Raw genomic sequence first — 46,038 nt, 5'->3', positions numbered from 1 at the left:
CACCGTAACGACTTTGATATTAAGTCGTTTAGCGTCATTTCTCCCGTTTTTCGAGGTTATTCCAGAGATTTATAGTATATTTGTATTCTAAACCATAAAAATAAGACGCCATGAAGTACAAATTATTAGTCTTAGACGTAGATGGGACGTTGCTTAACGACAAGAAAGAGATAACTCCCCGGACCCATGCCGCCTTGTTAAAGGCTCAGCAGATGGGAGTTCATGTTGTATTGGCATCCGGCCGACCCACCAACGGGGTTCAACCCTTGGCGGAGGCTCTTGAATTGAATCATTACGGTGGTTTCATATTATCTTATAACGGAGGTCAGATCATCAATGCCCAGACCGGAGAATTGATGTTCGAGAAACGAATCGATCCGGCCATGATTCCTTATTTAAACCGGAAGGCGAAGGAAAATGGTTTTGCTATCTTCACGTATCACAAGGACTATATCCTGACCGATAGCCCGGAAAACAAGCATGTCCAAGAGGAGGCCGAACTCAATAAGATGCGCATCATCGGTGTGGAGAATTTCCCGGAAGCGGTGGATTTCGCACCCTGTAAGTGTATTCTTACCAGCGATGACGAGAACAATCTAGTGGGTCTCGAAAATCATTGGAAGAAACGTTTGGACGGGGTATTGGAAGCTTTCCGCTCCGAGGACTATTTCTTGGAGGTAGCTCCTCATTTCATCAATAAGGGAAATACGTTGGCGGTATTGATGGAGATGCTGAATATCACGACCGAAGAGGTTGTCGCTATCGGTGATGGCGTGGCCGACGTATCCATGCTTCAATTAGCCGGTACCGGCGTGGCGATGGGTAACGCACGCGATTCCGTAAAGGCTTGTGCCGATTTCACGACCTTACCCAATAATATGGAAGGTGTGGCGGTAGCGATCGAGAAAGCGATCCTTGCCACGATCAAACCCACAGAGGTTCCGTTAGATCAACTAAACGCACGGGCCAAACATGCTTTAATGGGTAATCTAGGCATTCAATATACCTATGCGTCAGAGGATCGTGTGGAAGCGACCATGCCTGTAGACGAACGGACCCGCCAGCCTTTCGGTATCTTGCACGGAGGCGCTACGCTGGCTTTGGCGGAGACCGTGGCCGGACTAGGTTCCATGATTCTGGCGAAACCGGACGAGATGGTAGTCGGCATGCAAGTTAGCGGCAGCCATATGTCGTCCGCCCACGAGGGAGACACGGTACGTGCCGTCGGGACGATTATCCACAAAGGCCGTTCATCCCATGTGTGGAACGTAGACATATTCACCTCTACCGACAAACTGGTTTCCTCTGTACGGGTAATCAATAGTATACTAAAGAAGAAATGATTCCAAGAGATTCTTACGAAATAATAGACACGTTGATCAAGCAAGGCCGGAGTTTCGCTATTTGGCGTATTCCCGGTGAGGATAGGCTCCATTTCAGGATGCAAAGCGCCGGCTCTCCTTGCCTATTATACGACATAAAAGACTTAAATGAACGGAGCGGTTTTGTAATCGCTCCGTTTCAGGTGACAGCGGAACGACCTATCGTTTTAATCCAACCGGATTGCTTTGAAATCCCCTCCGAATCCGATTGGGATTTCTCTCGAGAGAAAAACGAATTCCCTTCGAATGAAATCGAAATCCCGTCCGAATCCGAGGAGAAGGAACGATACGCTTACCATTTCTCCCTGTTTACCAACCCTTTGCTAAAAGGAAGCCAAGATAAACTAGTCCTATCCCGTAGCAAAACGATCTGGAAAGATCCCTCTTTCTCACCCGGCAAGGCATTCTTCGCCGCGGAAGAACGATATATCCGCTCCTATGTCTACCTTTGCCATACCCCGGAAACCGGAACTTGGATGGGTGGGACACCGGAAATCTTGTTATCCGGCGAGAAAGGTGACTGGCAAACGGTAGCTTTGGCCGGAACCCAATCCTTACGAGACGGGAAATTACCGAAAAGCTGGGACCATAAGAATTGGAGAGAACAGCAATTAGTCGCCTCCTATATACGCCGCCAGCTGTCCACCTTGGGTATTACTCCCGAGGAGAAGGGGCCTTATTCAGCCCGGGCCGGAGAGGTTTCTCATTTGAAAAGTGATTTCTTCTTCTCCTTGCCGAATCCCGAGAAGCTGGGTGATGTCCTTCAACTATTACACCCTACTCCAGCCGTCTGCGGTCTTCCCAAGGAGGAGGCTTATCATTTCATCATCGAAAATGAGGGGTACGATCGTAGCTATTACTCCGGTTTCATCGGTTGGCTGGATCCCAAAGGCAAAACAGATCTGTACGTAAACCTCCGTTGCATGAATATCCTCCCCCAAACCTTTACGCTGTATGCCGGAGGCGGTCTGTTGGCGGCCTCGCAGCTAGAGGATGAGTGGCAGGAGACAGAGGATAAATTAGATACAATGCGGAGAATAGTGGGTAATTTATAATTTTATATCATATAATGTATAGCGATAAAAAGAACATCCTTCAATTGGTAGCCTTGCTGATAGAGCACGGCGTAAGTAATATCGTGCTATGTCCGGGAAGCCGGAACTCTCCGATTGTGCACACATTGGCAAACCATTCGTTCTTCAATTGCCATTCCGTGACGGATGAACGAAGCGCGGGATTCTTTGCCGTAGGGCTAGCGTTGCACGGAGGTAAGCCGGCGGCTGTTTGCTGTACCTCGGGCACGGCCTTGCTGAATATACATCCGGCGGTAGCGGAGGCTTTCTATCAGAAAGTTCCGCTTGTCGTGATATCCGCCGACCGCCCCGCCGCATGGATCGGGCAAATGGACGGACAGACCTTGCCGCAACCCGGGGTGTTCGGCTCGCTGGTAAAGAAGTCGGTGCAGCTACCGGAAATACATACGGATCAAGATGAATGGTATTGCAATCGATTGATCAACGAGGCGTTGTTGGAACTGAACCATCACGGCAAAGGACCGGTGCATATCAACGTTCCGATCTCCGAGCCTTTATTTCAGTTCACGACACCCGAATTGCCGAAGGTACGGGTAATCACCCGTTATCAAGGCTTGAACGTGTACGACCGGAAATATGATGACCTGATCGAGCGCTTGAACAAATATAGCAAGCGGATGATGATAGCGGGACAAATGAGCTTGATCTATCTCTTCGAGAAGAAAATATGCAAGTTACTATACAAGCATTTCACTTGGCTCTCCGAGCACATCGGCAACCGTATCGTACCGGGATTACCGATCAAGAATTTCGACGCTATCCTGTACGCTACCCCGGAGGAGGAAAAAGAGAAGCTAGTTCCCGAGCTCGTAATCACCTACGGCGGCCATATTGTCTCCAAGCGGCTGAAAGAGTTTTTGCGGAAACACCCGCCTAAGGAGCATTGGCATGTCTCATTGGATGGAGAGGTAGCGGATTTATTCGGTAGCCTGACCACGGTGATCGAGATGGACCCTTTCGAGTTTCTGGAGAAAATCGCTTATATGCTGGAGAATAGGCAGATTGAATATCCGAAGGCTTGGGAATACAAATCCCGGAACCTGCCGGAGCCGGAGTTCGCTTACTCCGAAATGGCGGCGATCGGTGGTTTGATACGCTCGCTTCCGGCTGAATCGGCCTTGCATCTGGGGAATAGCTCCACCGTACGTTACGCGCAATTGTACACCGTACCCGAGACGGTTGAGGTTTGTTGTAACCGAGGTACGAGCGGGATCGAAGGCTCCTTGTCTACGGCCATCGGATACGCCTCGGCCTCGCAAAAACTAAACTTTATCGTTATAGGCGATCTTAGTTTCTTCTATGATATGAATGCGTTGTGGAACGGTAACTTGCACAATAACCTTCGCATCCTGCTCTTGAACAACGGAGGTGGCGAGATCTTCCAAGCCTTGCCGGGATTCAAGATGAACGAGCGTACGCACCGTTACGTTACCGCCTCCCACCAGACCTCAGCGGAGGGATGGGCCACGGAAAGGGGATTCTCCTACTCCGCTGTCCATAATGCCGAGGAGTTGGCAGCGGCGATGAGCGCCTTTACCCAAACGGAGCAACCGAGCGAACATCCCCTATTCATGGAGGTTTTCACGGACAAAGCGGAAGACGTACGATTGCTCAAGGAATATTATCATCAACTAAAAAATTCATCCCAAGCACAAAACATATAATATATGGAAACGAAAAGAGAATGGACAACCATCAAGGAATATGAGGAGATCTTATTTGATTTCTACAACGGCATCGCCCGCATTACGATCAACCGGGAACGGTATCGCAACGCTTTTACCCCGACTACGACCACGGAGATGAGCGACGCCTTTTACATCTGCCGGGAACGCCCGGACATTAACGTAGTCGTTCTGACAGGAGCCGGAGATACGGCCTTTTGCGCGGGAGGCGATATGAACGTGAAAGGACGTGGCGGCTACGTGGGTAAAGACGGCGTACCTCGCTTGAACGTATTGGACGTACAAAAGCAGATCCGCTCTCTCCCGAAACCCGTCATCGCGGCCGTGAATGGTTTCGCTATCGGCGGCGGACACGTATTGCACGTGGTTTGCGACCTTACGATCGCTTCCGAGAACGCTATCTTCGGACAGACTGGTCCTCGTGTGGGTAGCTTCGACGCCGGGTTCGGCTCTTCTTACCTCGCCCGTGTGGTCGGACAGAAAAAGGCCCGTGAGATCTGGTTCCTATGCCGCAAGTACAATGCGCAGGAGGCTTTGGATATGGGTCTGGTAAATAAGGTAGTCCCCTTGGATAAATTAGAGGACGAGTACGTTCAATGGGCCGAGGAGATGATGTTGCTTAGCCCGTTGGCTTTGCGCATGATCAAGGCGGGCTTAAACGCCGAGTTGGACGGACAGGCCGGTATACAGGAGTTGGCCGGAGACGCTACCATGCTTTACTATATGACGGACGAGGCGCAGGAAGGCGGTAAGGCATTCTTGGAGAAACGCCGTCCCCGCTTCGAGGATTACCCGAAATTCCCGTAGGGGGATTGAGAATGAATAATGAATAATTAAGAATGAATGGTAAAGGAGAGGTTATATAGGATTGAGGTGGTTCCCCGGTGCTTGACTTTCAAGCGACCGGCAGGAACCTCACGGGGTGTTTACACGACCCGGAAATTGTGGGAGGTCCGAATCCGTAAGGAAGACGAACCCTCGGTTATTGGTATCGGAGAATGTGCCCCCCTGCCGGATCTCAGTTGCGATTATGGAGTGGATTACGAGATCACGTTATCCAAGGCTTGCCTCGATCTGGAACAGAAGGGATATGTTGACACCGAATCTTTGCGCCATTACCCATCCATCCTTTTCGGGCTGGAGACGGCCATGCGCCATTATGAACAGGGCGGTTGGCGGCATTACGACACGCCCTTCTCGCAGGGGCAGGCGGGCATCCCCATCAACGGACTGATCTGGATGGGCGATTATAAGTACATGCTGGAACAGGTAGAGGAAAAGATGAAGGAGGGCTTCCGCTGCGTCAAGCTGAAGATCGGCGCTATCGATTTCGACCGGGAACTCTCTTTATTGAAACACATCCGTGCGCATTTCTCTGCCAAGGAAATAGAGCTTCGGGTAGATGCCAACGGCGCTTTCACACCCTCGGAGGCGATGGACAAACTGAAGCGGCTCGCCGAGATGGACTTGCATTCCATCGAGCAGCCTATCCGTGCCGGGCAGTTGGAAGAGATGGCACGCCTTGCGGCAGAGTCACCCCTTCCCATCGCTCTCGACGAGGAACTGATCGGCTGTAACGCCCCGGACGAGAAACGGCGGTTGTTGGAAACGATCCATCCCCAATACATTATATTAAAGCCTTCCCTCCACGGAGGTATCGCCGGATGCACGGAATGGGTTCACTTAGCGGAAACTATCTTAGGGAGTACCCCTGAACAACCTAAATGGTGGGTCACCTCCGCTCTGGAATCGCAAATCGGACTGAACGCTATCGCCCAATGGTGCGCCACGCTAGGTAACCCGCTACCGCAAGGTCTGGGAACCGGCGAGATTTTCAAGGACGATAAACATAAGTTGATCCAACGAAAAGGAGACACCATCTGGTTCACCAACGACCTTTGACCTATGCCGATACAAGAAGATTTACAGGCATTCTTAGCTGAATGGCACGATCCCTCCCCTTTTCTGGAAGTCCAGACCTCTGGCTCCACCGGTACGCCCAAGCGGATGCGAGTACGCAAGGACCGGATGCTGAACAGCGCCCGGCTTACCTGCGATTATCTGGGGCTTAAGAAGGGCGACAAGGCCTTGTTATGTATGCCCCTACGCTATATAGCCGGAAAGATGATGGTGGTCCGCTCCCTATACGCCGGACTGGATCTGGAGGTGTGCGAACCCTCCGGACACCCGTTGGCGGATTGGGGGGATACGCCCCTGCGCTTTGCCGCCATGATTCCTTTGCAGGTTTACAATACGTTGCGAGTACCCGAGGAACGTAAACGGCTGGAGCAAACGGATATCTTGATCATCGGCGGCGGGGCGATCGACGCGGCCTTGGAACAGGAGATACGGCAGATGCCAAACACGGTTTATTCCACCTACGGAATGACGGAGACGCTGTCTCACGTCGCCCTGCGCCGGTTGAACGGGCCGGAAGCCTCGCCCTATTACCATCCCTTCCCCTCGGTGACGTTATCCTTGTCACCGGACAATACCTTGGTAATAGACGCCCCATTGGTTTGCGACGAGCGGCTGGTGACGAACGATGTCGCCCGCCTGCTGCCGGACGGGAGTTTCGCCATTATCGGAAGGAAAGATAATATCATCAATAGCGGAGGTATCAAGATCCAGATCGAGGAGGTGGAAGAGCGGCTACGGCCCTACCTCGACCGCCCCTATGCCATCACCGCCACCCCCGACCCTCGGTTGGGAGAGGCGGTCGTGCTACTGCTTGCCTCAAACCTACGAGGTGAGATGCTAACAGAGGTTCTCGCCAACCTGCCCAAGTACCTCCGTCCGAGGCACATCATAAAGGTAAGCGAGATCCCCCAAACCGGAAGCGGCAAGATCGACCGTGCCGCCTGCCGGGAGCTAGCGAGAAATATCATTACAAAAACACTATAAACATGAAAAGAATTCTAACAATCACTGCGGTCTCCCTATTGGCCTTATCGCCTATGTACGGGCAGGATTCTTGCCGATACCCGCAAGATCCTACCTTGGAGAAATCGCAAGCCTATGCAGGATACGACTGCGTCACCTTGCTGGATAGCACCGCCGTTACGGTACAACCTACCGGCTCGGGGGCTTTCGCCGTATGCAAGGCTTTTAAGGTACAGACTTCCAAAGGAGCCGTCGCCAACCGTATCATCAAATACGATTACGACCCGCTGACGGCGCACGCCGAGTTTCGTTACGCCACGATCTACCGTGCGAACGGCGACGTGATCAATCTCGACGTAACCCAAGCTTGCGACTACGCCGCCCCCGCACGTGCCATCTACTGGGGCGCCCGGCAGATCATGCTGGAAGTGGGCCGCTTGCAACCGGGAGATATCGTGGAGTACGAGATCGCCAAGAAAGGTTTCACCTACGCCTTGCTGACGGCGGGTGACGACGACGAGCGTTTCATCCCTCCTATGCGAGGACAGTTTTACGATATCGTCCCCTTCTGGGCTACCGAGCCTACCGTGCGCAAGGTGTACCGGGTATCCATGCCGATGGAGAAAGAGTTGCAATTCCAGTTCTACCAAGGCGAATGTACCTCTTCGATGCGATACGAGGACAGACGGAAAGTATATACCTTCGCCTCCGACGATATCCTTCCTTTCGCCAAGGAACCGAACATGGTAGACCTATTCGACGCTGCCCCGAAGCTCATGATGTCCAGTACTCCCCGCTGGGAGGATAAATCCCTTTGGTTCAATAAGGTTAACGAGGATTACGGAAGCTTTACTGCGATCCCGGAAGCCCAGAAAAAGGTAGACGAGCTGATCAAAGGCAAGAAAACGGAAATGGAGAAGATAGCCGTGCTGACCCACTGGGTGGCCGATAACATCCGTTACTCCGGAATCTCGATGGGTAAAGGCGAGGGTTTCACGCTTCACAACCTGAAAATGAATTATACCGATCGTTGCGGTGTCTGCAAGGATATCGCCGGTACGTTGATCGCCTTCCTCCGCATGGCCGGCTTCGAGGCTTACCCGGCGATGACCATGGCGGGAAGCCGTGTAGAAAGCATCCCCGCCGACCATTTCAACCATTGCGTGGCGGTGGTAAAACTGGCTAGCGGCACGTATATGCCTCTCGACCCGACTTGGGTTCCTTTCTGCCGGGAATTATGGAGTAGCGCCGAGCAACAGCAGAACTACCTCCCGGGTGTGCCCGAAGGCTCCGACCTCCGCTTAACCCCTGTCTCCGCCCCGGAGAACCACTACGTCCGCATCCACGCCGACAACCGCCTAGACGAGAAAGGCACGCTCCGCGGACAATTCACGATCACCGCCGAGGGACAATCCGACAGCAATATCCGCCGCATCTTCACCACCGGATGGCAATCCGACTGGCAGAACACGATGGAGAAGCAATTGCTGGCCGTATCCCCCAACGCCAAACTGCTTCGTGTAGATTACGGTAAGGACCCGAAGAACTATCAAGCGGCCCCTATCAAGATCACGTTCTCTTATGAGATCCCCGATTACGCGATCATCGCCGGAGACCAGATGCTTATCAAGCCGCTAGTCATGAATAACCTCTACAATCAAGTGAAGAGTTTCTTGCGTATCGATACGAAACCGGAAAACCGTGCGTATGGATTCAAGGATGCTTGCTCCCGTTTGGTAGAACAAGATGAGACCATCCGCCTCCCCAAGGGCTATACCCTCTTGAACGCCCCGAAGAATGACGTCCTGCAAAGCAATGCGGCCGATTTCGAAGGTTCCCTTTCGCAGGAAGGCAATCAGAACATCGTCTTGCGCCAGAAGCTAGCGTTGAAGAAGCGTGTCTACGACGCAGCCGACTGGAAAGGTTTCCGTTCCGCCGTGAACGCTTATAAGAGTTATGGTGACTATTTGATTATCAAGAAATAAAAACAGAAAGACAATGATTAAGATAACCTATAAACTGATTCTTCTCCTAGGCTTGTTAGCGATGACGGTTACTTCATTCGCCGCATCGGAGGCTGAGTACGGGAAGGTATCGAAAGCTTGGACCTTGCATGCCGACGGTAGCCAAGAATACCGATCCTCCATGGAATTGACGCTCTTCACGCACACTGCGATGAATAGCACGTATGGCGAGAGTTTTATCGTCTACAATCCCGATTTCCAAACACTGAAGATCCACTCATCCTATACAAGGCAGAAAGACGGTACGATCGTAAAGACACCCGATAACGCCTTTGTAGAGGTCCTACCCCGTTTCGCCGCCGACGCTCCGGCCTATAACCAACTCAAGGAAATGGTCGTGGTACACACTGGCCTAGAACTTGGGGCCACGATTTACTTGGATTACTCTATTATCACAAAACCGGGCTACTATCCGGCTATGGATATCAACGAGCGACTACAAGAGACTTCTCCCGTGAAGGAATGCAAGGTCTCTATCTCCGTACCGGAAAACAGTCCGCTCGCTTGGCAATTATTGGGTAGCGACGCGAAAGCATCCCAAGCCACCCGAAACGGCGCTAAAGAGGTAAGCTGGACTTTACGTAACCTGCCGGCCTCTTCCCGGGAAGCTTTCCTTCCTCAAAACCAAGACGGGATTCCCCGCCTAATCGCTTCAAGCTATAGTTCCAACAAGGAGGCATTATCTACGCTAAATAAGCGTTTTAACACTTCCGGAAACTACGAGAGCAAAACGTTCGGCTCTTATATCACGGAAAAGGCTACTAGCGACGAAGAGAAGGTGAACGCCATCCGGAACCATGTAGTCAACAACATGGGATATTGCGCCATCCCCCTCGCTTGTACGGGTTATTCCATCCGCGATGTCGATACGGCCCTTCGCAGTGCTTACGGTACATTAGCCGAGAAGACCCAGCTTCTGAACGTCTTATTGAACGCCGCCGGCATTCAATCGGAAGTAGTCGCCGTATATCCAGGGAATCTGGATATAGACGCTTGTGGATTAAGCACGATCAAGAATCTTGCCGTAAAAGCGACTGTCGCAGGGAAAGACAAATACCTTTCGGCGGTCAGCCTTGCCCCTTCCGCATTAACAGCCCGGGGTGAGTTAGATCAGGTACTCACGTTGAACGGCACGTCGATCGCCCTACAGGCAGAGCCTACGATCATCAAGGAGAATAAAGCCGTCAGCGTCTCCAAGAACGAAGCACAAAACGGATTCGCCATCTGTACCCTTCCGGCTATAACAGGCGGTATCGATAGCTGGGGCATGAGCGCTTTGAACAGCAAGCGTTCCAACTTATTCGAACTCCCCTCCCTGATCAAGGAAGAGGTAACCTACACGGTTACTCCCGCCGAGGGCATGAAGTTGCAGACCTCCACAAAAGAGCAAGTGATAAGCAAGCCTTTTGGTAAAGTAACCCGCACGATCACACCAAGAGGAAATACGATCGAGGTAGTACGTACGATCGAGTTGGACAAGCAACAGTTCACTCCCGCCGAATATAGCGACGTGCGTAGCTTGATCCATGAATGGACAAATCCGGATAACCGGGTATTGCTATTCTCCCTATAAGATCTAAAACACGGAGCACACGGAACACACGAATATCCACGGATATAAGGAAATATCATTTCTATCCATGGAAATCTGTGTATTCCGTGTGCTCTGTGTCTAATTATTTCATACATTTACGAACGTTAACATTAAATCATATCGTATATGAAGACACTAAAGTATTTACTCGCCACCATGCTCCTTCTATGCGTTTGTAACCTAACGCATAGCCAAAAGCTATCCCTAGGAATCTTCCCTGAGCCCCAAGAGGTGACTATTTCCAGCCAAACATACGCACCGCCCCATGGATATACCCTACGGGGTATAAATAATCCCGACGCAGATGCGGTCAAACTACTTAAAGAAGCGCTACCTTTCGCTAAATCCGGCAAATCTCTCCCTTTAGAGATCAAGAAACTAAAAGACAAAACTCCGGAAATGCAACGCTCGGGTGCCTATACGCTGACGATCACTAAAAAAGGTATCACGATCGGGATCGTAGACGATAATTCCTTGTTTTACGCCGCCCAAACCCTCAAGCAATTAGCTAAATATGACGAGGGTAAAAAGATCCTGCCTCTCTGTTCGATCAAAGACTATCCGGACGTATTATTCCGGGGTACCGTGGAAGGATTCTACGGACAGCCTTGGAGCCACGCCGACCGTATCGAGCAAATCCGCTTTTACGGAAGGATCAAGCTGAACACCTATATTTATGGTCCGAAAGATGATCCTTATCACAGCTCCCCCAACTGGCGCAAACCTTATCCCGCCGAGGAAGCCGAGCATATCAAGGAACTAGCGAAAGAGGCCGCCCATAACAAAGTAAACTTCGTTTGGGCCATCCACCCGGGACAAGACATTCAATGGAACCTAACAGATAGCATGAATATCCTTTCCAAATTCGAGAAAATGTACGATTTGGGCGTACGCTCTTTCGCCGTTTTCTTCGATGATATATCCGGAGAGGGAGCCCGCCCGGAAAAGCAAGCCGGCTTATTGAATTACATCCATAAGGAGTTTATTACCAAGAAAAATGACGTGCAGCCCCTGATCATGTGCCCTACCGAATACAACCGCTCATGGGCTAAGACCGATTATCTAGATATCCTCGGTACCCAACTCGACCCCGCTATCCAAATCATGTGGACCGGAGACCGTGTCGTAGCCGATATCACGAAAGAAGGCGTCGAGTGGGTAAACAGCCGTATCCGTCGTCCCGCCTATATCTGGTGGAACTTCCCCGTAAGCGATTATTGCCAAGATCATTTGTTGATGGGACCCGCCTACGGCCTAGATACGCAAGCCGCCGGCACCATGACCGGATTCGTATCCAATCCTATGGAATACGCCGAGGCTTCCAAGGTCGCTATATTCGGCGTTGGAATGTACACTTGGAATATCAAGAATTACGATCCTACACAGGCATGGAAAGACGCTTGCGACTTTATTATGCCGGAGGCCTCCATGGCTTTCCGCATTTTCTGCGAGCATAACTGCGATCCGGGTCCGAACGGACATCAATACCGCCGGGAAGAGTCTGCTAACTATGTCGCTCCTATCCAGACATTCCTTACCGGATATAAGAAAAACACGTTCCCAGAGCAAAGCGCAAATCTTCTGGGAACCTTATTCGCTCAAATCACGGCTTCCCCGAGCATGATCTACAGCCAAAGTCCCAATAAACGCCTGATCGAACAAATCAATCCATGGCTTATCCAATTCGAGTTCTTAGGAAAAGCCGGTACAAGTGCTCTGCATATGGCGCACGCTTGGTATGAGAAAGACCGGTCTTATACATGGCAACGCTATCTGGAAACATCTGCCTTGCTAGATAGCATGAAACTGATAAACCGCACGCTGAACCAGAAGGCACAGCCTAAAGGCGTGAAAGTCGGATCGAAAGTCTTACACCCTTTCATCGTAGACTTATATCGTCAGACAGGTCGTAACCTGCTATCTACGGACGGTATCGCCCCGGACGAGGTGAAGGTTAGCATCCCTTCCATATTCACGAATATCGACCAATTGAAGAGCCAGCCTTGTGCCGAGGGTGATAATACGGTCGGTTACGTCCCCCTATTCGAGGTAGTCAAGGTACAGCCTAATCAATATCTGGGTATCGGCTGGGAAATCCAGAAAGAAGCGGAATCCTTCTGTTTCAATCTTCCGAAAAGCAACCAACCCGGACGGGTATTCGAGTGGTCTGCTGACGGAAAGAGCTGGAGCCTAATCCCCCATGTCTCCACGGAAAACGCCAAGGATACGATCCGCACCATCGATCCGAAAGCCCGTTATATCCGTATGCGAAATAACTCGGATCAGCAAATGGAGCTATATGTACTAGGATTCACGGCGACAACCAAACAAGACCCGCAAATCAATGAGGCTCTTATGATGTACGATATGAACCTAGATACGTATAAGAACTTGAATCCGGGAGAAATAATTCACATAAAATGCGATGATATCAACGCCGTATCTTTCTTCCTCTCCGGAAGTAACGAGAATTTGGTATCTATCACCGGCCTCTCTCAAGATGGTGAGAAAAACATCGTCTATCAAGGGAACGTAGGCTACATCAAATTAAATAAAACCATGTTCGAGGATTTCTCTTCTTTAGAAATCACCACAATAGGAAAAGAACCTATACATATCCACCAGATCGTTAGGGAATAATAAATAAAAAAGTACCGATTTCTTTCTCTCTTAGATGGAAGAAGGAGATCGGTACTTTTTTATTTATTCGTACAATTCGGGAGTATCTTATTTTTGGCACATCTCCGCTTGTATATTCCTTTTAAAAGTTATACCTTTAGGATGCGAAAAATAGAAACCGAAAAAACAATGCGAAAAGAAGAAAGATATAAAGGCGTATTAAACTGGTTTAAGGAAAACGTACCGGTAGCCGAGACTGAACTACATTATGACGATCCATATCAATTATTGATAGCGGTAATCCTATCCGCACAATGCACGGATAAGCGAGTGAATATGATCACTCCTGCCCTGTTCGAGGCTTTCCCTACTCCCGAGGTAATGGCAGCTAGCACACCGGAAGTCGTCTTTGAATACATACGAAGCGTATCTTACCCGAACAATAAGGCTAAACATCTGGTAGGTATGGCGAAGATGCTGATAGAGGACTTCAAAGGCGTGGTTCCCTCCGATATTGACGAGCTACAGAAACTTCCGGGTGTAGGAAGAAAAACTGCGAACGTAATCGCATCCGTTGTATATGACAAGCCAGCCATGGCGGTAGATACGCACGTATTCCGTGTCTCCAACCGGATCGGCTTGACCAATAATAGCAAGACACCCTTGGAAACGGAAAAGGAGCTAGTGAAGAACATTCCGGAAGAACTGATCCCCATCGCCCATCACTGGTTGATATTGCATGGAAGATATGTTTGCCTCGCCCGGAAACCGAAATGTGAGGAATGCGGATTAAAGCCTTGGTGTAAACACTTCCTAAAGCAAACATGAGGATCAGCAAGAAAGACATAACGGCATTTTTTGTCTTGTTTCTGGGTACGATCGTATGCGTGAGGTACTTTTACAAGCATATGAACGACGAGCAATTTGTCGCTACGGTAGATCCCTATAGTTTGGTCGTTCCAAGCCCCACGGCAATTTTTGCCATCAATCGTCCTCCTGTATTCGAGAAGATGATACTACCCATGGAGAATATACGCAAGGCGTTCTCAGATCATACGCCCGCTATTTTCCTTTCTTTAATACGGCAAAATCTGGAATTATCGTCTTTCCTAATCGCTTATTATCCACAAGGGGATGTCTTGTACGCCCCTATGGATAGTCATACGGCAGAGCGTATTTTCAAGCAACTGGACGTCTCTTTCACTTTTCCGGCCCAGCAACGAGAGGAAACCTCCGTTCCTGTTAGATATTATCCTGATGTTGATAAGCATTTTCTAGGTTGTTACTACCACGAGGGTATATTCGTAGCGTCCTACAACCGAAGATTATTGGTAGAGACGGTGGAAAGGCAACAGACATACCCCGCACATGTCATTCCGGAACTAACAGATCTGATTCGTAAAAAAGGCAAGCGTGGCGCAATGAATCTCTTCATCAAAAGCGCCCCTTTACATTTACGGGTACAAATGAATGACTCGACGGAGTGGAGAATGAAAAATCAATGGTTGGCAATGGATTTATTCTATAATGAAGGAAGCCTTTGCTGCTTCAACGAGCAACCCTATGAGAAAGCCTTGGAGAACTTTTACCCCAATTTATGCGATACGATAACCACCCGGATCAATCGGCTATTCCCGCAAATAAAAACCACGACACAAGTCAGTCATGACGAGGCCGTGGCATATTTTACGGTTTGCGGGAATTAAGCTCCAGTCTCTTCTTTCTTGAAAGCTGCCACAAACATATCTTTTACGAATAAATATCCGATACATCCGAATAAAGCGAGGAAGACAAAACCGACCAAGATAAGTGCCTTCTTAGGAGAAGATGCTTTCAAAGGTACGGTAGCCGGCTCGATTACGGTATACACCGGAGTTTCTTCCTGTACACGCAATTTATCTTGCTCCAACTTCTGCGCCAACGTATTGTAAACATTAAACGTAAGGGTCATCTCATTCTTCAAACGTTCCTGCTCCGTACGGTAGCTGGAAGAGATAATATTACGGTTGGCATCCTCGAAAGCAGCGTACGCACGTTGCGCTTTATAATAAGCGTCACGTGACTCGCCAAATACCTTCTGGGTAAATTCCAAATCTTGCTTTACTTTCTGCGTACGATAATTCGTAATATAATTCTGGAGGTTTTCCAAAACGACCTTTGTCATCTGAGCGGAAATAACCGGGTCCTGCATTTGTACGGAAGCCGTGATAACCAAGGTCTTCTTGTCCACGGAAACAGAAACCCGCTCCTGCAAGGCCTTCACCACCTCTTCTTGATCCTTTGTCAAATGGTAAGGATTCAAGCCCTCAGACTCTTCCTCGTCACCGGAGATTAAACTCATTACCGCACCCAACGCCTTGAATGGAGCGGAGACAATATATCCCCACCAAGCCTTACGTTGATGTTCACTCATATAATCATACAATGTAGTGCTTAACTCCTTTTCCTTATCGGTAACCTCTACCGGAAACAATTCCAACAGAAACGGGGTACTCTGCACCACATCCGGATACAAATCCGGAGAGATCGCGTCCGCACCGGCAGCGGCATTCAGATTAATCCCAGCCATAGCAGCCAAACCGCCAAGACTAGATTTTTTTGCCGCATCCTGTGTCTCTGGTGCCAATTTCACCGTAGTTGTATATTCCTTGGGAATACTGAAAGCTACAATCAAACCTACTACCACCGCAATACCACAGCCTTTCAATAAGAACTTACGCTCTTTCCACAGTTTTTGCGCCAGTTCGATTAAATCGATCTCCTGCTCCTCAGGTAACTCTTGTCTTTTTATCTCGTTTATCGTATCCATGCCTGATTAGTTTTTAATCATGTTAACAATAGAGGTAATCATCGCGGCCATAGAGGTAGCGGAGCTACTGATACTCATGATCTCAGCCAAGCTTCGGCGCTCACGTTGCGTCTTCGTCGGAACTACGATCTCACAGCCCGGCTCCACTTTCGGATAACGCTTGAAAAAGATAGCGGTACGCTTCGTCGTAGCGACCTTACCATTCATATATATTACGATCGGATACTTACGTGCGATATCATTATAACCACCGGCTTGAGACAAGCAATCCATAACCGACATACCTTTCGTGTAAGTCACGCTGTTTGGGTAAGTCACGGCTCCGCTCATCTTCACCGTACTTTGCATCTGCGGGATATAAAGCTCATCGCCGTCACGAAGCACAACGTCATCGATACTACCCGGATTTGCCAACGCTTTCTCTAAATCAATACCTACGGAATAGTCCTTCACATTCATCAACGCTACACCGATGGAATCCCGGCTTTGCTTATTCGCCTCACTTAAAGCCAGAAGGGTTTCCATGCGCTTCAATTCATCCTCTGTCAACTGACGTTTCAAGCTAGCACCTTTTACATAAGACTCTGGGGTAACGCCTCCCGCTTTCGCGACAATGTCACTCAAACGAGCGTTCTTCGTAGCCAATACATAGCTACCGGCAAAAGTGATCTCACCGTTCACCTTCACGACCTGTTGCTCGTGATACCCCGGGGAGAAACGAACATAAACCTCATCGAACGGCTCCAATGTGAAGATCGTATCTCCCGCATTCAACTTGAAGTCCTCACTCAACGAGAAGTTATATACATCAGCGATCCGGTTGACATTCTGATTGGAACTAGGATCCTTCACACGACGGGCTACCTCTACATTAATAGAAGAAGCCGACTCTCTTAAACCACCTGCCATCATGATAGCGTCTTCTATTGTCAAATTATGACGATACGGAAGCACCGTATCCGGATAATTCACGGCTCCGCCAACCTTGATCGTATAAGGTTCGCGCAAATCGAATAGGGAAGGAATGCTTAATTGGTCTTCCGCTTGCAACTCCACATCTGGAGCGGTACCGTTCAAGATACCACGAATATCCACGGCGATCATCGTAGTCGTGAAATCCGGATTCAAACGGGTAATCAAGGCACGGCCGGCGAACTCGTCTCCTTTAAGACCCGCGGCCTGTTTTACCAATTGCTTTACCGTATGAACCGACGGACTTAACTCATATTCTCCCGGACGCCATACTGCTCCCGTCACGATCAAACGATTCTCATAAAAAGGAATAACGGAATCTACCAGCAAAGAATCGCCATCCTGCATCACGAAAGAAGCGAACTTATCTTCCGAAACCGTAGAGATCTGGTAACGACTATCTGATTTACGCTTCACTTGTACGTCCTTCGTATAAGCGTCGCCGGTAAATCCGCCGGCCATATCCAGCAATTGCTTCAAGGTCTCACCCTTGCGCAACTCGAAAATACGATTACGTTTCACCTTACCTCGAACCACCGCTAACTGGTCGTACGGGCCTACCATAATCATATCGTTCTCTTCCAAACGAACATTCGTTGTGTACTTTCCGTTCAATAAATAATCATATACGTCGAGATTAGCGATTTCCTTGCTATTGCGATATACCTTGATGCTACGCAAAGAACCGATCTTATTCACACCACCGGCGGCATACAACGCATTAAATAATGTGGCGAATGAAGGTAATGTATACGTACCGGGAGCGACTACCTCGCCGACAATATTCACCTTCATGCTACGAATCTGGCTCAAACTGACGGAAACAAAGGTATTCCCCTCTCCCGAACCAGACAGCGTAGACATAATCTGGCTCAACTCCTGACGCAGACGAGTCTCAGCGCCAGCGATCGTCAATCCACTGACCGACACCGGACCTAAATTTGGTACAAGGATCGTACCATCCGGAGAGATCTTTAATTTCAAGTTTAGCTCGGAATCTCCCCATACATTAATCAATAACTCATCACCAGCGGAAAGCACATAATCCTTAGGTGTAGGGATGTTTAAATCTGGGGCAAAAGATAAGTTCTTGTTTGAGAAGATTTCATGCCCGAATACGGTATTCTCCATGGCTGAAGCAGGAAGATTATTTCTACGTTGGGCTTCTAAGGATTGTCCTTCATCGATTACCGGCATTACCCGGTCGCTAACCTTCGCATCGGTAGCGGTAGCTTGAGATCCGACTGATCCCCCTTCTTGTTTCATACGCTTGGCTAATTCCTGCTGGATCTGCGTATCCGACATTCCAGCGGCTTTCGCCTTGTCAATCAAGTCTTGCGGAACCTGTGCATACACAGATCCCGACAGCAATAAGCAACATACGCATAGTACGTTCTTAAACGATAAATTCATACAGTCTATTATTGTTTTTTATTATATACCACTCCTGCTATAAGCGACTAACTTAAAAAAGCAGCTATTCTCTAGATTTTCAGCTGGCAAAGATAAAGAATCTTTTCAATATATGACTTAAAAAGTCACCGTTAATCCATCATATGAGTAATGTACATGCGGAGGCAACTCTTTTTCAATGACCGCATGCAACCCTATGCGATGACTCATATGGATTAAATAGGCCTCCTTGGGCTGGATACGGGATATATTCGCTAAGGCTTCCTCCAGACTCTCATGCGATTGATGCTCTCCTTTCCGAAGGGCATCAATAACCAATACATCAAGGTTTTCCAACTTAGCGTACTCTTCTTCCGGAAGATATTTAAGGTCGGTCAAGTAAGCCATATTGCCGATACGGAAACCTAAGATCGGCAGCTTAGCGTGCATTACACGGATCGGAGTGATCATGACACCGGCGGCCTCAAACGGTTTCGTCCCGATCGTATGCAAAACCAAATTAGGCACTCCCGGATATTTATGCTCCCGGAAGACATAAGGGATGCGAGTCTTTATCGCCTCCACGACATTGTCTTCCGCATAAATATCCACATCTTTATACCGGCCAAAAGGACGTAGATCATCTAAGCCACCTACATGATCGTAGTGCTCATGAGTTACTAAAACGGCGTCAAAATAGTAAATCTTATTGGTTATCATTTGCCAACGGAAGTCCGGACCACAATCGATCAATATCCGTTTCCCTTCCGTCTCTACCAAGATCGAAGCCCGTAGACGCCAATCACGGGGGTCTTTACTAGTACATACCTCACATTGGCAACCTATCTCAGGATTGCCCGTAGACGTTCCTGTTCCTAAAAAAACGATTTTCATTATCCGACATATTTAACCTCAGGCATAAGCTCTATACCGAAACGATCTTTTACGGCGGTACGAATGCTCTCCGCGACCAACGCGATCTCATGCCCCCGGGCATCTCCTAAATTCACTAATACCAACGCTTGTTTCTCGTAAACACCTACCGGCCCATGGTTTTTACCCTTAAACCCACATTGCTCGATCAACCAACCGGCCGGAACCTTGATCTTTCCTTCCGAAGCGGGATAAGACGGGATTTCCGGGAATTGCTTTTTCAATTTCTCAAAATGCTCTGCCGTAATTATCGGGTTCATAAAGAAACTGCCTGCGTTGCCTAATACTTCCGGATCGGGAAGCTTCTGCCTGCGAATTGTTATGACAGCCTCACGGATCGTTTCCAAAGTAACTTCCGGATATTTCGTCAACTCCTCCTTTAAGTTCCCATAATTAACCGAAAAGCTAGGGTTCTTGGATAGTCGAAGCGTAATATAAGTTATGATGTGGGGGTCATGATGCTCATTCTTGAAATAACTATTACGATATCCATATTCACAATCCGTATTCGTAAAAGTCCGTTTCTCGAATGTCAACTGGTTATAAGCCTCCACGCTCTCGATCACATCCTTGATCTCCATGCCATAAGCCCCGATGTTCTGGATAGCGGCAGCGCCCGCCTCACCGGGTATTAAAGAAAGATTCTCTATACCTCCCCAACCTTTCGATACGGCGTATGCCACGACATCATCCCAGATCTCCGCAGCCCCGACACGAAGCGATACATACTCGTCCGTTTCCGCCGAGATAGAAATCCCCTTGATTCGGGAATGGATGATAATGCCATTATAATCGTTGATGAACAATAGATTGCTCCCGCCTCCTATATGCAAGGATAAACATTCCTGAAAGTATTCATCATGTAAGATTCGTTGCAACTCCTCCTCCGTCTCATACTCCATGAACCAACGTGTCTTTACCGGGAGATGGAACGTATTGTGTTTCTCCAACGAATAATTCTGCTCTATTCTCATCGTCTATTTTATTTTTAGGGCAAAAGTAGTCATAAATAACTCATCCGCAAATTATGTAGTTCCGGATTTTTTCAGTAGATTTGTATATAGAGTTGATCGTATGGATGAGAACACGTCCGGCCTATCCGGTGAAATACAGAAGATGATCCTCGACAAGTTAAACACGTTCAATCGAGGAAAAACGTCAGACAAAGGGCGGTACTACATTCTTTTGCCTACCTCAAAGACCTTATATTATACGCTTTGGTTCTTTACGCCTTCGGCCACTTATCATCCGACGGTCTATTTGGCGAATCTCGACTTGAATGCCATCAGCTCGGTGAATAAGGCGATTAAGATGGTAAGCAACTCCTTTCTACCTTTATTTATAACGACAGATATCAAAGACTCTCCCGATAATGGAGACGATATTATTTCTTTCGGTAAATACAGAGGATACCATTTGCATGACATCTATACGATCGATCCCCGATACGTCGTTTGGATAGCCGATAAATATGAGCCTCACGTAAAAAGCGAGATGCGTTTTAAAGAGTTAGCGGTGACCTACAGTAAAATCTATCTCGACCTACAGACCCGTAAGAAATACAAAATGCCTGTAAGCCGCTTTGTAGGAACACCGGGAGAAAAATTGAGCGATTTAAAGTTAACAATCACAAAAGTCCGCATTGAAGACGATTCTTACAAGACACAGATTATCCGTGGTACCGAATATTTCTATGTAGATCAATTGCTCACGGCCGTGGACATCGCCGGAAATTACTTTTTATTGAGGATAAAAGCGAAAGATCGTAGTCTTACCACGCAAACGTTGCCACCGGGCGCTCATGCTTTCCAAGTAGGGGAAAAATTGACTTTGACTTCCGCTAAGGTCTTAAAACATATAGAATCCCGTACTATCAAGTACACACGAATCGGGTATATCAAGATTCAATAAATGTTTCGAAATTCGCAAACAGACACATTATTAACATTTTTTGTTCTTAAAAATGTAACAAACATCTGTAGGCCTTGTTTAATAAGAAACTCAAATGCAAATGTATCTTTGCAAAACGTAACTATAAAACCAGCTTCAAAGTGTACATTTGTAGTGTTTAACAATTTAAAAAATTTGCATTTATGAACAAAGCAGAACTTATAGAGGCTTTAGCAGACAAGACCGGGTTACAAAAGCAAGAAGCAAAGAAAGTATTGGATGCTTACATCGAGATCGTAACTGAGCGTATGTCTGAAAATGAGGAAATCGTACTTGTCGGATTTGGAACACTGATCCCAAGACCGCAAACACAGCGTCTTGCCAGAAATCCTAAAACAGGTACTCCGGTAATGATCCCCGCTCGTACGACCGTAAAATTCAAACCGGGTAAATTCCTCCTTGAGGCGATGAATGCCCACCTGAAATAATAAAGTCACCGAAAACGTAGTAAAAATATCCCCGGTAAGGGGATAAAAAATCATAAGTATGAAATCTTTCATTTATAAGTATGAATGAAAAATTTCATACTTATGATTTTTAGTGTCCGGAAATGATTACTTTTGGGCTCAAAAAAGACTCATGAGAATCGTTAATCTTGGAGACACCAATTCCATATTAAACAAGTTCGTAGCCGAACTTAGAGATGTAGATATACAAAAAGACAGCCTTCGCTTCCGTCGCAATGTCGAGCGTATCGGAGAAATCATGGCTTACGAGATCAGTAAGGAATTTCATTACAGTACGAAAGACATCCAGTCCCCGCTAGGTATAGCCCCGATGAATACGCCGGACGATCAAATCGTGATTAGTACGATCTTGCGTGCCGGGCTTCCATTCCACCAAGGTTTCCTTCGGTATCTGGATAATGCGGAGAACGCTTTCGTATCCGCTTACCGCAAATATAAAGACCGTTTGAATTTTGATATTCATATCGAATATATCGCCTCTCCTCGCTTAACAGGTAAAACCTTGATCATATCCGACCCGATGTTGGCCACCGGAAGTTCTATGGAATTGGCGTATGAGGCCCTGTTGACCAAAGGAGTACCCGGCCATGTACACGTAGCCTCCATCATCTCAAGCAAACAAGCCTTGGAATACTTGCAGAAGAAAATGCCGGATGACAAGACTACAATCTGGATCGCCGCATTAGATAATGACCTCGACGATCATTCTTATATCGTTCCAGGATTAGGCGATGCAGGGGATTTAGCGTTCGGCGAGAAGGAATAGGGATCAATCATCATCCTGCCTAAAGGCTGTGAAAGGGAGCGCGAACGCTTACGAGGATTTGTTGCGGTTGAGCCTTCCTATTAGGTAAAAGCATTATCGCAATAGCTTGCTCTATCTACATGTAAAGATCTTTTCACGTCTGTGAAATGATCTTTTCACAAGTATGAAACGATCGTATCACATAGGTGAAACGATCTCTTCACGGATGTGAAAAGATTAGATCGTATAGTGCTTGGTTATTATACAATAGCAAATCGCCGATAATATAGAAAGAGATTGTCCCGAACATCTCAAGACAATCTCTTTTTTCTATATTCAAAGCCTACTATAAATTATCTCAATTCCTTGATACGAATATTGCGGAATTTGACAGGGGAACCATGTCCTAAGAAACCTATATGACCTTTTTTGTTAAACAAACCCGGATGCTCCTTTCCATCCGGCGTACCGTTCTTCACGGCATCCCGAATATTTCCATCCAAGATTACGACTCCATTCACCGTCACACGGATATGATCGCCATCCGCCATGATCTCTTCCGTATTCCATTCTCCAACCGGCTTGAACGCTTTCGGATGATCCTCACGGGCGGGAATGATACCGTATACGGAACCGTGATGTTGCAGCGGAGTGATGTTTCCTTGGTAAATAGGATGTTCACAATCCAAGACCTGCACTTCCATACCTACATATGCTGCGTCTCCTTCCATCGGCGTACGGATACCAACACCGTTATTAGCTCCCGGGGTTAACTGGAAGTCAAAACGATAGATAAAGTTTCCGTATTCCTTCTTGGTGTACAGATTACCTCCGAAACTACTGCTTGGGACCATAGAGATACAGCCATCTTCCAAGATATAATCAACCGTGTTTCCAGTCCATTCATGCATATTCGTTCCGTCAAACAAAACCTTGAAACCTTCTTTTTCCTCTTCCGGCGATAATTTGAACGGTTCTTGTTTTTCCAATTCCTTTACGTAGATATTACGGTAATAGACCTTGCTGCCATGAGCTTGCATCTCGATTTGCTCTACCGGGAAAATCGGAAGCTTGCGATCCCAATAGTTTTCCAGAATCACGTTATCTACCACTTTTTCTCCGTTCAAGACAACCGTCACACGGTCACCAACCATCTTAATATAGAAGGAATTCCATTCACCCAATTTATTGTCGGCCACTTTCGAAGGCTTGCTCTCGTTTACCTGATTGTTGTACAAGCCACCGGAACCTACTTGCGCACCTACATTTACCCGAGAAGTATCCCAGATCTGTACTTGAGGAGTACCACGCAGATAAATACCGGCATCAGCCTCTGGTCCTTTCGGATCCAACATCCAATCAACATACATCTCGAAATCACCATATTGCTTTTCAGTACATAGGTTATCGTACCCAGTACCGTCAAATACTAATAGGCCATTCTCCACTTTCCAGTCACGACGCATATTCTCATCCGCCTTTTCCTGCGCTTTCGCCAACTGAGCCGGTTTCATTTTCGCACGGGCGATCGGATTCTCTACCAAACCTTTCCAACCCGTTAAATCCTTACCATTGAAGATAGAGACAAATCCGACCTCGTCCGGCATCGCATCTAAATGTTGCTTCAAGGCATCGATATCATAACGAGCGTCTTCCCCGTCAAACATGGTCAACACACGTTTCAAGATAGCCTTCACATTGTCACCCTTATATTCTGGATGGTTACGGGCGATATTCCAAACCGCATAAACAGCCGCAGAACGAACAGCCGCATCGCTTGAATCCAAGAATTCCGACGCATACATCAATGCCAAGAAGGTATCCGCCCGTTGGATCTGACGTAAAATAAGAGCCTTTTGCTCACTCGTCCGGGCGATCTCCATGACTTTCCGCAAGCTCAACAAACGATTCTCTCTCGTAAATGCCGGATTAGATACCAACTGCACATAACGCTTTAACGCCCTGTCGAATACTTGATCGGAAGCGGCTGATTGGCAAACCTTAAATAGTTCATCGGCAGCCTCAATACCTTTCCAAGCCAACAAAGCGTCAAGAGCCGCATCCTTGGCTACTCCATTCCCTTTATTCAATCCTTCCACGATCGTAGCCAAAGCCTCTTTCTCGCCGGTCGCTGACAATACCTTATAATAAAGATATCTCTTGCTGTCTCCCGCTTGTATCATACGGCGATTCACGTTAGATACTTGAGTTGCCGTCGGTTGTTTAGAGATAGCGGCAATGATCGCATCTTGAAGCGGAGCGACAGCGGAAGCCTCCGCAGTCTCCAACATTCCGCACAATAAAGTGAAATCTTTCTCAGACACTACATCTTTCAATGCGGTATAAGCGGCTTTCTTCACCTCTGAGGAGCCGGATTTAATCTGATCCAGTACCGTATTTAGATTCGCATCGGCCATACGTATCGCCAACAGCTCCAAACCAGCGATTTTTCCGGCATCGGAAGCGGATGGGATCACTTTAGCGACTGCTTGATCAATATCGCCGTTAAATGCCATCAAAGCATCTTGACCCAATAAAATCACTTGCTTGTCATTGCTCTTCAACAAATCAGCCAGCACAGGAATGACACTCTTATCACCGATTTTAACCAAGGCCCAAACAGCGGCCTGTTGCACATAGAAATCCTTATCTTTCAATTGATCCAAAAGAACTTGTCTTGCTGGTAGATCAAAACGAAGTTCCAGATTCTTGATCACGTCATGTTTAGACGGGCATTTGCTTTCACGGCCTATCCAGTTCAAGATATCTACCTTGACTTCCGGCTTCGCCTTTAACATGTGTTTCATGACCTCGATATAAACATTTTGATCAGCGAAACCCGAAGCGAAGTTCAAAGCCGCATTACGGTATCCTTTATCCGTATCTTTCAAAGCCGATAATAAATTCTTCGTAGCGGCTTCCGGCTTAGCGGCCAATAGAATCTGAAGAGCGGCCTCACGGGTCTGTGTCATGCCCGCTTTCGTAGACTTCTTCAATAAATCATTCGCCGCTTTCTCCGCGTCTTTGGTATCGCCTTGCTCAAGGACACGTTTAATCAAAGCGATATACGCCTCATTCGCCCCGGTCTTTTCCATTTTATAACCGGCTTTCTCGGCAGCGGCGGCTAAATCACTCAGAGAAGCTTTAGAACCTACACGGCTCAACGCATAAAGAACCTCCTTCTGCATATTCTCATCGCTGGAGCCAAGCATCACTTTCAATACATTTTCCGCATCAGCGATTTGCACGTCAGCGATCGCACGGATAATATCCTTTTGCGTCTTCGGAGTACCGGAACGACGCATCAAGGAAGCCACCAAAACCTTCTTAGCGTTATCGGTACGGATAGCGGATAACGCACGGGCAGCAGGACCGCTTAGGCTCTCATCGTTCAAATAGCTAGCCAGCATATCCACACACTCATCTTTTCCCAGTAATTGAAGCTGCCGGATAATAAAAGCCTTTGTCTCCCGGTCGCTCACCTTATCCAAGGCTTTCAAATATGCGTTGGCTGTTGCTAGACGGGCATTTTCCTCACCTTTCGCCATCACGTAGTGAGTCAATCCGCTCAACGCATAATCCACGTTCGAGTTACTGCCTTTTCCCGGAGCGTTAATCTTGTTAATCAACATCAAGACCCCTTCCTCGCCAGTGGAGCTTAGGTCATTAATTAATTTGTTATATTCAGCTTGTTGCTCCGCCGGCATCTGTGCCAGTACATCGGCAACGATCGTCTTCGATGTACGATTAGCCGGGCTTTGAGCCATTAACATACTACCGCACAACAATAAGCTGGCAATTGATATATATACTTTTTTCATATGTGTATGTGTTTAAATGTTCCAAGGCGCTCTCATCGGCTGATCCAACAAACGATTAGCGGCCTCATCATTAATAAATTCCAGTTTTACGGGATCAAAGTGAAGCGTACGATTCAAACGAAGGGCTACGGCACCCATATTCACGATCGTAGCGGAACGGAAGCCATTACGCTCATTCAAGGCAAAAGGCTGACGAGTCTTTACGCACTCGATAAAGTCGGTAACCTGTGGCTCAGGTTCGGGATGATCGGATAACTTTTTCTCCCAATCCGGGATATCACATACGAAATTCTTATAAACATTACCGTTCGGTCCGGAAATATAAGGTGTGTTCGGATCCCCGTAATCACCTCCCCAAAGTACGATCTGACAACCATCCTCATAGGTATACGTAATCGAGCGCCAAGTACCCACGGCGTCCGGATGCTGTTGCGGAGCATCCACCTCTACCTTAACCGGGCTGGTATTATCTTTTCCTAGGAAATATTGTACCGGGTCAATATAATGCTGTCCCATATCCCCTAAACCACCGCCGTCATAATCCCAGTATCCGCGGAATGTCTGATGCACGCGATGCGGGTTATAAGGTTTGTAAGGAGCCGGGCCTAACCAGAAATCATAATCCAGCTCACTAGGCACCGATTGTGGTTCCAGATATTCTTTACCAACCCAATAGAACTTCCAGTCGAAACCGGTATGCTTGCTGATCGTTACCTTTAGCGGCCAGCCCAACATACCACTTTGAACCAGTTTCTTCAAAGGTTTCACGGGAGTGCCCAATCCATAGAACGGGTCAGCGAAACGGAACCAAGTGTTCAAGCGAAACATACGCCCGTATTGCTTCACGGCTTCCATTACCCGTTTACCCTCTCCGATCGTACGGGTCATAGGCTTCTCGCACCAAATATCTTTTCCAGCTTTAGCAGCCTCGACAGACATAATACCATGCCAGTGAGGAGGCGTAGCTATATGAACGATATCTACATTAGGATCCAGAATCAAATCACGAAAATCATGGTATGCGGCAATCTTATCCTTTACCAACTGTTTTCCTAACTCCAGATGATTCTTATCGACGTCACACACGGCGACAAGACGAGTCCCGGCATAGTCCACATGTCCACGGCCCATACCACCTGTACCGATAATTCCTTTTGTCAATTGATCACTTGGAGCGATGAATCCATTACCCAACACGTGGCGCGGTACAATCGTAAATGCCGCGATTCCTCCAAGAGTCTTCAGGAAGTCTCTTCTGTTTGTCTTCATAGTACGAATTTAAAATTTAGATAGAATAGATTAACTTGAGTGACAAAAATAATCATAATACTCGAAGAGACAAGAAAAATGTATATAAAAAAGAAAAGGATGCCTTTAACAAAGACATCCTTCCCTAGTATTTTATGAAAATTTATTACAAAGCGAATTGCGGTTGACGGTGAATCCATTGTCCACGGGTGAAATCCGGGAAGTCTACTAAAGCACCGCCACGAGCGATTGACATCTCTGACAAGCCGGAGATAGCGCTCCAAGCGGCAGCGTCATAGCAATCCATTGGAGCCGGTTTTTTATTACGGATAGCGTCGATCAAGTCGTACATCATGATATAGTCCATACCACCATGTCCGGCCTCAGCCGCCTCAGCGGAATGTTGTGCCCATAATTTATGGTCATATTGCTTGAACCATTCCTCCGAATCATCCCAACGGTGAGGTTTGGATTTACCCTGTACATATACATGATCGCCATCATTCATCCATAAACCCTCAGTTCCCTGAACACGGAAACCTAATGAATAAGGGCGAGGAGAATTGGTATCATGGGTTACGATGATCGTTTGTCCATTAGAACACTTAATCATAGAAGTCACGATATCTCCCAAATTGAAGTTGACCTTCGCCAACGGATGATTCTCACCTCCATTATCCACGATAAACTTATGCAATCCACGAGATTGAGTAGCCATAGCGGATAAAGAAAGGAAGCGGTTACCACGATTGATATCCATACAATGAGCTACCGGTCCGATACCATGAGTCGGATAGATATCGCCATTACGATGTACGGAATGGTTCGTACGCCATTGAGCCTCGGCGAAAGCCGTCGGACCCATACGAAGATCACCACTGCCCGGTACATAGTTGTAATGAGTTCCATCGTTGAATTTCACCTCACGCAAGTCATGCTCATAACCACAGCCACCATGCAGGATCTCGCCGAACAAACCTTGGCGAACCATATTCAACGCAGCCATACAGTCACGACGATAACATACGTTCTCCATGATATTCAAATGGCTTCCGGTTGCTTCCGAAACATTTACCAAATCCCAGCACTCCTCTAACGTGTTAGCCGCGGAAACCTCCACGCCTACATAAGGAACACCAGCCTTCATAGCGGCGACAGACATCGGTACGTGCCATTCCCAAGGACTTGCGATGATCACGCAATCAAACTCCTCGTTGTTCAACATATTCTCAAATTCACGTTCACCCCCTTTGTAAACTTTCGGAGCAGGAACATTAAATTTAGCGATATGTTTCAAGGTACTATCGATCGGGCCCTGTTGGATATCGCAAATCGCTACAATCTTATTACCGGGGATCGCCAATACATTGTTAATATGTTCCTGACATCTAGAACCCGTTCCGATGAAACCGAAACGTAATTTACCATCATCTTTGCCGGCTGTTTTTTTCTTTTGGGGTTCAGCGGCGGTTGTTGTAGCTCCGGCGTTTCCGGCCATTGCCAAACCTGCGGCACCAATACCGGCGGCAGATACTTTCTTAAGGAATGAACGACGAGTGTTTTCCATATATTTTATAAATTAGTTTGTGTTTTGAGGATACAAAATTAAAAAAATATTTTTTCAATCAAAACGTTATTGAGTATTTTGAAAAATAAAGAGTCCAAGACTAAAAGTTCGTTATCTTTCCGGTTTCCCTTTTTAGCCTCTCGAAGGTCATCATCATCTGTCGAAGTCTTTTAGGTTCTTTTTCCGCCAAATTAACTTGCTGACCGATGTCTTCCTTTACATTATATAATTGATAACAGTTACTATTTCCGGCAAAGGCAGCCTCCTCCGCGTCGCCATAGGTATCCGGATACGGCGGGATCATGACCCAATCACTATCACGTAGCGCATAATTGAAATAACCTTCCAAGACAAGTTCCTTTCGCCCATTACCACCTTTTCCTAGAAAGACAGGCAAGGTGTTTTGGCTATCTACCTTATCAGAATAGGTCTGTCCGATCAACGCCGACAGCGAGGCTAACAAATCCATCTGGCAAACCAAGGCATCCGACACAGCGCCCGGCTTAACTTCCGCAGGCCAACGAAGCATGAACGGGATACAGGTCCCACCATCATACAAGCTCGTCTTTCCTCCACGAAGCGGTCCGGCCATCTTATGATCCCCTACCAATTCCACGGCTTGATCTTGATAACCGTCATCCAGAACCGGTCCGTTATCGCTAGTGAAAACAACTAACGTATTTTCCGTTAGCCCCAACTTATCCATTTCCTTCAAGAATTCGGTCACGCACCAATCCGCTTCCAAGATAACATCTCCACGAGGTCCCATCCCCGACTTACCCGCGAATCTCTCGTTCGGTACACGAGGTACATGCGGTTGATGCAAGCCATAGTACAGGAAGAAAGGTTTATCCTTATTCTCTTTCATAAAACCTTTCGCCTTCTCAAGGAACAACTCTGCCATATCCTCATCTTTCCATTGGGCGGTCTTGCCTCCTTTCTGGAAACCAATTCGAGGTACACCGTTTACGATAGCGCCGGCATGCCCGACACTCGGGAGCATTCTCAGTAATTCTGGATTATCCTTCCCTGTCGGTTCCCCGGGGAAATTCTCCTTATAACTGACATAGAGAGGATCGTTAGGATCGAGGTTTACACCTCTCCCATTCTCGATAAAGATACAGGGAACCCGGTCATTGGTAGCAGCTTGGATAAAAGAATAGTCGTAACCGATCTCTTTCGCTCCGGGATAAACCAGCTTGTTCCAGTCTACCGCCCCATCACCTAATCCCAGATGCCATTTGCCGACCGAGCCGGTGACATAGCCCGCTTGCTTCATCACCTTCGGCAAGGTAACCTGTTGAGTATTGATAATCAGAGCCGCATTGCCGGGAAGTATTTTGGCATCCCTATTTGTCCAAGGATATAATCCGGTAAGCAAGGAATACCGGCTGGGGGTAGAAGTAGCCGCTGTACAATAACCTTGCGTAAAGCGTATGCCTTCATTTGCGATACGATCCATTCCCGGAGTCTGTATGCGATGAGCCCCGTAACAGCTTAGATCACCATACCCGAGATCATCGGCCACGATGATCACCACGTTAGGTTGCCGGGGAGCTGATTGAGCTATTAAAGTTGTTGGCAAGGAAAACCCTGCCAACACACTCATTATACAATACTTATTCATCGCTTATTACGGATTCTGAGTTAATGTACCCGGATAAGCGTTAATCTCAGACTGCGGAATATACTGGATAGCCAACGGGCTGGTAGCAGGATATTCAGGCACGCCGTCATGGAATCCCGGGTAATGACGTTTCATCGTATCGCCTACACGATATACATCAAAACCACGGTCAGCCTCATAAGCTAATTCCAACTGACGTTCTTTCATGATAAGCTCATGAGCGTTTGTCGCATCCAAAGATTTATATCCGGCGTTAGGTAAGGAACGGGTACGAACGGTATTCAAATCGGCTAATGCTTTTGTATAGTTTCCTAATTTAGCGCTAGCCTCGGCGCGAATCAGGTATAACTCACCTAAGCGAGAGATAACCGGAGAATAAAGGTGAGGATAGCCATCTTGCTTAGAGCACTTATAGCTATAGAATTTCGGGTTACCTTGACTTTCCAACATAAAGTAGTCATAATCTCCCTCATACGTTTCTCCCTTATAGCTAATAGAATAACGCTTATTGTCCACATCTACCGGAGTTAATGTATATTCTTCACCATCTACTGTAGCGATTAACTTACCTCCTACTTCCTTGGTCTCACCTTGACGATATACGTAACCGGAAATCTTGCCGTCCGTATATAAGTTAGCTACAAAACGGAAAGCGGGGATCTGATTTCCATTAGCGTCTTCCTTATATTGCGGATGGATAAACGCCTCACGTGCATCGGTTCCTTTTCCTGTCTCATGCAACAAATCCATATACTTAGCGCTGGCGTAAACCTCACCCCAGCCTTGACCATCGATCTCTGCATACATACTTCCTAGCGGATCACCCCAATCTTCCCAGTCTGAGGCTATAAACTTCACGGCGAAAATAGTCTCTGTCTGTGAAGCGGCATCCGGAGCGAACTCATTATAACGCATAAAGTTGTCACGATCTAACATAGAGAACTGGCCACTCTCGATTACCGTATTCGCATAATCATAAGATAACTGGGCATATTCCTTATTCGGATTCTCAAACGTGCCACTCATATACATATAGACCTTCGCCAATAAAGCTTGAGCCGCATATTTTGAGGCATAAGCGGTAGATTTAAACGTTGTCATCAATTCCTCTGCCTTCTTCAAGTCAGCCAAAGCTTGATCATACGTATCTTTCACGGACGAACGATCCGGAAGATCCAGATTATCCATATCCTCAGGCATACCATTTACAATCGGCAAACCCAGATTCTTCTCCGGTTCCTGATAATAAGGACGACCAAACACACGGCAAAGATAAAAGTACATCATGCCGCGCATATAATAAGCCTCGCCCAACTTCTGATCCAACTCAGCAGACTCGCCCTCATTAATCATCTTCATCAAAGAACTAGTCTGTGAGATGATATTATAGGCACTGTTCCAAACCGTAGTAAGACCACCATTATTTACCGTATGCTGATAGGTAAAATAAGTACCGAACGGATTGGTTGTCGGTTTATCCTTACAAACGTTATCCCCCGGGAACTCACCACAATAATGCAAGTGCTCGGATGCGGTTTTCAATTTAGCGTAACAACCATTCAATAAGATATCCACCGCAGCATCTTTGTCCTCCATGATCTTATCTTCCGTATACTTATCATAAGGTAGACGTTCGATATCACAGCTTGTTATGAATGTGGCCGCTGCCGCAAGAGCCACTATAGCGATTTTTTTCATTATTATTCCTTTAATTAAAATGTAACATTTAGACCAAACATGAATTTACGAGCCTGTGGGTATGGAGAGATCGCCACACCAACCGAGCCTGCCTTGTATTTATTGCCAACCTCGGCCGGAAGTTCCGGGTCAACTCCAGAGAAACCAGAAAGGACAAACAAGTTCTCACCCGAGAAAGAAAGGCGGATATTATCTACATACTGAATCTTCCAAGGTAATGTATAGCCTAACGTCAAGCTACGTAAACGCAAGTAGCTAGCATCCTCCAGATAACGGGAAGATCCCTTGCTGGATTGGCTCTTATTGCCATATTCCGCCTTGGGGTGCGTAGCGATATCGCCCGGTTTTTCCCAACGGTTCCAACCCTCTTTCAGATTCATCTGGTTATAATTCACATAAGCGCCGTCACTATCATACATCGAGCGGTCATAGTTGTAAATATCACCTCCTACGGAATAACCGAAGACTGCGGAGAGATCAATGTTTTTCCAAGATACGTCGGTTGAGAAACCTCCGTAGAAATCGGGGCTTAACTTACCTATTATAGTCTGGTGCTTAGAAGCGTCGCTATAATTCGAGGTCGTTACACGCTCCCCATTCTCGTTGGTGGTATACCATAACGGAGAACCTGTCTCCGGATCTACGCCTGCCCATTCGGTACCATACCAAGTATCCACGTCTTGTCCCGGAGTCAATATCTTATCCATCGAAATGGCATAACTTGAACCGGCGTTAGAAGTGATGATCTCACTCTTGCCACCATATAACTCAGTGATCTTATTACGGTTCAGGCCTAAGTTAGCAGCGACGCTCCAGCTCCAATCGCCCCCTTTCAAGATATCCACGTTCATCGAGACCTCGAAACCATTATTCTTGACGGCACCCACATTACGATAGATACCAACAATACCCGTTACACCAGGCAGAGGCACTTTGTAAAGCAAATCGGTTGTTTTCTTATTATAATAATCCAAGTTGATAGTCAAACGATCAAACAAGATAGCGTCGATACCTACACCTGCCGTATAAGTCTTCTCCCAAGTTAGGTTCTTGTTTTCTTTTTGGGAGATTACCGCACCCGGATCGCCGTTATATCCCGTAGACATGGCGTACACCGTATATTGAGAATACAATTCGGTCGGACGGTTACCTACGGAACCATAACTTGCACGTAACTTCAACTGTTGTACCCAATCCTTAGCCTTGAAAAATTCCTCCTGATGGATATTCCAACCACCGCTGACGGAGAAGAAATTACCATATTTAGCGTCCGTACCAAAGTTGGAGGCACCATCCCGACGGAATGAGAAAGACAACAAATAACGATTATCATACGCATAGTTGGCATTGAACAAATAAGATTGTACGGCCCACTCTTTTTGCTCTCCCTTTATCGTCTTAGGAGTAGTAGCGACATCGGCTACAGAGAAACCCGGAGCGAAACTAGCCGCTGTCTGATCCTTGATCTCTTGCGTGAAGGTATTCCACTCATAAGCTAAGATCGCGTTGATAGAGTGCTTATCGAATACTTTGTTGAAACGGAGCAACTGGTTACTGTATACTCTATAGGAGGCAGTGGTTTTATCTTGCAATAATCCGTTATCAGCCTCTCCCGCCTTAGAACGAGGATCCTGATAGCTCTTAAAAAGGATACTATTATATTTATAGTTATTCACGGATGAGAAAGTCAACCAATCGGTAAACTTGATATCGAAGTCAAAGTTACCCATGAACTCATAAGAGGTACTTTTGTCGTAATTCCATTGCAGATCATACAAGTAATTGGTAGCATCACTATTAATCCAGTTTGAAGGTCTGTATTGCTGGATCAAGTCGCCATTCTCGTCATACGGGGAGTCCCAAGGGAAATTAACGTACATGATAGCGCCTAGATCCTGCTGCTGGTCCATCACGTCGCTACGGGTAGCCCATACTTTAGGTTTGATAGTCAACCAATCCGTCGCTTGGTAATCCACATTGAAACGTAAGTTATAACGCTTGTAGTCATATCCTTTCACGGCACCATCCTCATTATAGTAACCAACGGATGTATACGTCTTGATCTTCTCTGAGCCACCGGAAACAGATACGTTATAGTCTTGAGCGAAGCCCAGATGCGTACCCTCTTTCCACCAGTCGAAGTTACGGTTGCGCAAATCCTCCGTAAAATAACTCGGAAGGGCGTCTTGATTAGCGAAAGATTTATAATAATCATATAATTCCTCGCCGTTCATCATATTCATGTTTCCACGGTGCAACTGGTTCACACCCATCTTTACGGAAGCGTTGATCGTAGCTTTTCCGATCTTACCTTTCTTCGTAGTCACCACGATAACACCGTTCGCTCCTTGAGAACCATAGATAGCGGTTGAAGCGGCATCCTTCAAGATAGACATGGATTCGATATCAGCCGGGTTCAAGCTACCCGCATCCGTACCGACGATTACGCCATCCACGATCCAAAGAGGGTCCGTGCTACCGTTTACCGTAGACTTACCACGGATCACCACCTTACCGGCAGCGCCCGGCTGACCACCACCCGAAGTAACCTGCACGCCCGGAGCCTTACCAGACAATAAGTTCTCGACCGTAGGGCTAGTGGCATCCAACAATTTCTCGTTGCTCACCACCTGCATGGCACCCGTCAAGCTTTCCTTTTTTTGCACGCCGTAACCAACAACCACCACCTCCTCAAGGTTCTGAGTGTCTTCCTTGATACGGATAGTCATCGGAGCGCTAGTCGCTTTAACCTCATGGTTCACATAACCGATGTAAGAAACGACCAAAGTAGCTCCGGCCGGAGCTTCCAAACTAAACTTTCCATCGAAATCGGTACTGGTACCGTTCGTAGTGCCTTTCACGAGCACATTCGCGCCGATTACCGGCTCACCCGTCACCGCGTCAACAATGGTACCTGAAATCGTAATCGTCTGCTGCGCCACCATTCTCTCCGTATTTCTCAATTCATTTGGATTAGAAGATGACTTGTAAACAACAATCCTATTGTTGTTTACAACAAAATCAGCATGCTGATTTTTCAGCGCCGTCGTCAAAATCTCCTCGACCGAGCGGTTCGACATGTCGATTGAGATACGCTCATTCAGATTGATGTCATTGTTACGGATAAGGAACGTGTAATTGAATTTTTCCTCGATCAAATCGAAAAGTTCTTTTAATGTCGTACTTTCCATTTGAACAGACATCATTTGTGTCTGAAGTTCGGACGCTGAAACCGTACCGGGAATAAACGGCAGTCCCGCAAGCATACATGCGGCTACCATCATCTTACCGGTCTTCTTGAAATAGTTCATTTCCATTAAAGTTAGATTTAATAAATAATTTTCTCGTTTATACTATTTTCCACACTTACACCTTAGGATTAAGGTTTGTATTTTTGTTTTTACTTATCTTTTATAATAATCTCATCTCCCGAACGAGTCCACACATATTTGTGATCCACGTCCACCTCACGAAGGATCTTATCCAACGAATAATCTTTCGTAAAGCTACCGGAGAAGATTTCCTTTCTTAAAGGATCGCTCTCGACGCGAATACGTACGTTGAACTTACGTTCCAAATCCTTGGCGATACTCATGAAAGGTTGCTCGGAGAATTTCAGGCTACCGTCCATCCAAGAGAGAGCATCCTTGGCATCCACCTCACTGACTCTTACCTTATTGGTCTGCTTATTAAAGCTTAGTTTCCGGTTTGGAGTCAAGGTCACATCGCCCGCATGGGCAACCTCATCCCGCAAGCTCACGTTTACTTTTCCCGACACCAGAGTGACATCGGTCGTTTCATCCATTCCGTAAGCCTTTACGTTAAAGCTAGTTCCTAGAACCTTGATATCCAATCTCTTTGATTTTACGATAAAAGGCTTAAGGGAATCCCGGGTAATCTCGAAGTAAGCCTCACCATCCAATTGTACGCTACGTCCGTTCGTATTGAAATCACTGCCATATCTCAACGTGGAACCTGCGTTGACCCAAACCACGGATTGATCCGGCAAAACGACTTTCGTTTGGGCTCCCATAGGAGTTGTCGTCTCAAAATAAGCCAAGGCGGCAGATTTCGGCTGATTATGTCTCGTACCTATATAATAAGAGGCAGTTCCCACCGATACCACGATCAAGACCGAGGCGGCAACTTTTCCTAAAAACCGAAAATTTAGCCAATGATTCTTTTCAGAAGGAATAGCGGGATCGATAAGTGCCCCGAAATGTTTTTGGAAATCGGCTTTCATATCAGAGGCAAACAAAGGTACATGCGCCGTCGCCCAACAATCTGCCATCTCGGAAAGGCACTGTTTATGAGCGTCATCCGTTTCCAACCATTGTAGTAATTCATTTCGCCCCTCCTCGGATATATCTCCCATGAGGTAGCTATAAATTAAATCTTCTATGTGTTTATTCTCTATTTCCATGATATTAACAAAGGAGCCGGTTTTCAACCCGGTTTCTATTATATACACCTGTTTTAGAGATTCCGTTTAAGGAGATTCCAATTATTTTTCGAAAAAATTAAATATAAGTAAGAAAAGAGGGTAAAGATCGCCTAAAAGTTCACGCAACTTCGCCAAACCGATCTTGATCTGTACTCGTACCGTACTGGAACTGATATGATTTGTTATCGCTATTTCCTCATAGGTCTTGTTATGGTAAAGATATTGCACGAAGATATCCCGGCATTTAGCGGGCAAGGAATCCACGGCACGATAGATTTTCTCCTCGAATTCCTTATTCTCCAGATAAGCCAACGGATGGGGGTCCGCGTCGATTTGCAACTCTTGTATCGACAATAAGCTTTCTTGTACATCTGATAAAGGGACTTCTTGCTGACGTTTATCTCTTAAATAATTCAGGCAATAATTACGTACCGAGCGAATTAAATAAGCGTTTACCGGATGTATTAACGCCGAATGGTGATTCCATACATTCATAAAAACATCATTAACGATCTCACGTGCCGCCTCCGAATTATAGACATATTTAGTCGCTACGGCGCACAAGTACACGTAGAAGGTCGTATATAATTGTTCAAATGCTTTGGCATCGCCATTATTGATCCGAGATATTATGTCCTCCTTTACAATCAGCACAAACGTCAACCCTTAAGTTTCACTCACAATTGAATCACAAAAATAATGAAATATTCCAGAGATTACCTCATTTTAAAAGAAAGTATAGGGTAATAGCGCCAAACAGCTCGCTAAAGCGGACTGTTTGGATACTTAGGTGACGAACCGGATGCCATACGGGTGGCATAGCTGTGCCATCCTTATGGCACGCCCTTGCCATCGTTGTGGCACGCCCTTGCCATCGTTGTGGCACGGCTATGCCACCGGCGTGGCACGACTGTGCCAATACTATGGAAAGGACTGGCACTATACGTCGCTGCAATACAATAACTTAGATTACTTAGAGGAATTGGCAGCACGCTTCTTGTTACGCCAGTAGCTGCCGTCGCGTTTGCTTCCGAACATATTACGGCGTTTCGACTCTTGCTTGATCGCTTCTTTCTTCTCGGCTATAGCGGCTTTCACCTCCTTGGTCTCATACATATGGCCACCGGCTACGGGGACTTCCTTGCCGATCAGTTTCTGGATATCTTTTAACAAAGGTACCTCCTCGGCGTCGCAGAAAGAGAAAGCCACACCTTCACGGCCCGCACGACCCGTACGCCCGATCCGATGTACATAAGTCTCGGGTACGTTAGGAAGCTCATAGTTAATGACGTGCGTCAGATGATCCACGTCGATTCCACGGGCGGCGATATCCGTAGCGATCAGCACACGGGTCGTATGATCCTTGAAATTCGTCAAGGTACGCTGGCGAGCGGTCTGGCTCTTGTTGCCATGGATCGCCTCCGCCCCTATCTCCGCTTTCGACAAGACACGGGCCACCTTGTCCGCCCCGTGTTTCGTACGGGTAAAGATCAATACGGATTCCAGTTCCGGGTTCTCCAACAAGCTTTTCAGCAAGTTGATCTTCTCGGCCTTCTCGACGAAATAAACGGATTGGTCGATCGCATCCACGGTCGATGAGGCCGGGGTTACTTCTACCTTTTGCGGCTCGCTCAAGATCGTACCTGCCAAGCGCTCGATCTCAGGGGGCATGGTAGCGGAGAAGAACAAGGACTGGCGTTTCTTGGGCAATAGCGGTAAAATACGCTTGATGTCATGGATAAAGCCCATGTCCAACATACGGTCCGCCTCGTCTAAGACGAAATACTCCAAGGTATCCAAGTGGATGAATCCTTGTCCGATCAAGTCCAGCAGACGTCCCGGCGTAGCGATTAATATATCGATGCCTCTTTCCAAGGCTTCCGTCTGGGGCTTCTGTCCCACCCCACCGAATATCACCGTATGGCGTAATCCGGCGAAACGGCCGTAAGCGGCAAAGCTCTCTCCGATCTGGATGGCAAGCTCACGGGTAGGCGTAAGGATCAATGCCTTGATACCCCGTTTGTAACCTTTCTTCTTCTGGAGATATAACCGCTGGATAATCGGGATGGAGAAGGCCGCCGTCTTACCGGTTCCTGTCTGGGCGCAACCCAATAAATCATAACCTTGCGAAACGATGGGAATCGCTTCTGATTGTATAGGTGTTGGAGTCGTATAACCTTCTTGCACGAGAGCCTTACGTATCGGCTCTATCAAATCTAAATCTTCAAATGTCATTCTAAAATAGGGTGAGCCATCACGGCTCGTTATGTAAATAATGTGGGCAAAGGTAGTAAAACTTTATGATATAAACTATCTTTGCGCTTTTTATGCCCGTAAAGCGATATGAAAGAATTATTACTACTACTGAAAAAGTTCTTCGGATATACCTCCTTCCGTCCCTTGCAGGCGGACATCATACAGCGTATCTTACAGAAAGAGGACTCGTTGGTGCTGATGCCCACGGGTGGAGGCAAGTCGATCTGTTTTCAGCTACCGGCTATCTATCTGCCGGGTACGGCTTTGGTGGTGTCCCCCTTGATCGCCTTGATGAAGGATCAAGTAGAGGGGTTGATCGCCAACGGCATCCCTGCGGCGGCGTTGAACAGTATGATGCCGGAAGAGGAGCAACAACAGGTGAAGCAACTTTGCGTGCAGGGCAAGATCAAATTATTGTATATCTCCCCGGAACGGATCAAGATGGAGGCGGACTGGTTCCTGCCCCGGCTGGACATCTCGCTCATCGCTATCGACGAGGCACATTGCGTATCGCATTGGGGACATGACTTCCGTCCGGAATACACGCAACTGGCGATATTGAAGGAACGTTTCCCGAAAGTCCCGGTCGTGGCCCTGACCGCTACCGCCGATAAAATCACCCGGAAGGATATCCTAGAGCAGTTACGGCTTCGTACGCCCCAAACGTTCATATCATCGTTCGACCGCCCGAACATCTCCCTCACGGTACGCCGAGGGCTTAACAAGAAAGAGAAGATCGCCGCCATCGTCCATTTCATCCGGGGGCACCGGGAGCAGAGCGGTATCATCTATTGCATGCGCCGCAACGATACGACCGAGCTGGCCGATGAGTTGGCGATGTATAATATCAAGGCGATCGCCTACCACGCCGGCCTCCTGCCCGCCCAACGGGAACAGGCCCAAAACGATTTCATCAACGACCGGGTGGACGTGGTGTGCGCCACGGTAGCTTTCGGGATGGGTATCGACAAGAGTAATGTCCGTTGGGTCGTGCATTACAGCATGCCGGGGAGTATCGAGAACTACTACCAAGAGATCGGCCGTGCCGGAAGGGACGGGATGAAAAGCGATGCCCTCCTGTTCTATTCCTTGAGCGACTTGATCGTACTTCGCCGTTTCGCCGAGGAGAGTGGCCAAAGCGAGGTGAACTTGGAGAAGCTAAACAGGATGAGACGGTACTGCGAGTCCGATATGTGCCGCCGCCGTGTCCTGCTCAGTTACTTCGGCGAGGAGGCGGACCATGATTGCGGCAACTGCGACGTGTGCAAGAACCCTCCGCTACGTTTCGACGGCAGTGTCTTGATACAAAAGGCGCTGAGCGCCGTTATCCGGACCGGCGAGCACGTGGGCATGCAGATGCTGATCGACATACTCCGTGCCTCCGCCCGCGCGGAGCTGCTGGAGAGAGGATACGATAAGCTAAAGACGTACGGAGCCGGACGGGATCTCTCTTATAAAGAATGGAAGGAGTACATTTACCAGATGATCCAACTCGGGTACATGGAGATCGACTACGCCGCCGAGCGTGTCTTGCGGATGACCCCGCTAGGCAGGCGTGTCCTGTACGGGGAGCAAAAGGCCCAGCTCGTCATCTATCGGGAACCGGATGAGCTGACACGCCCCGTCCGGAGAGGCGAGCGGAAATCCTCCTTCAAGGCCCAGCCGATCCGGCCGATCCGGTCCGCCTCTACGGACGAGACCTTGCTGGACTCCCTCCGCCAACTTCGCAAGCAAATCGCCGAGCGAGAGCATACGCCGGCTTATATCATCTTCTCCGACGATTCTTTGGAAGACATGGTGGAGAAGAAACCGGTCACCTTGGACCAGTTCAGCGACATCCGGGGCGTGGGGCAAATCAAGCTGGACCGGTATGGGAAGGTGTTCGTGGCCTTGATCCGGTTCGTGCTGAAGCTACCGAAATAAGAAGAACACATGTTAATGTTTTTAGCTCCTAAATGGAAATATAAAAAAATCACATATATTTGTCTACAATTATTAAGCACAATGCCTCATATTCATGATAGACAAACATTTTTCTCTCCTCACCCACCTGCTCTGTCTGTGTTTTCTGGCAGGATGCGAGAATGAGTATTTCAAAACGGGGAGTATCCATATCCAATTGAAGAAACCTTCCGGATACGTAGATATCTCCTTGGCGAATATCCCGGTCACACTAATCAATCAAAGTATAGGCTGTGTCTACACCACGACCACCGACACAAATGGACTAGCTCTATTTGAACTAACCGCTGGCATATGCGCAATCTCCGCAAATCAGGAAACCACGACTGGCAACAGGGATTATATATTGAGTGGTAGCCTCTCCAATATCCAGTTCGAGGCCAATGGAGAAGAACGATCCGTGGAAATACCTTTGGAAGTGTCCGAACGAGGCCGTCTACTGATTAGCGAGATTTATTTCAGCGGTTGTCTCTGGCCTGACGGGAAAAATGTCTATAACAAAGATCAATACCTCACGTTGGTCAATAACTCCGATGACTTGATTTTCCTAGATGGCCTATGTATCGCACAAGCAGGACCCGTAAGCGTGACAAAGCCTTCCGGATGGATGCTCCATACCGATATGAAAGAAATACCTTTATTCATGATGTGCTGGGAGTTTCCGGGAACGGGAACCGAATATCCCATTCAACCGGGGGAGCGACAAACAATAGCGATTAACGCCATAAACCATACCAATAGCGAAGTGGGAGTTCCGACCTCGCTCGATTTATCCAGCGTGGAATGGGCTTTTTGGGATCCTATCTTGACCGGAAGCCAAATCTCCGCCGGTGTAAAACCTCTAAACTTGGTATGGCGTGGCACCGGTTTCTCCTATCTGTTTTCCATGAACGGCCCGACGATCCTCTTGTTCCGTCCCAAAACGGACTTAAGAGAATGGATCGCCAATCCGGATCACATCCAAAAAGAACCTGAAAGTTTCAATACGCTAAAATACCTCCATATACCCGCTGATTGGGTGCTGGATATCGCGAATTTCGTCTCTTCAACCTCTACGGTAGCTTACACACGTATCCCATCTTCTATGGATGTGAGTCCGGGTATAGCCACGTCCGGCGGTTCCGGCCTGGCAATGCGTCGGAAATATGAGCAAGAGGGGAAACGCTTCCGCTGGAAAGATTCCAATAACACCGCCGAGGATTTCGAGAAAAGTCCACCTTCCTTAAAACGGTAAGCCTCTATGAAGATCACTATCATTCTATGTATGATATCACTATCTGTCTATGCCTCACGGTCATGGGCTCAACAAGAAAGCGCATGGGCTTTATCCGCCAATCCTGTCAGCATCAGCTATGTGCCTAAGGACAGCGCTATGGAAGCTGGTTTAAGTTATTTGATCCATCAAGCCGCCTTGCCTGCCAGCGACCAGCCGGATCAAACACAGACCTATAGGGCTTATGTATCCGGTAACCGAAAGCTGGACCTGCTTTGGCTGGCGGGTGGTATCAATTGGTCGCAAAGCCTACTGGAAGGGAGAAAATGGAATTTATTATCGCAACCGGACTATCTGATTACGGCCGGCGATTCCTTGGGAGAGCCACAACGCATCGAGAAATACAGGATCTACGGACAAGCGGCTTACGTCTTATCTCCGAAAATCAAGGTCGGGATAGATGGAGACTATACAGCTACAAGCAACGAAGATCACTCCTCTTACCATATCTACCATGGGATGGCACACTTAATCCGGATATCAGGAGGTATCGTTTACGAACAAGTACGCAGACGTTTTGGAGCCTCGATCCATTATACCCATCGAACAGAGGAATTAACGTATGATACGGATAGTAAAGATAAACTTTATACATTTCCTCTGGGTTATTGGCTTCCGATGCAAGAATTATCAGGAAGTTTCCTGTTTCGCAGCCAAGGAAAACGCCTAGGTGTTTCCTTGCAAGCGGAAACCCGAAAAGAGCATTGGAGTCTTTTCCATGATCTCTCCTACGAGACCCAGCAATTAGCGGACAATCCCAATAACTCCGGCAACTTGAGAGGCTGGGAAGAACGGCTGCACCAAATCTGTTACCAAGGTCGTTTTACCCGAACGAATAAATCGTGGACGCATATCTGGTCGCCCACAGCCCGATTCAACCAAACTACGGCCAACCGCATATTACAACGGAATCCCACCACAAGCTCGTCTGCCATATGGACTACATTCGCCACCTATCGCCTAGCAAGGCAACGGATGTTATCTACCCAACTAAGTTACGAGGCGACAAAGAATGATACTTCGGGCGGAAAGGCATCCACATGGCAAATGACTGTCGGATGGAATCGTTTGGAAAATGATTTCTACATATATCCTTTTACGGTCAAACAATATACAGGGCTCTTCCACGGAGAGATTGCGTTTTTTCGACAAATCCGCCTACCTAAAGAAAACAAGCTAAGTATCCGCCCGTCCGTGTATATCGTATCGGGCTATGGTACCGAGATCAAATGGGAGAAGGAAACGCAGAAGGATGAGAATGGCTCAGCAGAAATCAAGCTAGAGCAGAACATGCAAAAAGTGAACGAGGATTTTATTGCTCGCACGGCAACCCGTCTGGGTATCGGTACGGAAATGGAATATCGGCATCCCATTCATTCCGCCTTATCAGCGGGATTTCGTTTAAAGGGTAGTCTCGAACAAACGACAAGTCCTCAATCGACCCTCGGAGGGGGTGGAAACTTCAGTATTGTCATCTGGCTATAAATAGGTCTAATACTATGCGTTACTCAACTTTGTACAAAATACCAATAAGGATCGTGACGATATTTCTCTTATTATCATCACTTCATCCGGGCAATTACCTTCACGGGCAAGAGCAACCGGATACTCTGTCCTTCTATTTACCCAACATTTTGGTAACAGCCATCGAGTCTAAGACTCCGGGTACGGTTTCCTTGCTTCCTGCATCAACATTGGAACACACGCAACCGATCACGATCGCTGATCTGACACAGTTATTACCAGGAGGTCTCACCAATAATTCTGGGGTGACAGACGCACAATATTTCTCAGTGCGGGAGGTTTCTTTAAAGAACGGGGTAAACCAATTTCATAAAAACGCAGCTATGGGTGCCCAAATATGGGTAGACGGCTCTCCTCTTCATTTCAACACCGGCATCAACGAGCCTTACGAAGGATATGATGCCCGTTTTCTATCTCTCAACCAAGTGAAAGAGGCGGAAATCATCCGGGGAATACCTTCTGCCCGGTACGGAAACTTAACAAATAGCGTATTATTACTCAAGACTCATCAAGGTAGAATGCCTCTCTCCACCAGCATACGTTACAATCCGAAACTGAAACAATATATGCTTGGAAAAGGCTTCTGTATCTCCCCACAAGGCCATACGCTCAACCTGTTAGCGGACTATACCAGCCAAGGCGATTTCCATACCGGCGGCATACGCTTGGCAAACCTTTACCATTGGTTGCCCGCAGGGAAAAAACTAGAATTAAGCCTTACTTACACCTCTCGCATAGGAAAGGAAAAGCAATTCGTCAACGAGCAGAATCATACACAAAGACAACGATTGGATCAGCGATTTTCCATACAAGGGGAATGGCAACCCGACCGACGTTGGCTCAAGAAACTGTCTCTGAGAATAGACGGTTCCCTTCAAAAAAGCAAACAAACAAAGAGTCAGGTCAACAATGCCTCTAGCCAGCTTTATACAGACCAGAAAGAGAGCGGCGAATGGGAAGCCAATGTTTTATCCTCAAACTACATGTACACATTAGTCAATGAAAGCCGACCTTTTTATGTAGAAACCGAGATGCTGGCGTCTACCTCATTTCCGCTACGGCAGAGACGTGAAATCAGCTTAGCCGCCGGATTCTCATGGCGTGGTGAGGGCAACGAAGGGCGAGGCAGGGATTTCGATCGGCAAAGGCCTCCTTCTACATCTATCCGTCCCCGCTCATTCCGGGAAATCCCATCCTTGCATACGTTCGGTGGCTTCATTGAGGCCACATACCGGACTCCCAACCTCCATGTAAAAGCCGGATTAAAAAATCAAGGATTGAAAAGCCGGGATTATGCCTTAATCTATCAGACAGAACCTCGCCTGAATCTCTTATGGTCTCTCTGCTCCTCTCCCTCCGGCTATACATTGAGTTTAAAAGCCGGGGTCGGATGGATCAGTTTCATGCCGACATTGGAAAAACTCTACCCGGAAGCTATTTATAATGATAAGGTCTCTTTCTATTATAATGATAGCAATGAAAGTGGAAACACCCTTGGTATTCTCACGACACATGCCCCCGGAATGGAACGAAATATGAAATTAAAACCTACCGTAAATCGAAAGATAGAGGTTGGCCTTATAGGGAAGACTCCGGCCATCCGACTAGACATGACCGCTTTTTTCGAGAAACAAACGGATGGCTTTTCCTCCTCGGCGCAATATATTCCGTTCAGCTATCGGGAATATGATTATCTATCAACCGCCCAACTTCGTCCTGAATACAAAGATGGACAGGTATGGGTGAACGGTAAGGCTGTCCCTTATCAAGAGAAATATAGTTACACGCCGGTATCTGTACCAGTCAATACACTCCATAGGAAGAAACATGGGATTGAGATGGTAGCGGACCTCGGGACTTTCTCACCCTTGCGTACCTCCCTAATCGTAGACGGGATTTGGTTATATGTACGAGAAAAGAATACGGCCCTTAACGGGATCTGGCCGATCCAGTACACAGATAAAACAGAATACCCCTACGTAGGTTTTTACGACAGGCAAGGCGGACCGGGAAATGAAAGTCGTTCGGAGATCATCTCCACGAACTTCCGTTTCATCACCCGCATCCCC

The 46,038-nt window shown here is 47.4% G+C and carries 32 protein-coding genes (1 of these 32 cut by a window edge); 18 read left to right on the top strand and 14 right to left on the bottom strand.

The window, feature by feature from the left end; translation table 11 throughout:
- The first annotated feature begins 110 nt into the window (after positions 1 to 110).
- The 11 genes from D7V92_RS11760 to D7V92_RS22075 all read left to right on the top strand — a co-directional run bounded on the left by D7V92_RS11760 (position 111) and on the right by D7V92_RS22075 (position 14,987).
- Positions 111 to 1,343: a Cof-type HAD-IIB family hydrolase gene (locus D7V92_RS11760; protein WP_005862246.1), complete on the top strand. Its 1,233-nt coding sequence runs from the start codon at positions 111 to 113 to the stop codon at positions 1,341 to 1,343.
- Positions 1,340 to 2,437: an isochorismate synthase gene (locus D7V92_RS11755; RefSeq protein WP_048927312.1), complete on the top strand. Its 1,098-nt coding sequence runs from the start codon at positions 1,340 to 1,342 to the stop codon at positions 2,435 to 2,437. The genes D7V92_RS11760 and D7V92_RS11755 overlap by 4 nt, the downstream gene beginning before the upstream one ends.
- 14 nt (positions 2,438 to 2,451) lie before the next feature.
- Entirely contained in the window at positions 2,452 to 4,140 is a 1,689-nt protein-coding gene (gene menD / locus D7V92_RS11750; protein ID WP_022192642.1) for a 2-succinyl-5-enolpyruvyl-6-hydroxy-3-cyclohexene-1-carboxylic-acid synthase, read from the top strand.
- Positions 4,141 to 4,143: 3 nt separating this feature from the next.
- Complete coding sequence (gene menB, locus D7V92_RS11745) at positions 4,144 to 4,968, top strand: 1,4-dihydroxy-2-naphthoyl-CoA synthase (protein ID WP_005856861.1); 825 nt, start codon at positions 4,144 to 4,146, stop codon at positions 4,966 to 4,968.
- A gap of 36 nt (positions 4,969 to 5,004) precedes the next feature.
- The gene (locus D7V92_RS11740) at positions 5,005 to 6,063 is read left to right on the top strand and encodes an o-succinylbenzoate synthase (protein WP_005862239.1); all 1,059 of its coding nucleotides are present in this window, start codon (positions 5,005 to 5,007) and stop codon (positions 6,061 to 6,063) included.
- A gap of 3 nt (positions 6,064 to 6,066) precedes the next feature.
- Complete coding sequence (locus tag D7V92_RS11735; protein ID WP_036611120.1) at positions 6,067 to 7,065, top strand: AMP-binding protein; 999 nt, start codon at positions 6,067 to 6,069, stop codon at positions 7,063 to 7,065.
- 2 nt (positions 7,066 to 7,067) lie between these two features.
- A complete protein-coding gene (locus D7V92_RS11730) occupies positions 7,068 to 9,029 on the top strand; it encodes a DUF3857 domain-containing protein (RefSeq protein WP_087342733.1) in 1,962 nt (653 codons plus the stop codon).
- 13 nt (positions 9,030 to 9,042) lie between these two features.
- On the top strand, positions 9,043 to 10,641 hold the full coding sequence (locus D7V92_RS11725) for a DUF3857 domain-containing protein (protein WP_121772934.1): 1,599 nt from the start codon (positions 9,043 to 9,045) through the stop codon (positions 10,639 to 10,641).
- 147 nt (positions 10,642 to 10,788) lie between these two features.
- Positions 10,789 to 13,302, top strand: coding sequence for a beta-N-acetylglucosaminidase domain-containing protein (locus D7V92_RS11720; RefSeq protein WP_121772933.1), 2,514 nt, complete (start codon positions 10,789 to 10,791; stop codon positions 13,300 to 13,302).
- A 168-nt stretch (positions 13,303 to 13,470) separates the two neighbouring features.
- On the top strand, positions 13,471 to 14,109 hold the full coding sequence (nth, locus tag D7V92_RS11715; RefSeq protein ID WP_008772131.1) for an endonuclease III: 639 nt from the start codon (positions 13,471 to 13,473) through the stop codon (positions 14,107 to 14,109).
- Positions 14,106 to 14,987 carry a hypothetical protein gene (locus D7V92_RS22075; RefSeq protein WP_005856848.1) on the top strand — a complete coding sequence of 294 codons (882 nt, stop codon included), beginning with the start codon at positions 14,106 to 14,108 and terminating at the stop codon, positions 14,985 to 14,987. Before nth ends, D7V92_RS22075 begins: the two co-directional genes overlap by 4 nt.
- Here D7V92_RS22075 and D7V92_RS11700 read toward each other — a convergent pair.
- The 4 genes from D7V92_RS11700 to murB all read right to left on the bottom strand — a co-directional run bounded on the left by D7V92_RS11700 (position 14,984) and on the right by murB (position 20,361).
- Positions 14,984 to 16,090, bottom strand: a complete 1,107-nt coding sequence (locus D7V92_RS11700; protein ID WP_005856846.1) for a Wzz/FepE/Etk N-terminal domain-containing protein — start codon at positions 16,088 to 16,090, stop codon at positions 14,984 to 14,986. The genes D7V92_RS22075 and D7V92_RS11700 overlap by 4 nt on opposite strands.
- Positions 16,091 to 16,096: 6 nt before the next feature.
- Positions 16,097 to 18,475: an SLBB domain-containing protein gene (locus D7V92_RS11695; protein WP_121772930.1), complete on the bottom strand. Its 2,379-nt coding sequence runs from the start codon at positions 18,473 to 18,475 to the stop codon at positions 16,097 to 16,099.
- A gap of 117 nt (positions 18,476 to 18,592) precedes the next feature.
- On the bottom strand, positions 18,593 to 19,348 hold the full coding sequence (locus tag D7V92_RS11690; protein ID WP_005862219.1) for an MBL fold metallo-hydrolase: 756 nt from the start codon (positions 19,346 to 19,348) through the stop codon (positions 18,593 to 18,595).
- Positions 19,348 to 20,361: a UDP-N-acetylmuramate dehydrogenase gene (gene murB, locus D7V92_RS11685; protein WP_008772127.1), complete on the bottom strand. Its 1,014-nt coding sequence runs from the start codon at positions 20,359 to 20,361 to the stop codon at positions 19,348 to 19,350. Before murB ends, D7V92_RS11690 begins: the two co-directional genes overlap by 1 nt.
- Positions 20,362 to 20,461: 100 nt before the next feature.
- Here murB and D7V92_RS11680 point away from each other — a divergent pair, with 100 nt between their 5' ends.
- The 3 genes from D7V92_RS11680 (at position 20,462) to upp (ending at position 22,570) form a co-directional block, all read left to right on the top strand.
- On the top strand, positions 20,462 to 21,298 hold the full coding sequence (locus D7V92_RS11680; RefSeq protein ID WP_022192159.1) for a hypothetical protein: 837 nt from the start codon (positions 20,462 to 20,464) through the stop codon (positions 21,296 to 21,298).
- Positions 21,299 to 21,480: 182 nt separating this feature from the next.
- A complete protein-coding gene (locus D7V92_RS11675) occupies positions 21,481 to 21,765 on the top strand; it encodes an HU family DNA-binding protein (RefSeq protein WP_005856836.1) in 285 nt (94 codons plus the stop codon).
- 151 nt (positions 21,766 to 21,916) lie between these two features.
- On the top strand, positions 21,917 to 22,570 hold the full coding sequence (gene upp / locus D7V92_RS11670) for a uracil phosphoribosyltransferase (protein WP_008780579.1): 654 nt from the start codon (positions 21,917 to 21,919) through the stop codon (positions 22,568 to 22,570).
- 332 nt (positions 22,571 to 22,902) lie between these two features.
- Here the strand turns inward: upp and D7V92_RS11665 are convergent, their stop codons facing one another.
- From D7V92_RS11665 to D7V92_RS11620, 10 genes are all read right to left on the bottom strand, one after another.
- Positions 22,903 to 26,370, bottom strand: a complete 3,468-nt coding sequence (locus D7V92_RS11665) for a DUF1080 domain-containing protein (RefSeq protein WP_121772929.1) — start codon at positions 26,368 to 26,370, stop codon at positions 22,903 to 22,905.
- A 12-nt stretch (positions 26,371 to 26,382) separates the two neighbouring features.
- Positions 26,383 to 27,639: a Gfo/Idh/MocA family oxidoreductase gene (locus D7V92_RS11660; RefSeq protein ID WP_121772928.1), complete on the bottom strand. Its 1,257-nt coding sequence runs from the start codon at positions 27,637 to 27,639 to the stop codon at positions 26,383 to 26,385.
- Between the two features lie 145 nt (positions 27,640 to 27,784).
- On the bottom strand, positions 27,785 to 29,185 hold the full coding sequence (locus tag D7V92_RS11655) for a Gfo/Idh/MocA family protein (RefSeq protein WP_121772927.1): 1,401 nt from the start codon (positions 29,183 to 29,185) through the stop codon (positions 27,785 to 27,787).
- A gap of 100 nt (positions 29,186 to 29,285) precedes the next feature.
- Positions 29,286 to 30,812, bottom strand: coding sequence for an arylsulfatase (locus D7V92_RS11650; protein ID WP_121772926.1), 1,527 nt, complete (start codon positions 30,810 to 30,812; stop codon positions 29,286 to 29,288).
- Between the two features lie 6 nt (positions 30,813 to 30,818).
- Positions 30,819 to 32,510 (bottom strand): RagB/SusD family nutrient uptake outer membrane protein, encoded by a 1,692-nt coding sequence (locus tag D7V92_RS11645; protein WP_121772925.1) that lies wholly within the window; start codon positions 32,508 to 32,510, stop codon positions 30,819 to 30,821.
- 14 nt (positions 32,511 to 32,524) lie between these two features.
- A complete protein-coding gene (locus tag D7V92_RS11640) occupies positions 32,525 to 35,827 on the bottom strand; it encodes a SusC/RagA family TonB-linked outer membrane protein (RefSeq protein WP_087342765.1) in 3,303 nt (1,100 codons plus the stop codon).
- 83 nt (positions 35,828 to 35,910) lie between these two features.
- On the bottom strand, positions 35,911 to 36,933 hold the full coding sequence (locus D7V92_RS11635; protein WP_057318931.1) for a FecR family protein: 1,023 nt from the start codon (positions 36,931 to 36,933) through the stop codon (positions 35,911 to 35,913).
- Between the two features lie 81 nt (positions 36,934 to 37,014).
- Positions 37,015 to 37,617, bottom strand: a complete 603-nt coding sequence (locus D7V92_RS11630) for an RNA polymerase sigma-70 factor (RefSeq protein ID WP_008780573.1) — start codon at positions 37,615 to 37,617, stop codon at positions 37,015 to 37,017.
- Positions 37,618 to 37,675: 58 nt separating this feature from the next.
- Complete coding sequence (locus D7V92_RS22070; protein ID WP_158598886.1) at positions 37,676 to 37,909, bottom strand: hypothetical protein; 234 nt, start codon at positions 37,907 to 37,909, stop codon at positions 37,676 to 37,678.
- A gap of 14 nt (positions 37,910 to 37,923) precedes the next feature.
- Complete coding sequence (locus D7V92_RS11620) at positions 37,924 to 39,189, bottom strand: DEAD/DEAH box helicase (RefSeq protein WP_121772923.1); 1,266 nt, start codon at positions 39,187 to 39,189, stop codon at positions 37,924 to 37,926.
- 108 nt (positions 39,190 to 39,297) lie between these two features.
- Between D7V92_RS11620 and recQ the strand changes: the two genes are divergently transcribed.
- From recQ to D7V92_RS11600, 4 genes are all read left to right on the top strand, one after another.
- Positions 39,298 to 41,133, top strand: coding sequence for a DNA helicase RecQ (gene recQ, locus D7V92_RS11615; protein ID WP_121772922.1), 1,836 nt, complete (start codon positions 39,298 to 39,300; stop codon positions 41,131 to 41,133).
- Between the two features lie 94 nt (positions 41,134 to 41,227).
- The gene (locus tag D7V92_RS11610; RefSeq protein WP_121772921.1) at positions 41,228 to 42,406 is read left to right on the top strand and encodes a DUF4876 domain-containing protein; all 1,179 of its coding nucleotides are present in this window, start codon (positions 41,228 to 41,230) and stop codon (positions 42,404 to 42,406) included.
- A gap of 6 nt (positions 42,407 to 42,412) precedes the next feature.
- The gene (locus D7V92_RS11605; protein WP_121772920.1) at positions 42,413 to 43,930 is read left to right on the top strand and encodes a DUF6850 family outer membrane beta-barrel protein; all 1,518 of its coding nucleotides are present in this window, start codon (positions 42,413 to 42,415) and stop codon (positions 43,928 to 43,930) included.
- A 14-nt stretch (positions 43,931 to 43,944) separates the two neighbouring features.
- A protein-coding gene (locus D7V92_RS11600) for a TonB-dependent receptor (protein WP_121772919.1) crosses the window boundary here: on the top strand, positions 43,945 to 46,038 show its 5' portion. The gene runs 396 nt beyond the window's last position; the window shows 2,094 of its 2,490 coding nt (coding positions 1-2,094); its start codon is at positions 43,945 to 43,947; its stop codon lies off the right edge, out of view.

The sequence above is a fragment of the Parabacteroides sp. CH2-D42-20 genome (genome assembly GCF_003670185.1).
GTDB classification, from domain to species: domain Bacteria; phylum Bacteroidota; class Bacteroidia; order Bacteroidales; family Tannerellaceae; genus Parabacteroides; species Parabacteroides distasonis.
The sequence above is the reverse complement of the archived record's forward strand: the minus strand, read 5'-3'. Positions and strand labels throughout refer to the sequence as shown.

Excerpts from the sequence above, each read along its gene's own strand:
- D7V92_RS11760 (WP_005862246.1), top strand. The coding sequence starts at position 111 with ATGAAGTACAAATTATTAGTCTTAGACGTAGATGGGACGTTGCTTAAC.
- D7V92_RS11755 (WP_048927312.1), top strand. The coding sequence starts at position 1,340 with ATGATTCCAAGAGATTCTTACGAAATAATAGACACGTTGATCAAGCAA.
- menD (WP_022192642.1), top strand. The coding sequence starts at position 2,452 with ATGTATAGCGATAAAAAGAACATCCTTCAATTGGTAGCCTTGCTGATA.
- menB (WP_005856861.1), top strand. The coding sequence starts at position 4,144 with ATGGAAACGAAAAGAGAATGGACAACCATCAAGGAATATGAGGAGATC.
- D7V92_RS11740 (WP_005862239.1), top strand. The coding sequence starts at position 5,005 with ATGGTAAAGGAGAGGTTATATAGGATTGAGGTGGTTCCCCGGTGCTTG.
- D7V92_RS11735 (WP_036611120.1), top strand. The coding sequence starts at position 6,067 with ATGCCGATACAAGAAGATTTACAGGCATTCTTAGCTGAATGGCACGAT.
- D7V92_RS11730 (WP_087342733.1), top strand. The coding sequence starts at position 7,068 with ATGAAAAGAATTCTAACAATCACTGCGGTCTCCCTATTGGCCTTATCG.
- D7V92_RS11725 (WP_121772934.1), top strand. The coding sequence starts at position 9,043 with ATGATTAAGATAACCTATAAACTGATTCTTCTCCTAGGCTTGTTAGCG.
- D7V92_RS11720 (WP_121772933.1), top strand. The coding sequence starts at position 10,789 with ATGAAGACACTAAAGTATTTACTCGCCACCATGCTCCTTCTATGCGTT.
- nth (WP_008772131.1), top strand. The coding sequence starts at position 13,471 with ATGCGAAAAGAAGAAAGATATAAAGGCGTATTAAACTGGTTTAAGGAA.
- D7V92_RS22075 (WP_005856848.1), top strand. The coding sequence starts at position 14,106 with ATGAGGATCAGCAAGAAAGACATAACGGCATTTTTTGTCTTGTTTCTG.
- D7V92_RS11700 (WP_005856846.1), bottom strand. The coding sequence starts at position 16,090 with ATGGATACGATAAACGAGATAAAAAGACAAGAGTTACCTGAGGAGCAG.
- D7V92_RS11695 (WP_121772930.1), bottom strand. The coding sequence starts at position 18,475 with ATGAATTTATCGTTTAAGAACGTACTATGCGTATGTTGCTTATTGCTG.
- D7V92_RS11690 (WP_005862219.1), bottom strand. The coding sequence starts at position 19,348 with ATGAAAATCGTTTTTTTAGGAACAGGAACGTCTACGGGCAATCCTGAG.
- murB (WP_008772127.1), bottom strand. The coding sequence starts at position 20,361 with ATGAGAATAGAGCAGAATTATTCGTTGGAGAAACACAATACGTTCCAT.
- D7V92_RS11680 (WP_022192159.1), top strand. The coding sequence starts at position 20,462 with ATGGATGAGAACACGTCCGGCCTATCCGGTGAAATACAGAAGATGATC.
- D7V92_RS11675 (WP_005856836.1), top strand. The coding sequence starts at position 21,481 with ATGAACAAAGCAGAACTTATAGAGGCTTTAGCAGACAAGACCGGGTTA.
- upp (WP_008780579.1), top strand. The coding sequence starts at position 21,917 with ATGAGAATCGTTAATCTTGGAGACACCAATTCCATATTAAACAAGTTC.
- D7V92_RS11665 (WP_121772929.1), bottom strand. The coding sequence starts at position 26,370 with ATGAAAAAAGTATATATATCAATTGCCAGCTTATTGTTGTGCGGTAGT.
- D7V92_RS11660 (WP_121772928.1), bottom strand. The coding sequence starts at position 27,639 with ATGAAGACAAACAGAAGAGACTTCCTGAAGACTCTTGGAGGAATCGCG.
- D7V92_RS11655 (WP_121772927.1), bottom strand. The coding sequence starts at position 29,185 with ATGGAAAACACTCGTCGTTCATTCCTTAAGAAAGTATCTGCCGCCGGT.
- D7V92_RS11650 (WP_121772926.1), bottom strand. The coding sequence starts at position 30,812 with ATGAATAAGTATTGTATAATGAGTGTGTTGGCAGGGTTTTCCTTGCCA.
- D7V92_RS11645 (WP_121772925.1), bottom strand. The coding sequence starts at position 32,510 with ATGAAAAAAATCGCTATAGTGGCTCTTGCGGCAGCGGCCACATTCATA.
- D7V92_RS11640 (WP_087342765.1), bottom strand. The coding sequence starts at position 35,827 with ATGGAAATGAACTATTTCAAGAAGACCGGTAAGATGATGGTAGCCGCA.
- D7V92_RS11635 (WP_057318931.1), bottom strand. The coding sequence starts at position 36,933 with ATGGAAATAGAGAATAAACACATAGAAGATTTAATTTATAGCTACCTC.
- D7V92_RS11620 (WP_121772923.1), bottom strand. The coding sequence starts at position 39,189 with ATGACATTTGAAGATTTAGATTTGATAGAGCCGATACGTAAGGCTCTC.
- recQ (WP_121772922.1), top strand. The coding sequence starts at position 39,298 with ATGAAAGAATTATTACTACTACTGAAAAAGTTCTTCGGATATACCTCC.
- D7V92_RS11610 (WP_121772921.1), top strand. The coding sequence starts at position 41,228 with ATGATAGACAAACATTTTTCTCTCCTCACCCACCTGCTCTGTCTGTGT.
- D7V92_RS11605 (WP_121772920.1), top strand. The coding sequence starts at position 42,413 with ATGAAGATCACTATCATTCTATGTATGATATCACTATCTGTCTATGCC.